Annotated in this window: 46 protein-coding genes, 4 tRNA genes and 1 riboswitch (1 of these 51 running past the window's edge); of the genes, 27 read left to right on the forward strand and 23 right to left on the reverse strand. The window is 70.3% G+C overall.

Features of this window, described 5'->3' with window-relative positions; all coding sequences use genetic code 11:
• From JLI01S_RS05215 to JLI01S_RS05225, 3 genes are all read left to right on the forward strand, one after another.
• Positions 1-486, forward strand: a 486-nt coding sequence (locus tag JLI01S_RS05215; protein ID WP_281177450.1) for a phosphoribosylaminoimidazolesuccinocarboxamide synthase, incomplete at its 5' end; no start/stop codon positions are given.
• A gap of 189 nt (positions 487-675) precedes the next feature.
• A complete protein-coding gene (locus tag JLI01S_RS05220) occupies positions 676-3,252 on the forward strand; it encodes a glycosyltransferase (RefSeq protein WP_068261098.1) in 2,577 nt (858 codons plus the stop codon).
• A gap of 67 nt (positions 3,253-3,319) precedes the next feature.
• A complete protein-coding gene (locus JLI01S_RS05225; RefSeq protein WP_068261101.1) occupies positions 3,320-4,873 on the forward strand; it encodes a fatty acyl-CoA synthetase in 1,554 nt (517 codons plus the stop codon).
• A gap of 16 nt (positions 4,874-4,889) precedes the next feature.
• On the opposite strand, the gene JLI01S_RS05230 is transcribed toward JLI01S_RS05225, so the two are convergent.
• Entirely contained in the window at positions 4,890-6,545 is a 1,656-nt protein-coding gene (locus JLI01S_RS05230) for an ABC1 kinase family protein (RefSeq protein WP_068261105.1), read from the reverse strand.
• 62 nt (positions 6,546-6,607) lie between these two features.
• On the opposite strand from JLI01S_RS05230, the gene purS reads away from it, so the two are divergent.
• Genes purS through JLI01S_RS05250 form a run of 4 tightly spaced genes read left to right on the forward strand, consistent with a single transcriptional unit; the run spans position 6,608 to position 10,497 of the window.
• A complete protein-coding gene (purS, locus tag JLI01S_RS05235; RefSeq protein WP_055998215.1) occupies positions 6,608-6,898 on the forward strand; it encodes a phosphoribosylformylglycinamidine synthase subunit PurS in 291 nt (96 codons plus the stop codon).
• A complete protein-coding gene (gene purQ, locus JLI01S_RS05240) occupies positions 6,895-7,566 on the forward strand; it encodes a phosphoribosylformylglycinamidine synthase subunit PurQ (protein ID WP_068261108.1) in 672 nt (223 codons plus the stop codon). The genes purS and purQ overlap by 4 nt, the downstream gene beginning before the upstream one ends.
• Positions 7,563-9,830, forward strand: coding sequence for a phosphoribosylformylglycinamidine synthase subunit PurL (purL, locus tag JLI01S_RS05245; RefSeq protein WP_068261110.1), 2,268 nt, complete (start codon positions 7,563-7,565; stop codon positions 9,828-9,830). Before purQ ends, purL begins: the two co-directional genes overlap by 4 nt.
• 1 nt (position 9,831) lies before the next feature.
• On the forward strand, positions 9,832-10,497 hold the full coding sequence (locus JLI01S_RS05250; protein ID WP_068261113.1) for an HAD family hydrolase: 666 nt from the start codon (positions 9,832-9,834) through the stop codon (positions 10,495-10,497).
• 8 nt (positions 10,498-10,505) lie between these two features.
• On the opposite strand, the gene JLI01S_RS05255 is transcribed toward JLI01S_RS05250, so the two are convergent.
• Positions 10,506-11,321, reverse strand: a complete 816-nt coding sequence (locus tag JLI01S_RS05255; protein WP_068261116.1) for a spermidine synthase — start codon at positions 11,319-11,321, stop codon at positions 10,506-10,508.
• A 140-nt stretch (positions 11,322-11,461) separates the two neighbouring features.
• A complete protein-coding gene (locus JLI01S_RS05260) occupies positions 11,462-13,570 on the reverse strand; it encodes a bifunctional metallophosphatase/5'-nucleotidase (protein WP_068261118.1) in 2,109 nt (702 codons plus the stop codon).
• A gap of 146 nt (positions 13,571-13,716) precedes the next feature.
• Here JLI01S_RS05260 and JLI01S_RS05265 point away from each other — a divergent pair, with 146 nt between their 5' ends.
• Positions 13,717-14,094 carry a sterol carrier family protein gene (locus JLI01S_RS05265; protein WP_068261325.1) on the forward strand — a complete coding sequence of 126 codons (378 nt, stop codon included), beginning with the start codon at positions 13,717-13,719 and terminating at the stop codon, positions 14,092-14,094.
• Here JLI01S_RS05265 and JLI01S_RS05270 read toward each other — a convergent pair.
• Positions 14,078-15,124: a Gfo/Idh/MocA family protein gene (locus JLI01S_RS05270; RefSeq protein WP_245634534.1), complete on the reverse strand. Its 1,047-nt coding sequence runs from the start codon at positions 15,122-15,124 to the stop codon at positions 14,078-14,080. The genes JLI01S_RS05265 and JLI01S_RS05270 overlap by 17 nt on opposite strands.
• A gap of 22 nt (positions 15,125-15,146) precedes the next feature.
• On the opposite strand from JLI01S_RS05270, the gene JLI01S_RS05275 reads away from it, so the two are divergent.
• The 4 genes from JLI01S_RS05275 to JLI01S_RS05290 are packed head-to-tail and all read left to right on the forward strand — an operon-like array spanning position 15,147 to position 18,660.
• On the forward strand, positions 15,147-15,380 hold the full coding sequence (locus JLI01S_RS05275; RefSeq protein WP_068261122.1) for a hypothetical protein: 234 nt from the start codon (positions 15,147-15,149) through the stop codon (positions 15,378-15,380).
• Between the two features lie 33 nt (positions 15,381-15,413).
• A complete protein-coding gene (purF, locus tag JLI01S_RS05280) occupies positions 15,414-16,940 on the forward strand; it encodes an amidophosphoribosyltransferase (RefSeq protein WP_068261123.1) in 1,527 nt (508 codons plus the stop codon).
• Entirely contained in the window at positions 16,937-18,052 is a 1,116-nt protein-coding gene (gene purM / locus JLI01S_RS05285; RefSeq protein WP_068261126.1) for a phosphoribosylformylglycinamidine cyclo-ligase, read from the forward strand. The genes purF and purM overlap by 4 nt, the downstream gene beginning before the upstream one ends.
• A gap of 20 nt (positions 18,053-18,072) precedes the next feature.
• Entirely contained in the window at positions 18,073-18,660 is a 588-nt protein-coding gene (locus JLI01S_RS05290; RefSeq protein ID WP_068261132.1) for a helix-turn-helix transcriptional regulator, read from the forward strand.
• A 7-nt stretch (positions 18,661-18,667) separates the two neighbouring features.
• Here the strand turns inward: JLI01S_RS05290 and JLI01S_RS05295 are convergent, their stop codons facing one another.
• From JLI01S_RS05295 to JLI01S_RS05305, 3 genes are all read right to left on the reverse strand, one after another.
• Positions 18,668-18,865 (reverse strand): DUF3073 domain-containing protein, encoded by a 198-nt coding sequence (locus JLI01S_RS05295; RefSeq protein ID WP_068261135.1) that lies wholly within the window; start codon positions 18,863-18,865, stop codon positions 18,668-18,670.
• A 212-nt stretch (positions 18,866-19,077) separates the two neighbouring features.
• Positions 19,078-20,859: an ATP-binding cassette domain-containing protein gene (locus tag JLI01S_RS17700; protein ID WP_157074836.1), complete on the reverse strand. Its 1,782-nt coding sequence runs from the start codon at positions 20,857-20,859 to the stop codon at positions 19,078-19,080.
• A complete protein-coding gene (locus tag JLI01S_RS05305) occupies positions 20,852-21,751 on the reverse strand; it encodes an ABC transporter permease (protein WP_068261139.1) in 900 nt (299 codons plus the stop codon). Before JLI01S_RS05305 ends, JLI01S_RS17700 begins: the two co-directional genes overlap by 8 nt.
• A 202-nt stretch (positions 21,752-21,953) precedes the next feature.
• On the opposite strand from JLI01S_RS05305, the gene JLI01S_RS05310 reads away from it, so the two are divergent.
• The 5 genes from JLI01S_RS05310 (at position 21,954) to JLI01S_RS05330 (ending at position 29,809) form a co-directional block, all read left to right on the forward strand.
• The gene (locus JLI01S_RS05310; protein ID WP_157074837.1) at positions 21,954-24,491 is read left to right on the forward strand and encodes a glycosyltransferase; all 2,538 of its coding nucleotides are present in this window, start codon (positions 21,954-21,956) and stop codon (positions 24,489-24,491) included.
• Positions 24,488-25,306 (forward strand): CDP-alcohol phosphatidyltransferase family protein, encoded by an 819-nt coding sequence (locus JLI01S_RS05315; RefSeq protein WP_068261145.1) that lies wholly within the window; start codon positions 24,488-24,490, stop codon positions 25,304-25,306. The genes JLI01S_RS05310 and JLI01S_RS05315 overlap by 4 nt, the downstream gene beginning before the upstream one ends.
• An 80-nt stretch (positions 25,307-25,386) precedes the next feature.
• A complete protein-coding gene (locus JLI01S_RS05320) occupies positions 25,387-25,761 on the forward strand; it encodes a hypothetical protein (protein ID WP_068261147.1) in 375 nt (124 codons plus the stop codon).
• Positions 25,758-27,614, forward strand: coding sequence for a glycosyltransferase (locus tag JLI01S_RS05325; protein WP_068261149.1), 1,857 nt, complete (start codon positions 25,758-25,760; stop codon positions 27,612-27,614). The genes JLI01S_RS05320 and JLI01S_RS05325 overlap by 4 nt, the downstream gene beginning before the upstream one ends.
• A gap of 119 nt (positions 27,615-27,733) precedes the next feature.
• Entirely contained in the window at positions 27,734-29,809 is a 2,076-nt protein-coding gene (locus JLI01S_RS05330; RefSeq protein ID WP_068261153.1) for an acyltransferase family protein, read from the forward strand.
• Positions 29,810-29,898: 89 nt separating this feature from the next.
• Here the strand turns inward: JLI01S_RS05330 and JLI01S_RS05335 are convergent, their stop codons facing one another.
• From JLI01S_RS05335 to JLI01S_RS05345, 3 genes are all read right to left on the reverse strand, one after another.
• Complete coding sequence (locus JLI01S_RS05335; protein ID WP_245634535.1) at positions 29,899-33,297, reverse strand: CDP-glycerol glycerophosphotransferase family protein; 3,399 nt, start codon at positions 33,295-33,297, stop codon at positions 29,899-29,901.
• A 5-nt stretch (positions 33,298-33,302) separates the two neighbouring features.
• Entirely contained in the window at positions 33,303-34,919 is a 1,617-nt protein-coding gene (locus tag JLI01S_RS05340; RefSeq protein ID WP_068261156.1) for a stealth family protein, read from the reverse strand.
• 114 nt (positions 34,920-35,033) lie between these two features.
• Entirely contained in the window at positions 35,034-35,897 is an 864-nt protein-coding gene (locus tag JLI01S_RS05345) for a glycosyltransferase family 2 protein (RefSeq protein WP_068261161.1), read from the reverse strand.
• 180 nt (positions 35,898-36,077) lie between these two features.
• On the opposite strand from JLI01S_RS05345, the gene JLI01S_RS05350 reads away from it, so the two are divergent.
• Entirely contained in the window at positions 36,078-36,539 is a 462-nt protein-coding gene (locus tag JLI01S_RS05350) for an FAD synthase family protein (RefSeq protein WP_068261164.1), read from the forward strand.
• Between the two features lie 93 nt (positions 36,540-36,632).
• Here the strand turns inward: JLI01S_RS05350 and JLI01S_RS05355 are convergent.
• The 8 genes from JLI01S_RS05355 to JLI01S_RS05390 form a co-directional block, all read right to left on the reverse strand.
• A tRNA-Phe gene (locus JLI01S_RS05355) sits at positions 36,633-36,709 on the reverse strand.
• A gap of 26 nt (positions 36,710-36,735) precedes the next feature.
• Positions 36,736-36,809: transfer RNA gene (locus JLI01S_RS05360), tRNA-Asp, on the reverse strand.
• Positions 36,810-36,840: 31 nt separating this feature from the next.
• Positions 36,841-36,913, reverse strand: a tRNA-Glu gene (locus tag JLI01S_RS05365).
• A 97-nt stretch (positions 36,914-37,010) separates the two neighbouring features.
• Complete coding sequence (locus JLI01S_RS05370; RefSeq protein WP_068261167.1) at positions 37,011-37,814, reverse strand: glycosyltransferase; 804 nt, start codon at positions 37,812-37,814, stop codon at positions 37,011-37,013.
• Positions 37,811-39,727, reverse strand: a complete 1,917-nt coding sequence (locus JLI01S_RS05375; protein WP_068261171.1) for a polysaccharide pyruvyl transferase family protein — start codon at positions 39,725-39,727, stop codon at positions 37,811-37,813. Before JLI01S_RS05375 ends, JLI01S_RS05370 begins: the two co-directional genes overlap by 4 nt.
• Positions 39,717-41,555 carry a polysaccharide pyruvyl transferase family protein gene (locus tag JLI01S_RS05380; protein WP_084349216.1) on the reverse strand — a complete coding sequence of 613 codons (1,839 nt, stop codon included), beginning with the start codon at positions 41,553-41,555 and terminating at the stop codon, positions 39,717-39,719. Before JLI01S_RS05380 ends, JLI01S_RS05375 begins: the two co-directional genes overlap by 11 nt.
• A gap of 189 nt (positions 41,556-41,744) precedes the next feature.
• Complete coding sequence (locus JLI01S_RS05385; RefSeq protein WP_068261177.1) at positions 41,745-42,791, reverse strand: PHP domain-containing protein; 1,047 nt, start codon at positions 42,789-42,791, stop codon at positions 41,745-41,747.
• Between the two features lie 4 nt (positions 42,792-42,795).
• Entirely contained in the window at positions 42,796-44,232 is a 1,437-nt protein-coding gene (locus JLI01S_RS05390) for a GuaB1 family IMP dehydrogenase-related protein (RefSeq protein WP_068261180.1), read from the reverse strand.
• Positions 44,233-44,273: 41 nt separating this feature from the next.
• On the opposite strand from JLI01S_RS05390, the gene JLI01S_RS05395 reads away from it, so the two are divergent.
• Entirely contained in the window at positions 44,274-45,530 is a 1,257-nt protein-coding gene (locus JLI01S_RS05395; RefSeq protein WP_068261182.1) for a DUF445 domain-containing protein, read from the forward strand.
• A gap of 21 nt (positions 45,531-45,551) precedes the next feature.
• Here the strand turns inward: JLI01S_RS05395 and JLI01S_RS05400 are convergent, their stop codons facing one another.
• Both JLI01S_RS05400 and JLI01S_RS05405 read right to left on the reverse strand, forming a co-directional pair.
• A complete protein-coding gene (locus JLI01S_RS05400) occupies positions 45,552-46,664 on the reverse strand; it encodes an acyltransferase family protein (RefSeq protein ID WP_068261185.1) in 1,113 nt (370 codons plus the stop codon).
• An 80-nt stretch (positions 46,665-46,744) separates the two neighbouring features.
• Positions 46,745-48,001 (reverse strand): NAD(P)/FAD-dependent oxidoreductase, encoded by a 1,257-nt coding sequence (locus JLI01S_RS05405; RefSeq protein ID WP_068261187.1) that lies wholly within the window; start codon positions 47,999-48,001, stop codon positions 46,745-46,747.
• A gap of 137 nt (positions 48,002-48,138) precedes the next feature.
• Between JLI01S_RS05405 and JLI01S_RS05410 the strand changes: the two genes are divergently transcribed.
• Positions 48,139-48,213, forward strand: a tRNA-Lys gene (locus JLI01S_RS05410).
• A 42-nt stretch (positions 48,214-48,255) separates the two neighbouring features.
• Here the strand turns inward: JLI01S_RS05410 and JLI01S_RS05415 are convergent.
• Positions 48,256-49,947: a S8 family peptidase gene (locus JLI01S_RS05415; protein ID WP_169797290.1), complete on the reverse strand. Its 1,692-nt coding sequence runs from the start codon at positions 49,945-49,947 to the stop codon at positions 48,256-48,258.
• Positions 49,948-50,013: 66 nt separating this feature from the next.
• Positions 50,014-50,195: riboswitch (cobalamin riboswitch) on the forward strand.
• A gap of 40 nt (positions 50,196-50,235) precedes the next feature.
• On the opposite strand from JLI01S_RS05415, the gene JLI01S_RS05420 reads away from it, so the two are divergent.
• The 7 genes from JLI01S_RS05420 (at position 50,236) to JLI01S_RS05450 (ending at position 56,412) form a co-directional block, all read left to right on the forward strand.
• Positions 50,236-51,294, forward strand: coding sequence for a FecCD family ABC transporter permease (locus tag JLI01S_RS05420; protein ID WP_068261193.1), 1,059 nt, complete (start codon positions 50,236-50,238; stop codon positions 51,292-51,294).
• Positions 51,291-52,091 (forward strand): ABC transporter ATP-binding protein, encoded by an 801-nt coding sequence (locus JLI01S_RS05425; protein WP_068261196.1) that lies wholly within the window; start codon positions 51,291-51,293, stop codon positions 52,089-52,091. Before JLI01S_RS05420 ends, JLI01S_RS05425 begins: the two co-directional genes overlap by 4 nt.
• Positions 52,088-53,131 (forward strand): ABC transporter substrate-binding protein, encoded by a 1,044-nt coding sequence (locus tag JLI01S_RS05430; protein ID WP_068261198.1) that lies wholly within the window; start codon positions 52,088-52,090, stop codon positions 53,129-53,131. Before JLI01S_RS05425 ends, JLI01S_RS05430 begins: the two co-directional genes overlap by 4 nt.
• Positions 53,132-53,202: 71 nt before the next feature.
• Complete coding sequence (locus tag JLI01S_RS05435) at positions 53,203-53,925, forward strand: enoyl-CoA hydratase/isomerase family protein (protein WP_068261201.1); 723 nt, start codon at positions 53,203-53,205, stop codon at positions 53,923-53,925.
• Positions 53,926-53,928: 3 nt separating this feature from the next.
• Positions 53,929-54,531: a hypothetical protein gene (locus JLI01S_RS05440; protein ID WP_068261204.1), complete on the forward strand. Its 603-nt coding sequence runs from the start codon at positions 53,929-53,931 to the stop codon at positions 54,529-54,531.
• Between the two features lie 247 nt (positions 54,532-54,778).
• Positions 54,779-55,405, forward strand: coding sequence for a DUF47 domain-containing protein (locus JLI01S_RS05445; protein ID WP_084349219.1), 627 nt, complete (start codon positions 54,779-54,781; stop codon positions 55,403-55,405).
• A 5-nt stretch (positions 55,406-55,410) separates the two neighbouring features.
• Complete coding sequence (locus JLI01S_RS05450; RefSeq protein WP_281177451.1) at positions 55,411-56,412, forward strand: inorganic phosphate transporter; 1,002 nt, start codon at positions 55,411-55,413, stop codon at positions 56,410-56,412.
• Between the two features lie 97 nt (positions 56,413-56,509).
• Here JLI01S_RS05450 and pstB read toward each other — a convergent pair whose 3' ends face one another.
• On the reverse strand, positions 56,510-57,289 hold the full coding sequence (gene pstB, locus JLI01S_RS05455) for a phosphate ABC transporter ATP-binding protein PstB (protein ID WP_068261207.1): 780 nt from the start codon (positions 57,287-57,289) through the stop codon (positions 56,510-56,512).
• A gap of 25 nt (positions 57,290-57,314) precedes the next feature.
• Positions 57,315-57,671: the final stretch of a phosphate ABC transporter permease PstA gene (pstA, locus tag JLI01S_RS05460; RefSeq protein WP_068261209.1), read on the reverse strand. Its footprint extends 705 nt past the window's final position; only the last 357 of its 1,062 coding nucleotides appear in the window; the start codon falls outside the window, past its right edge; the stop codon is at positions 57,315-57,317.

The raw sequence follows: 57,671 nt of genomic DNA on the forward strand, positions 1-57,671 counted from the left end.
GAGCCGATCCCCTTCGCCGGGGTCGTCGACGAGGTCGGGCAGGCGCTCGCCGAGCGGGCTCGCGACCTCACCGTCCGGATCCTGCAGCGCGGCAACGAGATCGCCACTGAGCGCGGGATCATCCTCGCGGACACCAAGGTCGAGTTCGGCCTGCATGGCCTGACCCTGGCCGAAGGGGAGGACGAGCGGGCCGCCATCCGCGACCGTGGGGCCGACTGCGAGATCGTCCTCGCGGACGAGGTCCTCACGCCGGACTCCTCACGTTTTTGGCCGGCCGAGTCCTGGGAGCCGGGACGCCAGCAGCCCAGCTATGACAAGCAGTACGTCCGCGACTGGTTGACGTCACCGGCCTCCGGCTGGGACAAGAGCTCGGGCGAGGCGCCCCCTTCGCTGCCTGAGGACGTCGTCGCGCAGACCCGCGCGAAGTACATCGAGGCCTACGAGCGGCTGACGGGCCAGTCCTTCTCCCCAGCACCCCGCGCCTGAGGCACGCCCGGACGACTCGGTGCAGAGGGTCGGGCGGGGGGTGGCCGATACACTCGCGAGTCGAGGACACCAGCACCCAGCGAAGGCGTAGTCATAAACATGAGTTCCACCCGCCGGTCCATTGATCCGCTGCTTCCGCCCCTGAAGAGGGGCCTGAAGAAGGTGCTGCGGCCTGCAGCGGGACGGGCCATGCCCACCATCGCCCGGCTGGCCGACGTGCGTGAGGCCGACGTCTCGGTGCCCGACCCCAAGCCCTTCGTCAGCGGGTACCGCGCCCTCGAGCGCGAGTTCCCCGAGGCGGACTCGCCGGGCAACGGCACGGGCGACGTGCCGCCGACCAAGGCGGCCGTCAAGCTCAAGGTCGAGGCCGCGCGCAAGGCGCGCTCCCGCACCGTCAACGCCGACCGGGTGGCGCGCGGCGTCTCCCTCGAGGTCTCCGCGCTGGACGAGGTCCGTGCGCTGGTCAAGCAGGGCGAGCGGGACAAGGCCGTCGCCTTCGGTCACGCCCTTCACGAGCAGGCAGCGACCCGCGGTCTGGGCTGCGCGGTCCTCGGGGTGGCCCTGCTCAACAGCTCGGGTCCGGTCAAGGCCTGGTCGGTCATGTCGGAGATCGCCGGCACGCCCGCCTCGCAGTCCGTGGCCAACGAGCTCTACGCTGCGGCCTTCGGTGCCCTCGGTGACGACGCCGCCCCGATCCTCGACGCGGACATCGAGTCCGGCCGGTACCGCTCCTGGAGTGGCCTGGCGCTGCTGCGCGTCGCCCAGAAGGCGCTCGTTCGTGGGCTGCACGACCAGTCCCGCCTGCTGATCACGACCGCCCAGGAGCTGCCCGACGCCGCGACGAGCACGAGCGTGCGCAAGGAGCTCGCCCGCCTCGCGACCTGGCTCCCGGAGGGCTCCAAGCGAGCCGAGATCCCGCAGGTGCCCGGCGCCATCAACTACGGGGTCATCGGCTACGACCAGCCCGATGTCGTCTCGCGCAACATCGGTGACTACATCCAGACGGTCGCCTCCATGGGCCACATCGTGCGCCAGCAGAACTTCCGCTTCGTGGGCAACGAGGACATCGTCGAGTTCGCCGGCGAGCTGCGGTCCACGACCAAGACCGAGCGTCTCGTCGACGGCCCGTCCGCCACGCTCAACCTCTTCGAGCTCAACCGTGACGGCAACCCCTTCCAGGCGATCCCCGAGCAGACCTACGCGGTGACCTTCGGCTGGTTCATGCACCACATGTTCGGTCAGGGCTTCGCCATCCCCTTCCACGACAACGTGCGGCCGATCATCCTGTCGGTCTACGTCCGCTTCCCGGAGATGCTGACGCCCGAGGTCGTCGACTACCTGCGCAAGTACGCCCCGATCGGCTGCCGGGACTGGCAGAGCGTCGCCCTGCTGCGCGCCGTGGGCGTCCCCGCCTTCTTCTCCGGCTGCATGACGACCACCGTCGACACGGTCTTCCGCCGTGACGGCGAGGACACGCGAGACGCCACCATCTACGTCGACTCCCCGCAGACCGGCCCGGGGGTCTCACGCACCCAGGTCCAGACCGGGATCCGGGACCTCTCCTTCGTCGAGAACCTGCGGCTCGCCCGCGACTGGGTCTCCCACTACCACCTCGAGTACGACAAGGTCATCACCTCCCGCCTGCACTGCAACCTTCCGTCGCGCTCGGTCGGCTCCAAGGTCACCTTCCTGCCCAAGAACCGGTCCGACACCCGCTTCGGTGGCCTGATCGACACCACCGACGAGGACTTCGAGCGGATCCGTCAGGGGATCCTCGACAAGGTCGCGGTCGTGCTGCAGACGATCGCCTCCGGTGCCAGTGAGGACGAGGTCTATGCGACCTGGCGCGAGGTCACCGCCCCGGCGATGGCCGAGGCTGACGAGTTCCTCGGGTCCAAGCACCTGCGCGTGCTCGAGACCGCTGAGGTCGACTCCCTCGTCGCCGCGTCGGGCCTCGGCGCCGCAGCCACGGACGGTGACGCCATCGACGTCGTCGTCGACGTCCGGCGGGGTGAGCTGAAGCACCTGCCGCGACTCCTCCGGTCGATCGACGCCCACACCTCGGCGCCCGTGCGGGTCTGGGCGGTCGACGCCCACTCGAGCAGCGCCGAGCAGGAAAAGCTCCTCGCCGAGGACCTGCCCCTCACGGTGCGCTGGCTGCGCCCCGACGAGGCCACGCTCCGCGAGCTGGGCGGCGCCACGCCGGCCACCCGGCACGAGCTGACCCTCGCCCTTGCGTCGGCCGCGCTGCCGCAGGCGCAGCGGGTGGTCTTCCTTCCCGCGGCAGCGCTCGTGCGGCAGGACCTGGCCACGCTGGCCGACGTGACGCCCGCGGACGGCACCTTCGTGGCGGCGGCTGCCGAGCGTCACCGGGGTCGCCAGAACGGCTTGGAGCTCATCCACCGCGTCTCCAGCCGTCAGGGCGACGACAACCACAAGGCCCTCGACTTCCTCATCGCCGCGCACCGCGAGCACTCCGGGCAGTGGGAGACCTTCGACACCAATGTCATGGTCGTCGACCTCGAGGCCGCTCGCCGTGACAACCTCACCGGCCACATCCTGCCGCTGGTCACGGACTACGGCATGACCTTCCGTGAGGCGGTCAACCTCCACGTCGGGCAGCACCACACGGTCCTCGACGCCGAGTGGAACCACGCCCCCGGCTACGAGGTCCAGGAGGACCCGGCCCTCGTGAGCTGGCGCGACACCACCAAGCCGTGGTCCGGCTCGGTGACCCCCTTCGCCGGGGAGTGGCAGGCGAGCTGACCCCGTCGGCCCGATCGGCCGGCCGCTGATCCTTCGGTCCGCACCTCACTCGGGGCAGACTGCGGTCATGTCGACGACGACCGAGATGGACACCGCCCGCGCCAACGGACTGGGAGAGGTGCTGCGCCGCAGCGCTGCCCGCTTCCACGACAAGACCGCGATCATCGACGGGGAGACCCGCTGGAGCTTCCGTGAGCTCGACGCGATCGTCTCGTCGGTGGCGGCCGGTCTGGCCGACCACGGCGTGGCGAAGGGGGACCGGGTCGCCCTGCTCAGCCGCAACAGCGCCGACTTCGCCGCGATCGCCTGGGGCGCGGCGCGTCTGGGCGCGATCCTCGTCCCGATCAATTTCATGCTCACCGCCGACGAGGTCGGCTGGATCCTCGGCGACGCCGAGCCGGTCGCCTTCATCGCCCAGCCCGAGTTCGTCGCGACCGTCGAGTCCGGGATCGAGAGCAGTGGGCAGGAGGTGACCACGCGGATCGTCTCCGGGGGAGAGGCCGCGGGGTGGACCCCCTTCGCCGATCTGGTGGGGACCGACGCCTCGGGCTGGACGCCGCCGCTCGTCGCGGACGACGACCCGATCCGCCTCATGTACACCTCGGGCACCGAGTCACGGCCCAAGGGAGCGCTGCTCACCTCCCGTGCCCTGCAGGCCGAGTACCTGAGCGCGATCATCGACGGCGGGATGACCGGTGACGACATCGACCTGCACACCCTGCCGCTCTACCACTGCGCGCAGCTGGACTGCTTCCTCGGACCGGACATCATGCTGGGCGCGACGAGCATCATCCTGCCCGCGCCGGAGCCGGGCGCGGTGCTGCGGGCGATCGCCGAGCACGGGATCACCAAGTACTTCGCGCCGCCGACCGTGTGGATCGGGCTGCTGCGCCACGCGGACTTCGACTCCACCGATCTGTCCTCGCTGCGCAAGGGCTACTACGGCGCCGCCGCGATGCCGGTCGAGGTGCTCAAGGAGATCCTGCAGCGGCTGCCGGAGCTCAGCCTGTGGAACTTCTACGGCCAGACCGAGCTCGCTCCCGTCGCGACGATCCTGCCGCCGCACGAGCAGCTGAGCCACGCCGGCTCGGCCGGCCGGCCGGTGCTCAATGTCGAGACTCGGCTCGTCGACGACGACGGCAACGAGGTGCCGATGGGTGAGGTCGGCGAGGTCGTGCACCGCAGCCCGCAGATCGCAGCCGGCTACTGGCGCAACGAGGACAAGACCGCGGAGGCCTTCGCCGGCGGTTGGTTCCACTCCGGTGACCTGGCCGTCGCGGACGATGACGGTCGGATCACGATCGTCGACCGCAAGAAGGACATGATCAAGACCGGTGGTGAGAATGTCGCCTCCCGCGAGGTCGAGGAGGCGATCTACACCCACCCCGACGTGGCCGAGGTCGCCGTCTTCGCGCTGGCCGACCCCAAGTGGATCGAGGCCGTCACCGCGACGGTCGTGGCCAAGGAGGGGTCCGCCCTGACCGCCGAGTCAGTCCAGGAGCACTGCGCCGGCCTGCTCGCCCCCTACAAGCGGCCCAAGCGGATCGAGATCCTCACCGAGCTGCCCAAGAACCCGAGCGGCAAGATCCTCAAGCGCGAGCTGCGGGAGCGCTTCAGCTGATGGTGCGCCGCTCGGGCTAGTCCTCCTCACGCGAAGGGTGGTTGCGCGCGATCTCCCGGTCGGTGAGCACGATGTGCACCGCGAGCGCGACGGCCGCCAGCACGGCGACGGTGAAGAAGACCATCGCGATCGCCGGGAAACCGAGGATGCGCGCGTCGGTCTCGACGCGCATCATCATCGCCGCTCCGATGATCGTCGCCGCGATGATCAGGCCGAGGGTCAGCCGGTTGGCGACCCGCTGGAGCACGAGGTGCAGCCGCTGCTCGTCGATGGCGTCGACCCGCACCCGCATCTCGCCGCGGGCGAGGGTGTCCAGGATCCGGTTGGCCCGCTTGGGCAGCTGCGCGGTGAACTCCTTGGTCTCGATGGCTGCCGTGAGCAGCCCTCCGGGCGAGACCTTGAGCGACGAGGCGAAGATGTCGGACACGTTGTCCCGGATCGCGTCCGCGGGGGAGAAGTCCGGGTCGAGGTGGATGGTCGTCTGGTCGAGGTTGAGCAGCGCCTTGCCGATCATCGCCATCTCCGCCGGTGGTCGCAGGCCGTGGACCCCCGAGAGGCGCGACAGCTCGACGAGCAGTCGGCCGGCCTGCAGGTCGGAGCCGCTGGCCACCGCCTCGCTCACGAGGTGCGCCACGTCGTCGCGGAAGGCCGCGGCGTCGTGGTCCTCGAGAGGGTGGCCCATGTCCGCCAGGACTGCTGCGGCCTCCTCGCCCTCACCATCGTTGATCGCGAGCAGGAGCTTGGTGACGTGCGTCTGCACCCGCTGGGGCACCGTCGCGACCATCCCGAGGTCCAGCAGGGCCAGGCGCCCGTCGTCGGTGACGAGCAGGTTGCCCGGGTGCGGGTCGGCGTGGAGGACCCCGTCGTCGAGGATCATCCGCAGATAGCAGTGGAAGAGCTGCTCCACGAGCGGGCGGGCGTCGAGGTCGATGAGCGCCAGGGGCCCGAGGTCGGTGACCTTGCGGCCCTCGATGTGCTCCATCGTCAGCACCCGGGTCGTCGTCAGCTGCATCACCGGCTCCGGCACGACGAGCCGGTCGTGCTCGGCGGTCAGCTCGATGAAGCGCAGCAGGTTGCGCGCCTCGCGGCGGTAGTCGAGCTCGTCGACGAGCGATCGGCGGAACTGGCGCAGCAGCTGGTTGAGACCGTAGGAGCGACCGATGCTGGTGTGCTTGTCCGCCAGGCCGGTGACGGTGTCCAGGGCGTCCATGTCGCCACGGACCGTCTCGCGCACGTCGGGACGCTGCACCTTGACGACGACGTCCCTCCCGGAGCGGGTCGTCGCCTGGTGGACCTGGCCGAGCGAGGCCGCCGCGAGCGGCTCCTCGTCGAAGAACGCGAAGAGGTCCTTGATCCGCGCCCCGAGCTCCTCCTCGACGATCTCGCGGACCTGCTCGAAGGGGAAGGGCTTCACCGAGTCCTGCAGCCGGGTCAGGGCCTGGGTGTAGGCCGGCGGCAGCAGGTCGAAGCGCGTGGAGAGCAGCTGGCCGAGCTTGATGTACGTGGGCCCCATCGCCTCGAGGTCCGCGGCGAAGGCCTCCGCCCCCTTCGTCGCCCCGTCCGGCAGGTCCTCGTCGGCGCCGAGGTCGTCCTGCTGCGCTCCGGCGAGCAGGTCACCCCGGCCGTGACGCAGGAGGAGTCGCACGAGGTCGGAGTACCGGCTGCTGCTCATGGGTCCATCCTGCCCAACTAGACTCGCCGCGGACGCACCCCCTTCGCACCAGGAGATTCCCCGTGGGACGCATCGTCGTCGACGTCATGCTCAAGCCCGAGATCCTCGACCCCCAGGGTCAGGCCGTCCGCGGGGCACTGCCCCGGCTGGGCCTGGACCAGTTCACCGATGTGCGGCAGGGCAAGCGCTTCGTCCTCTCCGTCGACGGTGAGGTCACCGACGAGCACCTCGCCAAGGCCCGCGAGGCCGCCGAGACGCTCCTGTCCAACCCCGTCATCGAGGACGTCGTCAACGTCCACGAGCTGACGAGCGACGAGCCGGAGCAGGCGCCGATCACCGGGGCGGGCGCGTGAAGATCGGCGTCGTCACCTTCCCCGGCAGCCTCGACGACTCCGACGCCCGCCGCGCCGTGCGCATCGCCGGCGGCGAGGCCGTCGAGCTGTGGCACGGCGACGCCGACCTGCTCGGCGTCGACGCGGTCGTCATCCCCGGCGGCTTCTCCTACGGCGACTACCTGCGCGCCGGAGCCATCGCCCGTTTCGCCCCGGTCATGACCGAGGTCATCACGGCCGCGAAGGGCGGCATGCCGGTCCTCGGCATCTGCAACGGCTTCCAGATCCTCACCGAGTCGCACCTGCTGCCCGGGTCGATGATCCAGAACGACCACCGCAAGTTCCTTTGCCGTGACCAGGTCCTGCGGGTCGAGAACGCGAGCAGCGCCTGGACCAACGGCTTCGAGGTCGACCAGGAGATCAGCATCGTGCTGAAGAACCAGGACGGCCAGTTCGTCGCCGACGAGGCCACCCTCGACCGGCTCGAAGGGGAGGGACAGGTCGCCTTCCGCTATGTCGGGGACAACCCCAACGGCTCCTCCCGGGGGATCGCCGGCATCACCAACGAGCGCGGCAATGTCGTCGGGCTCATGCCGCACCCCGAGCACGCCGTCGAGGAGGGCTTCGGCCCGAGCCTGGACGGTCGCACCTTCTTCACGTCCGTCCTCCAGCAGGTGGTGTCCGCATGAGCGCCCTCGACACGGTCGACCAGGCCAGCCAGACCCCCGACGTCGAGCAGCCGTGGGCCGACCTCGGGCTCAAGCAGGACGAGTACGAGCGCATCGTCTCCATCCTCGAGCGTCGCCCCACGAGCGCCGAGCTGGCCATGTACTCGGTCATGTGGTCCGAGCACTGCAGCTACAAGTCCTCCAAGGTGCACCTGAAGCGCTTCGGTGACCTGCCCTCTGAGACGCCGCTGGGCAAGACCCTCGCCGGCATCGGCGAAAACGCGGGCGTCATCGACATCGGCCAGGGCTGGGCGGTGACCTTCAAGGTCGAGTCCCACAACCACCCGAGCTATGTCGAGCCCTACCAGGGCGCGGCCACCGGCATCGGCGGCATCGTCCGCGACATCATGGCGATGGGCGCCCGCCCGATTGCCGTCATGGACCCCCTGCGCTTCGGCGCCATCGACCACCCCGACACCACTCGGGTCCTGCCCGGCGTCGTCAAGGGCATCGGCGGCTACGGCAACTCCCTCGGCCTGCCCAACATCGGCGGCGAGATCGTCTTCGACGACTGCTACCAGGGCAACCCGCTCGTCAACGCCCTGTGCGTCGGCTCCCTTCGCCACGAGGACCTGCACCTGGCCAATGCCACGGGCGCGGGCAACAAGATCGTGCTCTTCGGCGCCAAGACCGGAGGCGACGGCATCGGTGGCGTCTCGATCCTTGCGTCCGAGACCTTCGACGAGGGCGGCCCCGCCAAGCGGCCCGCCGTCCAGGTCGGCGACCCCTTCGCGGAGAAGGTGCTCATCGAGTGCTGCCTCGACCTCTACGCCGCAGGCGTCGTCGAGGGCATCCAGGACCTCGGGGGCGCGGGCCTGTCCTGCGCCACCTCCGAGCTCGCCTCCGCCGGTGACGGCGGCATGAGCATCGAGCTCGACCGCGTCCCGCTGCGCGACTCCACGCTCTCCCCCGAGGAGATCCTGATGTCGGAGTCGCAGGAGCGGATGATGGCCGTCGTCGCGCCCGACAAGCTCGACGCCTTCCTCGAGATCACCGGCCGTTGGGATGTCGAGGCCGCCGTCCTCGGTGAGGTCACCGAGGGTGACCGTCTCGTCGTCACCTGGCACGGTCAGACCATCGTCGACGTGCCGCCGCGCTCCGTGGCCCACGACGGCCCGGTCTACGACCGTCCGATCGCCCGCCCGGAGTGGATCGACGCGGTGCAGGCGGACTCGAGCTCCTCCCTCCCCCGCCCCGCGGACCTGGGCGCCGACCTGCTGGCGCTGCTCGCCTCGCCCAACATCTGCGACAAGTCCTGGGTCACCGACCAGTACGACCGCTATGTCCTGGGCAACACCAAGCGCGCGATGCCGCACGACTCCGGTGTCGTGCGCGTCGACGAGGAGAGTGGCCTCGGCGTCGCGCTCTCGACCGACTGCAACGGCCGTTTCGGTCGGCTCGACCCCTACGCCGGTGCGCAGCTGGCGCTGGCCGAGTCCTACCGCAATGTCGCGACCACCGGCGCTCTGCCCCTGGCCGTCACCGACTGCCTCAACTTCGGTTCGCCCGAGGACCCGGCCGTCATGTGGCAGTTCCAGCAGGCCATCGGCGGGCTCTTCGATGCCTGCCTCGAGCTGGGCATCCCGGTGACCGGCGGCAATGTCTCCTTCTACAACCAGACCGGTGAGACGGCGATCCACCCGACGCCCGTCGTCGGCGTGCTCGGCGTCATCGACGATGTCGCGACGGTCGTGTCCTCCGGCTTCGAGACGAAGGGGGAGATCGTCCTCCTCCTCGGCGAGACCCGCGACGAGCTCGACGGCGGTGAGTGGGCGCACGCGCTGCACGGCCACCTCGGTGGACTGCCGCCCACGGTCGACCTCACCGCAGAGAAGGCGCTCGCCGACTTCTTCGTCGACGCGGTCCGTCGTGGCGTGCTGTCCAGCTCGCACGACCTGTCCGATGGCGGCCTGGCGGTCACGTTGGCGGAGTCGGCGATGACTGGCGGCATCGGGGCATCGCTCGACCTGTCGCCGGTCCTGGACCGCGATGGCGTTGACGCCTTCACCGCGCTGTACTCCGAGTCCGCCGCGCGCGCCCTGGTCACCGTGCGCTCCGAGGCCGACCTGGCCACCGTCGTCGGCATCGCCGAGGCCCACGGTGTCCCGATCGCCCGTCTCGGCAGCACCGACGGTGATCGGCTCAAGGTCAAGGACGTCTTCGAGCTGTCGATCGAGGAGATGCGCACGGCCCACACCGGGACGATGCAGCGGTACTTCGGCTGACATGGCTCCCGACTGGCTGGTCATCTTCGACTGCGACGGCGTGCTCGTCGACAGCGAGCGGCTCAACGTGCGGACCTGGACCGGGATGATGCGTGATGCCGGGGTCGACTTCACCGAGGCCGACGCGGTCGAGACCTTCGTCGGCAAGGCCTACAAGGACAACCGGGTCACCCTCGCCGAGCTCACCGGCGCCGTGCCCGATCCCGAGTGGGAGCGGGCCTGGCGGGCTGAGTTCCACCGCAGTCAGGATGAGCTCGAGCCGATCGCCGGTGCCGGCGAGGCCGTCGAGGCGGTCCGGGACCTCGGGCACGAGGTCTGCGTCGCCTCGGGCTCGCTCATGGCTGCCATCGGGAGCAAGCTCGCTCGCACGGGGCTGGAGCCGCTCTTCCCCGACGAGGCGCGCTTCAGCGCCGAGCAGGTCGAGCACGGCAAGCCGGCGCCCGATGTCTTCCTCCTCGCGGCCCGCGAGATGGGCTTCGACCCGCAGCGCTGCATCGTCGTTGAAGACAGCCGGGCCGGGATCGAGGCAGCAGTGGCGGCAGACATGCCGGTCGTGGGCTACCGCAGCGACATGACCCCGACGGGCTGGCTGGACGAGGCCAGCGCCGTCATCGACGACATGGCCGACCTGCCGTCGGTCATCGCGCGCCTGAGCGCTCACGCCTGACCGCTCGGTCAGCGCACGCGCCACTGACCGGGCTCGGGAGCCGCGGGCGAAGGGCGGGACTCGCCATCCGTGAGCGGCCGACCCGCGGTCGTCCGCTTGGCTAGGGCCGGGCCCGCCAGCACGCCTGAGGGGAAGGGCCAGCGCGCAACCTGCCTCCGGACCTCGTCGAGATCGAGTGGGCGATGGGCCGCGACGAGCACCGCATTGCCGTAACGCCGCCCCTTGAGTACGTCGCGCATCGCGATCAGGGCCACGCTCGCAGCGGGCCCGAAGGCTGCGCTCAACCCGGCGTGGACGTCAGAGAGGTGCCGCCAGCCCGGCTCGTCTGGGGAGTTCATGACGAGCACGCCGTCAGGGCGCAGTACGCGAGCGACATGACCGAAGAACTCGGTGGTCTGCAGATCGGCGGGGACCCTCCCTTCGTCGAAGGCGTCGACGACGACCGCATGCGCGGAGGCGTCCTTGAGGGCCTCGACACCGGGTCGGCCGAGCTGCGGGCGCACTCGGATGCGGTGGCCGCGGGGGAGTGGGAGCTCCTTGCGGACTGCGGCGGTCAGCACCTCGTCGGGCTCGAGGACGATCTGGGGCGAGCCGGGGCGGGTGGCCTGCACCCAGCGTGGCAGGGAGAGCCCCGCCCCACCGACGTGCGTCACGCCGATCGGATCGGGGCCGGGGAAGACTGTGTCGAGCACGGCCGCCATGTGCTGCACATACTCGAAGACGAGGTGGTCGGGATCGTCGATGTCGACGTGGCTCTGCGGGTGCCCATCGCGCATGACGGTCACGCCACCGTGCTCGTCGGGCACGAACTCCACCTCTGTCATGGCGACACCTTCACACACGCGCGCCCACCCTGAGCAGTCTGCTGGGCGCGTCGTGCTGGGTACTCGCCAGTACACAGCACGACACGCCCACCTGAATCGGGTTCAGGTGGGCGTGGGGGGTGTGCAGCGGCCCGGCAGCCTCAGTCGACGATGTCGGTCTCGATGACTGGGCCGTGCGGGGTGTCGGAACCCTGGTCATCACCGTCCTGGTCGCCACCGTCCTGGTCGTCGTCGCCCGAGCCCGGGCCGGCGACGACGCTCACGGGGAAGGAGGCCTCCGAGTCGCTGGGGGAGGCCACGAGGCGGATCGACGAGGCGCCCTCCGTCAGGCCGTCCGGAGCGGTGAAGGTGATGTCCGCGCTGCCCTTGCGGGTCGGCGTGCCGTCGATGGAGTCCGGGGTGACCGCGAAGGTACCGACCGAGGTGTCACCGACGAAGACCTCGACCTGCGTGTTGGTCGGCGACCCCAGCGACGTCAGATCGAGGTCAGAGGCGGTGAAGGAGACCTCGTCACCGGTCGTGATCTCGCTCGGGGCGTCGGTCACCGCGATGGCCTGCTTGCGGAAGTCCGGGCTGACCGAGTCGTGCCGCGAGAAGTAGTTGACGAAGGCGTCCGTGTCGATGAGCCCGGTGTCCGTCGCATTGGTGCCCTCGGCGAGGACAGCGAAGTTGTCGCCGCCGCCGATGAGGAAGGACCCGGAGGCCACCGTGTACGTGCCGTCCGCGTCGATGGGCGCGTCGTCGACGCTCACGGCGGTGACCCGCTCGCCCAGCGCCGCGTCGGGGTCGTAGGTGTAGGAGACGTTGTCGGACAGGCCGAGCTTGAGGAAGGGCCGCGAGCTGCCCTCCGGCTGCCACTGCTGCTCCAGCAGGGTGACGAACTGGGTGCCCGTGAGGTCGACCGTCATCATCGTGTTGGCGAAGGGGTTGATGGCAGCGGCCTCGGCATAGGTCACCTCGCCCGGCTCCTCGGAGCCCGTGGGCTCGTACAGCAGCTCGTCACGCAGCCCACCGGAGTTCATGATGCCGATGTCAGCGCCGCTGCGGCCGGGCTGGTTGAGGGCATCGAGCCAGATGTCGGCCGTCAGGTTGCCCAGGGTGGACTCGCGCAGCCGGTCGTCACGCTCGCCGTCCTTGTGCGCGGTCGTGATGTTGTCGGTGACCTCGCCGATGACCTGCTTGCCGAGCTCGTTGCCCTCGGCCACGGCGTCGTCGACGATGCCGGCAGCCGTCGTGTAGACCGGATTGGCCGCGCACTCGTCGGTGGCGTCCTCGACCGCGATGTTGGTGGCCGAGTACTCCACGACCTCACCCGTCGCGGGGTCGATACCCAGCTGGAGCTGGCCGAGGGTGTCGCCGTAGGAGTTGGACTGGATGATCGGGCGGGTGCCGTCACCGTCGGGCGCCGGGGCGTCCCAGGCGTAGCCCTTGTGGGTGTGGCCGGTGAAGATCGCGTCGACCTCGGCACCCGTGTCGTTGGCGATCGCAGCGAAGGCGCCTCCGGCCCGGACCTGGTCGTCGAAGGTGCTCAGGGAGTCACCCTCGGTCGCACCCTCGTGGTACTCGGCGACGACGACATCGGCCTCACCGTTGGTCGCATCGCCGTCCTTGAGCTGCGCGGCCACGCGGTTGACGGCCGCGACAGGGTCGCCGAAGTCGAGGCCGGCCACGCCGGTCGGGGTGACGAGCGACGGGGTCTGCTGCGTGATCGCGCCGACGACGCCGACCTTGATGCCGTCCACCTCGACGATCTCGTACTCCGACAGGGCCGGGTTGCTCGTGCCTCGCTCGTAGACATTGGCACCGAGCTGCTCGTAGTCGGCCGCCTGGTCGACCCGACCGGTCAGGTCGGAGAACCCGCGGTCGAACTCGTGGTTGCCGACCGCGCTGGCCTTGAGCCCGAGCGCGTTGAGGAAGGTGATCGTCGGCAGGTCCTCCTGCGACGCGGAGGTGAAGGGGGAGGCCCCGATGTTGTCGCCAGCGGACAGCAACGCGGTGGAGTCCTCGCCCAGTGCGGCCCTGGTCGTGACGACGGTGCACGCCAGGGCCTTGCCGGACGCGCCGGTCCCGTCCGTGTCGATCCGACCGTGGAAGTCGTTGATGTTGAGCAGGTTGACCGTGGTCAGCGCCGGGTCGATGCCACCCGGGTCGACGGGGTCGGCAGCGTGAGCGGCGCCGGCCGTGGCGACGAGTGCGGTGACCGCACCGGTGGCGACGAGCAGCGAGGCGCCCTTCTTCGCGAGGGACATGACGGGGTTCCTCCCAGAACACAGCAGTGACGTGCCCGACACGGGCATACCGAGATGACTCTGCCGTACTCAGGGGACGGATGTGGGCTGAGCGAGGTCACGGATGTGGCCATCAGGTGAACGGTCGCCGGTGGGAGGATGGGGCCGTGGCTGGACGACGTCGGATCCCCGTGGACGAAGGATGGGCTGCGCTGCGCGCCTGGGCCTCCGAGGAGGACCGGTCGAGCGTGCCCCGCCCGACCCTGGCGACCGCGGTCCGGCACACCATCGCCGAGCTCGCGGACGCGGCACCCGGGCGCAGCGTGGAGGTGCGGGTCCCTCCCTTCGCCGCAGCGCAGTGCGTGGAGGGCCCGATCCACACCCGCGGGACCCCACCCGCAGTCGTCGAGACCGACCCGCAGACCTGGCTGGAGCTGGCGGTCGGCGACCTCACGTGGGCCGACGGCGTGGCCGCCGGGCGGGTCCGGGTCAGCGGTCAGCGCACCGACCTGTCGGCTCACCTGCCCCTCACCGAAGGGAGCTGAGCAACTCCTCGGCGACCGCGAGGATCCGCACGGACTCGTCCAGGGGCATGACCGGGGACTCCGTCTCGCCGGCCGTGACCCGCAGCGCGACCTCGGTCGCCTCGTGGCGCAGGCCGCGGTGCTGCTCGATCGGGTCGCCGACCATCTCGTCGAGCACGACCCCGTCCTTGCCGACCAGCCGCATCGTCGTCGGCTGGTAGAACATCGTGTCCAGCTCCAGGCGGGCCCAGGTGCCGTTGATCGAGGCCGTCGTGGGAGACGAGACGGACATGTCCGTGGCCAGCGACCCGACCGCGCCGCTGGGTCCCTGCACGACGAAGGCCAGCCGGCGGTCCACCCCGCGGTCGGTGAGCGACCCCAGTCCCACCGCGGAGGAGATGCCACCGAGCGCCAGCGAGGCGAAGGACAAGGGGTAGATGCCCAGATCGAGCATCGCGCCCCCCGCCAGGTCCGGGCTGGCCAACCGCTCGGGCCCGTCCGGCCACAGCGGGATCGAGTGGTCGGCGAGCACGGTGCTCACCTCGCCGAGGATCCCCGAGTCGAGGACCTGGCGCAGGACGTCCATGTGCGGGAGGAACCGGGTCCACATCGCCTCCATGCAGAAGACACCGGCCGCCCGGGCCGCGGCGACGATCTGCGCGGCCGCGTCACCGGTCGGGGCCATCGCCTTCTCGACGAGGACGTGCTTGCCGGCCCTGATGGCGAGCAACGCGTGCTCGAGGTGCTCGCTGTGGGGGGTCGCGACGTAGACGACGTCGACCTGCGGGTCGGCGACGAGGCTCGCGTAGTCGCCGAGGGCACGGGCACCCGGGGCATGGTCGGCGACGAAGTCCTGCGCGCGGCGCAGGTCGCGCGAGCCGACGGCCACCACCTGCTGGCTCGTGTCCCGCAGGGAGAAGGCCATCTCGGAGGCGATCCACCCGGCGCCCAGCAGCCCCCAGCGCAGGGATGGAGCGCGTGCAGGGTCGGGCGTGCGGGCTGGGGGGAGCTTCATTCCCGGGACGTCGGCATGCGGGCGTTGGCTGCTCATCGCCCCAACCTACGATGGGGGAGTGAGTACCAAGCGTCCTCGGAGCAATCCCAAGCCCCTCGCCTTCGTCGCGACCGGGGCGATCATCGGCTTCATCGTCTTCGGTGTCATCTCGTGGATCGGGCCCAACCGCAACGAGGGCTTCGACATCACCTACGACCCCGGCGCGGCCCTCGGCTACATGAGCGTGCTCGGCCTGGCGGTCGGCGCGCTCGTCGGCGCCGTCGTCGTCGCGCTGCTCACCTACCGCAAGTAGGAGGGCTCCCGGCGCTGTGGGACACTTGTCCTCGTGCCACGCGGAGACGGAAATCTGTCCCATGACCTGCTGCCGGGCGAAAAGGGACCTCAAGACGCCTGCGGCGTCTTCGGCGTCTGGGCGCCCGGTGAGGATGTCGCCAAGCTGACCTACTACGGGCTGTACGCGCTGCAGCACCGTGGCCAGGAGTCGGCGGGCATCGCGACATCCAACGGTCGGCAGATCCTCGTCTACAAGGACATGGGGCTCGTCTCCCAGGTCTTCGACGAGCGGAGCCTGTCCACCCTGCGTGGGCACATCGCCGTCGGCCACTGCCGCTACTCCACGACCGGTGGGTCGACCTGGGAAAATGCGCAGCCGACCCTCGGCGGGCACGCGACCGGCACGGTGGCGCTCGCCCACAACGGCAACCTCGTCAACTCCGCCGAGCTGCGCGAGCTCGTCGAGAGCCACGGCGACGAGATCCCCGGTGACGACGGCAAGATCCGCCGGATCACCGATGGCGAGCTGCGCCGTGGCAACACCTCCGACACCGCCTTGGTCACCGCGCTCCTCGCGCATGACGAGGACACGTCGCTCGAGGACGCCGCGATGGACCTGCTGCCCAAGCTGCGGGGCGCCTTCTGCTTCGTCTTCATGGACGAAGAGACCCTCTACGCCGCGCGTGACCCCCAGGGCCTGCGCCCTCTGGTCATCGGCCGGCTCGAGCGTGGCTGGGTCGTGGCCTCCGAGACCGCGGCCCTGGACATCGTCGGCGCCTCCTTCGTGCGTGAGATCGAGCCCGGCGAGCTCGTCACGATCGACGAGGACGGTCTGCGGACCCAGCAGTTCGCGGAGCCGGCCCGCAAGGGCTGCGTCTTCGAGTACGTCTACCTCGCCCGGCCCGACACGACGATCAACGGCACCACGGTCCACGAGGCCCGCGTCGAGATGGGCCGCACCCTCGCCCGCGAGCACCCGGCCGAGGCCGACCTCGTCATCGCGACCCCGGAGTCCGGGACCCCCGCGGCGATCGGTTATGCGCAGGAGTCGGGCATCCCGTTCGGCCAGGGTCTGGTCAAGAATGCCTATGTCGGGCGCACCTTCATCCAGCCGAGCCAGACCATCCGCCAGCTCGGCATCCGGCTCAAGCTCAACCCCCTGCACCACGTGATCAAGGGCAAGCGCCTGATCATCGTCGACGACTCCATCGTGCGCGGCAACACCCAGCGGGCTGTCGTGCGCATGCTGCGCGAGGCCGGGGCGGCCGAGGTGCACGTGCGCATCTCCTCCCCGCCGATCAAGTGGCCCTGCTTCTTCGGCATCGACTTCGCCACCCGGGCGGAGCTCATCGCGACCGGACTCGGAGTCGACGAGATCTGCAACTCCCTGGGCGCGGACTCCCTCGGCTACATCAGCGAGGACGGCATGATCGCCGCGACCGACCAGTCCCGTGACGAGCTGTGCACCGCATGCTTCTCCGGTGTCTACCCGATGGAGCTGCCGAGCGAGGACCGCCTCGGCAAGTCCCTGCTCGAGCTCGAGTTCACCCCGACCGAAGAGGCGGTACGCCGACCGTGACCCAGCAGACCCCGATCACCTACGCCGACGCCGGAGTCGATGTCGAGGCCGGCGACAAGGCCGTCGACCTGATGAAGGAGTCGGTCCGCCGCGCGACGCGTCCCGAGGTTCTCGGTGGCCTCGGTGGCTTCGCCGGGATGTTTGACGCCTCCGCGCTGCAGGGCATGCGTCACCCGGTCCTCGCGACCTCCACGGACGGGGTCGGGACCAAGGTCGCCATCGCCCAGGCCCTCGACCGCCACGACACCATTGGTCAGGACCTCGTCGGCATGGTCGTCGACGACATCGTCGTCTGCGGAGCCGAGCCGCTCTTCATGACCGACTACATCGCGACGGGCAAGGTCGTGCCCGAGCGGATCGCGGCCATCGTCGCCGGCATCGCCAAGGGCTGCGAGCTCGCCGGTGTGGCGCTCGTCGGCGGCGAGACCGCGGAGCACCCCGGCCTGCTCGACCCTGACGAGTACGACGTCGCGGGCGCGGCCACCGGCGTCGTCGAGCGCGACGACGTCCTGGGCCCCGACCGGGTCGCCGCGGGCGATGTCGTCCTCGCCCTGGCCTCCTCGGGCCTGCACTCCAACGGGTACTCCCTCGTGCGCCGGGTCATCGCCTCGGCGGGCTGGGAGCTCGACCGGCAGGTCGCCGAGCTCGGCCGCACCCTCGGCGAGGAGCTCCTCGAGCCGACCCGCATCTACACCAAGGCGCTGCTCGACCTCGTGCGCGCCGATGACGTCGACGTGCACGCGCTCAGCCACGTCACGGGTGGCGGGCTGGCCGCCAACCTCGCCCGGGTGCTGCCGGAGGGCACACTGGCTCGGGTCGACCGCGCCACGTGGACGCCGCCGCCGATCTTTTCCCTGATCGGCACGCTCGGCGCCGTGCCTCGCGCGGACCTGGAGCGCACGCTCAACATGGGCATCGGCTTCGTCGCCGCCCTGCCGCAGGAGTCCGTCGACGCCGCGATCGCGCGCTCCAAGGCGGCGGGCATCGACGCGTGGGTCCTCGGTGAGGTCTCTGATGCCGCGACGACCAGCCCGCAGGCGGGCATCGAGGTCGTCCAGGGGGCGAAGGGAGTGCACGGCGGGGCCGTGCAGGTCGTCGGGGAGCACGCCTGAGACCCCTCACCCGGGTCCTCGTGGCCGATGCCGCCGAGCGGCGTCGCCAGGCGCTCGTCGCGGTCCTGGCCGCCGAGCCGGACCTGGAGGTCACCACACCAGCGGCCACGCTCACCGAGGTCACGTCGACCCCGGGGGTCGACGTGGTGGTGCTGGTGGGTGGTCTCGACGCCGGTGACGGTCCGATGGACGTGCTGCGGGACCCGCAGCGGATCGACGGTGCCGCTTGGATCGTGCTCGCCGACGACGTGGACTCCACCGACGAGATCATCGCCGCAGGCGCCCACGGGTGCGTGGTCGACTCGAGCACGCCGGTGCAGATCGGCGCAGCGATCCGGGCGGCGGCTCGTGGTGATGTCGCCGAGCCGGACCAGCCCGTGACCGGGCCCCTTGTCCAGCGGGTACGACGTGCGACCTCACCGCTGACGGCTCGTGAGGTGGAGGTGCTGCGACTCGTGGAAGCCGGTCTGCGCAACCAGGAGATCGCAGAGCGTCTCTACCTCAGCCAGTCAGCGGTGAAGTCACACCTGTCCCACACGTACGGACGCCTCGGCGTGCGGCGCCGCGAGGCTGCCGCCGCCGAGGCCCGTCGTCAAGGATTGATCTGAGAGGCAGTCACCGCTGTGGCGGCGACCAGTCGTCGTAGTCGTCCGAGTCCGCGTCGCGTGCGTCATCGTGCGTCGCACGTGCCGCCGGCTTGGTGGACTGACCGTGAAGTTCCGACTCAAGCGCCCGCAGATCGGTGTCCGGCGAGTAGTACTTGAGCTCGCGGGCAACCTTGGTCTGCTTTGCTTTCGCTCGGCCGCGCCCCATGGCGTGACCCCCTCATACGCTAGTGCGGGTCGGCGCTGATCCTCCGCCGCTCCCGAGGGAATGGCAGAACTACCAGAGCGGACCCGGATCTGTGTGGTTTCTCGTGATGCCAACGGTACATGAGCGGCACCACTTCCGCGCCATCGGTCCACGGGGCGGGCTGTCCGCCGCACGATCCGGCCCGGGCAGTGCTGCACAGGCCTCCGCCGTGGTCACGGGTGGGCGGCGTCCGCCGCCGTCCCGCTCGGCGTGACGATCTCGCCGAGCGTCCGCCGCAGCTCCGGCGGCAGCGCGTCCATGACGCCGCTGAGCACGATCTGCGAGGGAGCGAGGCGCTCCAGGGACTCGCGCACGACGTCCGGCAGGCGGCCGGTCGTGGTGAGCAGCACGGGCGACCCGTGGTGCCCCGAGGCCGCGGCCGCGGTGAGCAGCTCGAGGACCGACGGGCCGCAGACGATCGCCCGGCCGCCGGGCGGCACCTCGTCCCACAGCCCCGCCACGACGGCCATCGGGCCCTCGTCGGAGAAGAACTCGACGTCGGCTCCCGTGGCCTGCGCCAAGGGCGCGACGACCTGGGCGGGCCAGTCCTCCTCGTAGCCGACGAAGACCAGGCGACGCGGGCCGACGGAGGACAGCGCGGCGCAGAGCTCGTCGGGCACCTCGCTCGTGTCGCACACGACCACGGCCCGGCCGCTGGCCGCTGCCTCGAGCGAGATCGCCGGCGCGAGCCCGGTGTTGGTGGCGGTGGTGAGGTAGACCGTCGAGGTGTCCGCAGGGGGGAAGGTCTCGAGGAGGCGGGCCGCGGTGCGCGCGAGATCGTCCTCGACCAGCCGCTCGACCGCTCCGACGGCGATCTTGGCGATGGTGCCGTGGGTCTCGGCGGCGATCTCGTCGGAGTCGCCGACGACGACGACCCGCTCGGGAGCCAGCCGCACCAGCTCGTCACGCGTGGCGGCCGGCAGCGCCCCCGGGCGCACCCACAGCAGCGGCCAGCCGATGCGAGCCGCGATCGGGGCGACCATGCGCCCGGTCGCGACCCCTTGGGCGCTCACGACGAGGCACCCGGCGACCCCGGGCTCCCAGGCGTCGCGGGTGATCTCCCGGGCGACGTCGGTGCGGTTCCTACCCGTCCATCGGACGGTGCCGGGCACCTCCTCCTCGCGGGGGGCGGTCTCCTTGGCGCCGCGCGACTTGGCCTTGGGCAGGGTGGCCTCGTAGGCGGGCAGAACCTCCTCGGTGGGACCGTCCATGATGAGCTGGCCGTGGTCCATCCACAGCACCCGGTCGCAGATGTCGCGGATGTTGGAGTTGGAGTGGGAGACGAGGAAGACGGTGCCGGCGGCCTCGCGGATCGACTTGATGCGCTCGGCGCTCTTCTTGCGGAAGGCCGCGTCACCGGTGGCCAGCGCCTCGTCGATCATCAGCACGTCGGGGGTCGCCGCCGTCGAGATCGCGAAGCGCAGGCGCGCGCCCATGCCGGAGGAGTAGGTGCTCATCGGCAGGTGGACGGCGTCACCGATCCCGGAGAACTCGACGATGTCGTCGAACTTGGCGTCGATCTCGGCCTTGCTGAGCCCGAGCGCCTGGGCACCGATGTAGATGTTGCGGGCACCGCTGAGCTTGCGGATGAGCACGGCGTTGACGCCCAGCAGCGAGGGTTCGCCGGAGACCCACAGGGAGCCGGCGGACGGGGGGATGAGCCCGGCGACCGCCCGCAGCAGCGTCGACTTGCCGGACCCGTTGTGGCCGATGATGCCGATGGACTCGCCGTGGTCGGCGACGAAGCTGACGTCCTTGACCGCTTGGATCTCGCGGGTCCGTTCGCCCTTGCTGCCGCGCAGCACCTGTCGCAGGGAGCGCTGCTCGCCGCGGTTGCCGGCCTTGCCGCGGCGCTCTCCGCCGAGGACCCGGTAGGTGACGCTCACGTGGTTGACGACGACGGTCGGCGTGCCGTGCCGCGGGTCGGCCTCGCCGGTGGGTGCGGGGTCAGCCACGGCCGTACCTCGTCTCCGCCTGCCAGAAGACGACCAGACCCACGACGGCGAGCCCGACGGCCCAGCCGGTCATGATGAGCCAGTCGGAGAGCACCACGGGCTCGCTGTTGAGCAGCGACTGCCGCACGACGGTGAGCATGAGGGCGAAGGGCTGCAACGTCAGGACCGCCTGGACGAGCTGAGGGGCCGACTCCACGTAGTGGGCCACGGGGAAGAACACGCCCGAGACGTACCGCAGCAGGCGGATGACGACCGGGATGAGGTTGGCCATGTCCTCGGAGGCGTTGACCAGCCGCGCCGCGATGAAGGCCAGGCCGAGCAGGGCGACGGCCTGGAGGATGACCGCGACCGGGAAGAGCAGCCACTCCCAGTCGGGTCGCTCGCCGGTGGCGAGCATGAGCACGAAGAGGAGCGCGAAGGCCGGCACGGAGGCGAGGAACTCGGTGAGGGTCACCGACATCGGCAGAATGGCCCGGGGGAAGTGCAACGAGCGCACGAGGCCGATCCGGCCGGTGATCGCTCGGGCTCCCCGGGTGACGACCGCCGACGTGAAGCCGAACATCACGACGCCGATGCTGAGGAAGCCGATGAAGTTGTCGATGCCGCCCCGGGTGCTCAGCAGCAGACCGAAGATCAGGTAGTAGCTCCCGATGAGGATCGCCGGGTTGAGCACTGCCCAGAGCTGACCGAGGTGGTTGGCCTCGTTCTTGGCGTAGGACTCGGCCGAGGACAGGGTCCACAGGAAGGGGCGGCGGCGCCACAGGTCGGCCACGTACTGCGGCAGCGGCGGTCGCTCGTTGAGCGATCGCAGGCCATGGCGGCGCGCCAGCGCCCGGGCCTCGTCGGTGGACAGCTCAGCGGGAACGGGGTGGCGCCCGGTTGCCTGAGTCACAGGCTCCGAACCTTGACGGCGACGTCAGCCACAGTGGATCCCTTGTCATTGGTCGTCCCCCGCGTCCACGGGGCGGTCGGGGGGTGCCCCGCACTGGCAGCGATCATACCGATCCGTCCTCCGGAGTCGGGGTGGCGCGACGGCCGTCGCGCCGGCCGCTCATAGACTGGCCAGCCGCGACTGCGGACGAGAGGTGGACACGATGAGGGTGCAGCGAGCCATGGAGCTGGTGCGCCGCGGCCGCAGTCTTCCCCGCTCCGAGTGGGTCGCCCACTGGCGTGCCCGCCCCGTCGAGCGCGACACGGTGCTCTACGAGGCGACCTTCGGGGCCGGGCTGCTCGACAGCCCGCTGGCGATCTTCCGCCACCTCGTAGCGGCGCCGGACCTCGCCCACCTGCGACACGTGTGGGTCGTCGCCGACGCAGGGAGGCGGCAGCGGGCGCGCGAGCACCTGTCCGCCCTCGGGCTGGACGAGTCGCGGGTGCGGCTCGTCGGGTACCGCACCCCCGGGTACTTCCGCCACCTCGCCACGGCCGGCTACCTGGTCAACAACTCCACCTTCCCCGCGGAGTTCGGCAAGAGGCCGGGACAGACCTACGTCAACACCTGGCACGGGACCCCGCTCAAGGCGATGGGCTACGACGTCCCGGGGGGCGCGCTCGGCGCGGCCAACATCATCCGCAACTTCCTCGCCGCGGACCACCTGCTCTCCACCGGCCCGTACATGACCGACACGATGTACCGGCAGGCCTACCGGCTCGAGGGCATCGCGACCGGGTCGGTGCTCGAGGTGGGCATGCCCCGCACGGACGTGCAGGTCGGCACCACCGAGGCCGAGCGCGAGAGCATCCGGGAGCGGCTGAGGGTCGCTGGCGTCGACGTGGACCCACGACGTCGCGTCGTGCTCGTCGCGCCGACGTGGCGTGGGGAGGCCTTCGCTGATCCTCGCCTCGACGCCGAGGACCTGATCGAGCTCGTCGGTCTCCTGCAGGCGAGCCTGGGCGACCGGTGGCAGGTTCTCGTCAAGGCCCACCCCGTGGTGCACGGGCAGGCACGGTCCATGCCCGGCCTCGAGGGGCGCCTCGTCCCGGCAGAGCTCCCGGTCAACGACGTCCTGGCGGTCATCGACCACCTGGTCACCGACTACTCCAGCGTCCTCTTCGACGCGCTCGTCGACCCACGGCTGCCGATCACCTTCCACGTGCCCGATCGCGAGCTCTACGAGCGGACCCGGCCGCTCTACCTGCCCGCGGGGGACCTGCCCGGCCGGGTCTGCACGACGGCGCAGGAGACGGCGGCGGACGTGTCCGCCGGAGGGTCGCGAGCCGACGTGCGTAGCGACTGGGCCGCGCGGTACGCCCCCTTCGACGACGGGGGCGCCAGCCAGCGTGTGGTCGACGTGGTCTGGCGCGGAGCCTCGCCGTCGGTCGGCCGGAGCGTCCGGCTGGAGGAGCGGACGGTGGACGGGCGCCGGGTCCCGCGCCTGCTGGTCCACGGCGGCTCCCTCCAGCGCAACGGCGTCACCTCCTCCCTCATCGCGCTCCTCGGGCAGATCGACCTGGACCGGACCGACGTGTCGGTCGCGTGGGGACCGGCCCGCGACGCCGACCCCGACGCCTTCGCGGCGGCTGTCGACGACCGGGTACGTCTCCTGCCCCGCGTGGGTTCGCCCAACGGTTCCCAGCGGGTCCTGGGTCTGCGACACCTGCTCGAGCGGCTCGGCGCCGACCACCCGGCCGTGCCGGTGGGGCCGCTCGTGCGCCTCCTGCGGGAGGAGTGGGTGCGCTGCTTCGGGCAGACGAGGTTCGACCACGTCATCGACTTCGGCGGGTACTCGCCGTACTGGGCGCTCCTGATGTCGCGGGGGGTCGCGCTGGGTGAGGTGCGCACCCACTCGATGTGGCTGCACAACGACCTTGCGGCCGAGGTCGCCAGCACCGTCGGGCAGGGGAGCGCGCGAGCTCGCCACCTCGAGCAGGTCTTCAGCCTGTACCGCCGGTACGACCGGCTGGTCTCGGTGTCGCCCTCCCTGTCCCGCGTCAACGAGCAGTCCCTGGCCGGCCACGCGGGCAGCGCGCAGTTCCGCAGCGCCCGCAATGTCATCGACGTGCAGCGCGTGCGATCGCTGGCCGGGGTGCCCCTCGACGACCTCGGGCTGGCCGATGAGGTCGTGGCCGCGCTTCGGGACGAGGCGACGGTGACCTTCGTGACCGCGGGGCGCCTGACCCCGACCAAGAACCAGGCCCGGCTCGTGCGCGCCACCGCGGCCGTGCGTGCCGCGGGGCACGACGTCGCCGTCATCATCATGGGCTCTGGTCCGCTGGAGGCCGACCTGCGAGCCCTCGTGGCCGAGCTGGGTCTCGAGGGCTCGGTCCACCTCACCGGGCAGGTGGCCAACCCCTTCCCCATCATCGCGGCAGCCGACTGCTTCGTCCTGACGAGCGAGCACGAAGGCCTGCCCATGGTGATCCTCGAGGCGCTCGCCCTGACCACCCCGGTCCTGACGACCGCCTTCTCCTCGGTCGAGGGCGTGCTGCCCCCCGGGTGCGGCGTCGTCGTCGACAGGGACGATGCCGCGGTCGCCCGTGCCATGATGGATCTTGTCGCCCGACGCCCGGACTTCAGCACTCTGGACGTCGACGCCTACAACGCCGCCGCGCTCCAGGAGTTCGCGGCCGCGATCGGGCTGGGTGACAGCCCACGCACACCAGACGGACCACGACGCACAGGACACACGTGAGCGAGCACAAGACCCGGGGCGCACGCCCGACACTGGAAGAGCTGCGCGCGGTGGCGCAGCCGCCCTCGGTCGTCGGGCGCCGCAACTCCGAGCACTGGGCCGGCACGCTCTACCTGCGCCGGATGTCCCTGCACTTCACCCGCCTGATCCTGCCGACGGGCATCTCCGCCAACGGCGTCACGTGGCTGATGATCCTCATCGGCATCATTGGCGCTGCGGTCCTGATGATCCCGTCGTGGTGGGCGGTCTTCGCCTGCGCCCTCATCATGCAGTTCCAGATCCTCGTCGACTGCTCCGACGGGGAGGTCGCCCGGTGGCGGGGGACCTCGTCGCCGATGGGCGTCTACCTCGACCGGGTCGGTCACTACGTCACCGAGGCGGCGCTGCCCATCGCGCTCGGCGTCCACGTCGACGGCGGACCCACCTCGATCGGAGGATGGACCACCATCGGCGCGCTCGTCGGCTGCCTGGTGCTGCTCAAGAAGTCCTTCGGCGACCTGGTCCTCGTGGCGCGGCTGTACGCCGGTTTGCCGAAGGGGGACGAGTCTCAGGAGAGCACCGCCGCCCGGTCCGCGGGACTGCGGTCCATCCGCAGCGTCCTGCGGTTCTTTCCCTTCTTCCGCGCCTTCGTGGCGATCGAGTTCTCGCTCATCACCCTCCTCGCGGCGACGATCGGTCTCGTGCTCGCCGAGGCGGGTGTCGTGGACGACGGCACGGTCCTCGCGGGGTGGCTGCTGCTCTCGCTGCCCCTGGCCCTGGCCACGGCCGCCGGCTTCCTGCTGATGATCGTCAACTCGCGGCGCTTCGACGCCTGAGGCCGCGCGCGGTGCGATAGCGTCGGACACTCTGCTGGCCGTGATCCGGCCGCAGTCGGTCGACGTCCTGAGGGTGTGTTGTGAGCGAGATTCTTCTCGATCGGATCAGTCTGCGCGGCAACGGCGAGATGGGCGTGGTCGTGGTCGTCAGGTCAGCGGCCGCAGAGCCCAGCAGCGCGAGGGTCCGTCTCGACGCCCGAGGCGGCGGCGAGAGCCTGTCCTTCCCGGCGACCATCACCCCGGACGGCCCCGGGCAGTGGTCCGTCACCTGCACCATCCCGGCGGGAGGGCTCGACGGCTTCGCCCACGGGACGGACATCGTCGACGGCTTCCTCGACGTGACCTTCGGTGACGAGCTCGTGGCCACGCGGCTGGGCTGGAGCTCGGCCGGCCAGGAGTGGTTGCCCTACCCGACGGCAAGTCGCAAGCTGAGCCTGACGCAGGTGCGGGGATGAGCGCGGTGCACGACGCACGAGGGGCCGAGCGCACCTTCATGGTGACGTGGGGCATCGCCGACGAGTTCGGCGGGATGACGTCCATGTGTCTCCAGCGCGCCCGGATGTACCAGACCCACGTGGGCCAGCGGGCGCCCATCCTGACCTTCGAGCCCAAGCCCGGCTACGGCGAGGTCCTGGCCGCACTGGAGGCGGCGGGCCACGCCTTCGAGGGCCTGGAGATCCTCAACATCTACCACTACTACCGCTCCGCGCTCCTCGGTGACCGGTCGACGGTGCGCGGCGCGACGCTCCTCGCTCCCAGCGCGCCGGAGGGCTCGTTCCCGCAGGAGCAGCAGGACGACGACGGGCGCGTCTTCTGCCGCCTGTGGACGCAGTCCGGTGTCGACAAGATCGTCCGACGCGAGTACCTGCGCGCGGACGCCACCCCCTTCCTCGTCGACGAGGCGCCCGTCGACACCGCCGGTGACGTCGTCAGGCGACGCCTCTCCCTGCTCGCGCCGGACGGCCGAGTCGTGGGCGCCTGGACGCGTGCCGGTGACTTCTACCGGGACTGGCTGCGCGAGCTCGCCGGCACGGCGACCACGGCGATGATCGTCGACAGCAACTTCGCCGCGGGCATCTTCACGCAGCTCGAGGAACCCCACATCGTCAAGCTCAAGGTGCTCCACAGCAGCCACGTCGTGGCCGCGGCGGACCCCTTCGTCGGGGCGATCGCCAAGCCGCACCGTCCGATCCTCGACGACCCGGCCCGCTGGGACGGCGTGGTCTTCCTCACGGAGGGGCAGAAGGCGGATTTCGTCGACCGCTTCGGCGACGCCGACAACCTCGTCGCGATCTCCAACGCCCGCGAGCGACTGCCGCAACCGCCGCCCGTCGAGGGGCGCAAGCGGTCGACCGGGGCCATGGTGTGCGCCCTCACGCGGCTGAAGAACGTCGAGTCGGCGATCCGCGTCATCCAGCGGGCCGCCGAGCAGGCGCCCGAGGTGCACCTCGACATCTACGGCGGTGGGCCGGAGATGTCCAACCTCCAGTCACTCGTGGACGAGCTGCAGCTGCAGGACCACATCACCCTGCACGGGCACACCCGCAACGCGGCCCGCGCCTTCGAGTCCGCGACCTTCTCGATGCTCACCAGTCGCAAGGAGGGACAGCCGTTGGTGCTCATGGAGAGCCTCGGGCGCGGCTGCCCCCCGATCGCCTACGACATCCGCTACGGGCCGAGGTCGCTCATCCAGGACGGGCACAACGGCTTCCTCGTCACGGAGGGCGATGAGGAGGCGGCCGCCGCCCGCATCGTGCAGCTGTGCCGCGACGAGGAGCTGGTCAGGTTCCTCAGCGAGCAGGCGTGGGCCTCGAGCGAGGGCTTCGGCGAGCGCGCGGTCGTCGACCAGTGGCAGAGCGTCATCTCCCGTGCCCTCGAGGCCAAGCCGGAGCGGCTGCACCTCCGGGGTGCCGCCTTCGTCGCCTCGTCGGTGACGCTCCACGGCTCCGGGACCCTGGAGATCGAGGGTGACCTCACCTGGACCGAGGCCGGTGGGCCCCCAGCCCACGAGGTGATGACGCCCCACGTCGTCGTGCGTCGTCGCCACCACGGCGCCCCCGTGGTCCTCCCCGTCGAGGTCCTCTCCCGCGGCCCGCTCCGGATGGGGCTGCGCCTGCGGATCACCCAGGACGACGCCCATCGTGAGGTGCCCGAGGGCAACAAGCAGCTGGACATCGTCCTCGCACTCAACGGACGCAACGTCATCAGGCACTTGAGGCTCGACTACGGGGCGGGCGGCGAAGGCTGGCTGCCGTACTCCACCGTGCATGGAGCGCTGAGCATCCAGCGGCGGGACAAGACCGCCTGACGGGCACGATCCATCGACTTGGCGCCTCAGCGCTTAGGCTTTCCTCCCGTCAGGCGACCGGACGAGCACGAGTGTGTGTGTGGCCGGTCCGCGCACACATCGCCCGAAGGCCCTACTTGATGACAGAGCAGACCCCCCGGAAGACCCACGAGACCCGCAAGGACTCGTCCTCCCGCGGATTTCGCAAGGACATCCAGGGGTTGCGCGCTGTCGCGGTCTCGCTCGTCGTCATCTACCACCTGTGGCCCACCGCGCTGACGGGTGGTTTCGCCGGCGTCGACGTCTTCTTCGTCATCTCGGGCTTCCTCATCACGGCGCACCTGCTGTCGCGCCCTCCGCAGACCGGGCGTGACCTGGGGCAGTTCTGGGCCCGCCGCATCCGCCGTCTCCTGCCCGCAGCGCTCACCGTCCTCGCGGTGACGGCGGTCGGGACCCGGTTGCTCGCCCCGAGCACGCAGTGGATGGGGACCGCCAAGGAGATCATCGCCTCGGCCCTCTACGTGCAGAACTGGCGACTGGCCACCTCCGCGGTCGACTACCTCGCCGAGGACAACGCGCCCAGCCCCGTGCAGCACTACTGGTCGCTGTCGATCGAGGAGCAGTTCTACCTCATCTGGCCGCTCCTGATGTTCGCGGCCTTCTTCATCGCTCGTCGCTACCACCGCAACGGCCTGTCGCTGGCCCGTGGCGTCATCCTCGCGATGGTCGTCGTCTCCCTCGCCTACTCGGTGTACGCCACGGCCAGCTCGCCATCGACCGCCTACTTCATCACCCCCACACGCATGTGGGAGCTGGCCGCCGGCGGTCTCGTGGCGACCTTCGGCACGATCGCCGCGAGCCGCTTCAAGGCCGCAGCCGCGCCCGTCGCCTGGCTCGGTCTGGCCGCCGTCGTCATCACCGGCTTCACGTACACGGGGGCGACCCCCTTCCCCGGCTACACGGCGCTGCTGCCCGTGATGGGGACGGCCGCGGTCATCCTCGCGGGCTCTGACCACCCGCTGTCACCGCTCGCGATCTTCCGGTTCCGGCCGGTCCAGTGGCTCGGTGACGTCTCCTACTCCGTCTACCTGTGGCACTGGCCGCTCATCATCCTCGTGCCCTTCGTGAGTGGCGGCAGCCTCGGCATCCTCGACAAGTCGGCCATCCTCGTCGTCACCCTGGTCCTCGCCGGGCTGAGCAAGACCTTCATCGAGGACCGCTTCCGTCAGCCGAAGCCGGGCGCCCCCCTTCGCCACAGCTACCGCGTCGCCGTCGTCGGCATGGTCCTCCTCAGCGTGCTGGGCAGTGCCCAGATCGCCGAGGCCCAGTACCGGACCGACCAGGCGGCCAAGGAGCTCGAGGCCGCGACCAGCGGCGGCAACCCCTGCTTGGGCGCGGGCACGCTGGCGAAGGGTGCGAAGACGTGTCCGGCGGTGCCGGAGGCGGAGCTCGTCCCGTCACCCGAGCTGGCGAAGGAGGACAGGTCCGCCGCCTACGCCGACAAGTGCTGGACCAACTCGCCGTTCACCGGTCGCAAGACCTGCACCTACGGCGATGGTCCGAAGAAGGTCGCCCTGGTGGGCAACTCCCACGCCGGCCACTGGCTGCCGGCTCTGGAGATCCTCGCAAAGAAGAACGGCTGGACGATCACCACCTACCTGGTGTCTGCCTGTGCCGTGATCGACGCTCCTCAGACCTACGAGACCAAGGCCAAGGTGGACAACTGCCACGCCTACGGTCAGTGGGCCCAGAAGCAGACGTCCGGCAACCGGTTCGACCTCGTCATCATGTCCAACCGGCTGCCCCTGCACAGCGCGACGAGGGGCACCAGCGCGGCGGAGGGCAGGGCCGGGTACGAGCGGTACCTGCGCACGTGGGCGAAGTCGGACACCAATGTCCTGGCGATCAAGGACCCGTCCTACCCCGGGGTCAACGTCCCCGACTGCTTGGCCGAGAACCCCGATGACCAGGACAAGTGCTCCGCCCCGAGGAAGGAATGGATCGTCGAGGACCCCATCGTGGCGGCAGTCAAGGCCGTGGACGATCCCCGGATCACCTCTCTCGACCTGGACGACTTGGTTTGCGAGCCGACCGTGTGCCGCGGTGCCAACGGTGGCGTCATCACGTACTTCGACAAGTCGCACCTGAGCGCGACCTATGTCGAGACGATGGCACCGTACATGGCCAAGGAGATCGAGGCGGCCGTCAACCGATAGGCCGCCCGGTGGTGACGGGGACGGCCCGCGCGATCGATCACGCGGGCCCTCCTCGTCGCGGCCAAGGGGGCAACCCGCCGCTCCTCGGATCACCCCTGGTCGTGCGCCTCCGGCGGGGCGAGGACGGAGTCCACGACACGGGCGGCGGCGTGACCGTCGTCGTGCGGCGCGAACCGCGCGATGAAGGCATCGATGAGCGAGCGGTCTGTGCCGCCGGGGGCGAGGCTGGTGCGCAGGGCCGTGTACAGCTCGTCCTCGGTCGTGGTGATGGGCCCGGGCACCTCGCTCGGGTAGTCGAGGTAGAAGCCGCGCAGCTGGTCGCGGTACTTGTCGAGGTCGTACGCGTGGAAGACCATGGGACGCTCGAGAAGCGCGAAGTCGAAGAAGACGGACGAGTAGTCGGTGACCAGGACGTCGCTGATGAGGTAGAGCTCTTGGATGTCCGGGTACTTCGACACGTCGACGACCCGGTGCCGCAGGTGCTTGGGCACGACCAGCTTGTCGGCGATGAGGACGTGCATGCGCAGGAGCAGCACGACGTCGTCACCCATCTCCTGCGCGAAGCGCTCCAGGTCGAAGGGCAGCTCGAAGGAGAACCCGCGCCGCCCCTTGGAGTCGTCGCGGAAGGTGGGGGCGTACAGGACGATCCGCTTGCCCTCGGGCAGCTGCAGCCGCTGCATCACCTGCTCGACGAGGGTGGAGCTGTCCGGCGCGCAGAGGATGTCGTTGCGCGGATAACCGACCTCGAGGACATCGCCGTCGTACTGGAACGCAGACCGGAAGGCCTGCGTCGCGTACGGGCTCGGCGACAGCAGGGTGGTCCACTGGGCCACCGCGTTGGTGACGCGATCGACATAGCCCTCGTCACGACCCACGACCTCGTCGAGGTCGTGGAGCATGCGCTTGAGCGGCGTGCCGTGCCACGTCTGGAGATAGACGCCGTCGCGGCGACGGCGGATGTAGTGGGGGAAGTTCTGGTTGTTGACCCAGTACCGCGAGCGTCCGAGGTGCCAGAAGTACGCCGGTGACAGCCGCTTGACGACGGTGAGGTTGGGCTCCCACACCGGGATCGACTTGTCGTAGACCCACACCTTGTGACGAGGGTCCTCGCGGCGCACGAGCTCCTCGTAGATGTAGCGGGGGCTGTCGCTGTACTGACGACCAATGCCGCTCTCGAAGAGGATGGCCTCCCGGGCCGGCAGCAGCCGGGCGAGGGCGAAGAGCCGCCGCATCACCGGGAAGTACTGCTGGCTGCGGCGAGCGCGCTGCAGGACGAGCTGGGGGAGCTCGGCACCCGTGACCGCGCCCACGAACGAGCGGTCGCGCCGCGCGCCGCGGACCGCGTCGATGATCCGCTCGCTGTTGTCGCGATCACGGTGGGTGAGGAAGCGTGCGGCCCGGGCCGCGTACCTCGGCTCGATCGTTCCCCCACGCGCGAGGGTGTCGTCCAGCAGGTCGAGGGCACGGTCGCGGTCGTGGGCGATGGGCCCGGGCAGCTCGTTGCCGAGATCGAGGTGGCTCCCCCAGCGGCCCAGGAAGCGCATGACGTCGAACTGGAAGTAGATGACGGGCTTGTCGAGGAAGGAGAAGTCGAACCCGGGACTCGAGTAGTCGGTGATCATGACCTCGCTCTGCTTGAGCAGGTCCTGGACATCGACATCTCCCTGGTGGACCACCGTGACGCCCGGGGCGTGGAAGTGGTGGCTGAACTGCTGCATGTTGGGGTGCAGGCAGAAGACGATGCTGGCGTCGTGCCGTGCCAGGAGGGCCGACAGCCGTGGGTCCGTGAGGAGACCGTGCCACTGCTCGAAGTACTCGGTCTGTGTGAAGGCATCCGGGTCCTGCAACCAGTCCCGCCAGGTCGGCAGCACGAGGATCTGCCCCTTGACCGGGGCGATGGACCCGTCGAAGAGGGTGTCGAAACGGGCCAGGCCCGTCACCGCGACCTCGTCGGGCTGGTAACCGAAGTCCTGGACGATGTACTCCTTCTCGCGCTCGGAGGAGACGAGGAAGAGGTCGGTCTCGAAGGAGGTGACCCGCTTGCCGTAGTTGAGGGCCATCCACTTGGTCCCCATGACGCCGTGCTGGAGGAAGACCTTGGGGGCCTTCATCTTGCGGGCGAAGCGCGGGGTGCGGGCTGGGTAGAGGAAGTTGGGGTGGTGGGTGCCCACGAGACGGTCCGCGCGCAGGCAGGTCTCGATGTGCTCCAAGGACTTGAAGTCGAGGACGTGGTCGAGCCCCTCGAGGTTGGCCCGCTCCGGGGAGTCCTCCTCGATGACGTAGTACGCGTCGATCTCGGGATGGTGCGTGCGCAGGTGGCGGAAGAGGTGCAGGCCGTTGTCCTGGGCCTTGTACGGGCGCTCGCCGAGCAGCCAGACCGGCTTGGAGCCGGGACGCAGCCGGTGCAGCGACAAGGACCCGGGCCGCATGAGGCCGCGCAGCCGCTTGTGGGCGTCGGTGGGGAAGAGCTCCAGGTGCAGCGAGGGAAACTTCGCCTTGAAGGTGAAGTAGGGCGTGATGGCCAAGGTGGTGTCGCCCGACGCCACCCAGCCGTCGTTGGTCCCCTTGCGCACGAGGTACGGGGTGCGCCCGACCCGGCCGCGCACCACTTGGCCATCGGTCGTCGTCGCCTGGATCCACAGGTCGCCGATCGTGTCCTTGCCGATCCCGTCCACCAGGTCACGGAGGAAGTCGTGCTCCGTGGAGAACTCGTAGAAGTGGCCGCCGAAGGTGCGGACCGAGCGCATGGGGTCCGTGGTGATCCGCGCCGGGCTGCTCGACTGGAAGGCCCCGTCCCGGCCGACGAGCTGCAGCTCGGCGCCGGTGAGGACGGTGTGCCGGGACGCGAGCGCGCCGGCGAGCACGAGACGCCCGTCCTCGATGCGCAGGTGGGAGACCTCGACGCGCAGGTTGGGGCTGATCTCCTGGTCGATGACCAGGGCCAGGTGGCCGTTGCGGTTGACGTACGGCAGCACGGACTGCCCCGCCGAGTTGGTCAGGGGCGCGAAGACCGGCTCGGCGGTACGCTGGAAACGACCGAGCGGGACCCGGTAGCTGAGGACCTCGTCCTCCTGAACGACCTCGGTGGCGTACCGCGGCGGACGCTCACGGTCCTCCGTCACCGAGATCCAGACGGAGGTCTTGGCGCCCTGCTCGGGCTCCTCGTCCGGGTCGCCCGGATCGGGCAGGACCTCCGGCGCGACGATGTCCAGGTCGAAGCTCGTGCGGTGACGGACGGCCGCCTCACCCAGGACCGTCGTCTGCTCGGACTGCCAGGAGCCGAGGCGGATCCACTCGTCGGCGATGAGGACGAAGACCTCGTGGAGGTGCAGCGACGGCCCGGTGAGGGCCTCGACGCTCATCGTGCTGCCGGTCTGCTGCATGTCCAGGTGGATGCGCGAGTACGGCCCGACGGTCGGCGGCCGGGACCGGCGTCGTTCGCGGCGCAGGAGCAGGGCCTTGTGGGCGAGGAGGGCGGGGACTGGCATGCGGCTCAACGTTCGTAGGGGGAGGGGAAGGGCAGGAGCGCGGCGACGATCCGGTCGACGCGTTGCTGGGCGAGGGCGGGGTCGTCGGTGTGGGTCTCGTTCAGGCAGTAGGAGTCGAGGTCGGAGCGCACGAGCATCCGGTCGATGCGCCGGTCGCTGCCCGGGTCGCCGATGTCAATGAACTCGTACCGGGTGTCGGCCGGGACGGCACGGCCGGTGGCAGCCGCCCAGAAGGCCTGCAGCTGCGCGGCGAGGGAGACGTCGCTGGGGTGTCGGAAGCGGGACGCGCTCGTGCGCTCCACGACCTCGGGGCAGGCGGCGTCGATCTCCTCGAGGACGTCCCTGCGCTGCGGGTGCGGCGTGTGTCGGGGCCGCGTCATCGGACGTCGGCCAAATCTGTCCTCGATGATCCGACGACCGTTCTTGAAGGCAGCGACCACCGGGAGGTCTGCAGCATCGGCCGCGCCATCCTCGACGGGGATCATGGACGGAAAGTACCTCAGCAGCCCGCTGGCGGTGAAGAACTGCTCCGGCCGCAGAGGACGCGCGAGGAAGACGTCGTCGTTGAGGTACAGGTAGTGCTGCGCCAGACCCGGGATGCGGTGGAGGTTGGCCTCGATCGCGTGCGAGTTGAAGGTCGGCAGATGCGTGCGGTCGGGGAAGATCTCCGCGTGGTGCACGAGGTGGATCTGCGGATGGTCGGTGTCCAGCCACGCCGGCACCTGGCCGTTGGTGACGATGTGGATCCTGCGGACCCAGCCGGCGTAGGCGGCGACGGACCGCAGCGAGTACCGCAGCTCCTCGCGACTGGTGAAGCGCGACGAGGACCGGGCGCTCGTGTGCGCCGCCGCGTCGTCGTCACCCCGGCGCGCGGCGGCGAAGTCCGCCTGCCAGTCGGGGTCGTCCGCGTCCACCCACGTGTAGACGATGTCGATGGGGAAGGTCACCTGCTCCAGCGGTGCACAGGCCCCCGGAGCGGGGGCGCCGGTGAGTGCCTCGGGCGGCAGGAAGCGAGCGTGCGAGTTGGTGCGGGGGGCCACCAGGCTGCCGGTCGGCAGGAGCGGCCCGTCCGGCGACATGCGGGGCGTGCTGACCTGCTCCCACACCTCGAGGTCGACGCCCAGATCGGCCGTCGGCAGCAGCCGGCCGGCTCGGGAGACCTGGGCGGAGAAGATCCGGACCACATCGCCCGGTCGGACGGAGGCCAGGCGGGAGAGCGGTCGCGCCGGCGATCGCCGGGTCCCGTGGATGGGGGCGACGTGCAGCTCGGGTCGCGCCGCCAGCGGCGACAAGGCGTCTGGGACGCGGTGGGCGTCCGCGGCCGAGACGATGACTCGGTGCGGTTGCTCTTGCGGGCTGTCGAGCCCGAGGTGGTCGATGCCGGCGCGGGCGAGCGCGGCGGCGACCTCGTCACGACACCGGTCCCGCAGGGCCCAGGCGTCGAACCGCTCGACGATGCGGGCGGTGAGCAGGGACCGGCCGCTCCGCACCCGGACGGTGTCACCGTCTGACCTGCCGTCGAGGGAGACGGTGCGGGTCCCGTCACGCAACGACCGGACGTGGTTGCGAGCTGTGGCGCTGAAGTCCGCGAGCACGTCCTGGATCCCTTCGTCGGCGGTCATGCGGTCATCGGGACGATCCTCGGGCACGTGGGTGGGAGGACGTGACGTCGATTGTCGTCGAGGGCGGCCCTCCGGTCCATTCCGACACGGTGGCACACGGGCGCCCGCGCACGCTCAGATGACTGGCGGGTGCCCGAGGCGCACGAGCCTCCACACCGTCCGCCACCTCATGGGTCGGCGCCCTCCGGGGTCCGTCGTGATTCCTTCGCGGAAGCCGCGAAACCACTGCCGCAGGTCCGTGGGCCGGCGCCAGTTGCGGGCGATCGTTATGGCAGTCCAGGACCCGACGTAGACGACGGCGAGGGGCCACGGGAGGTTGCGACGCGCGACCCACACGCGGTTGCGAGCGTTGAGACGCCAGAAGAGGCTGTGCCGGGTGGCCTCGGTGGCGGGGTGGTGGATGAGGACGGACGGGTCGTAGGTGAGCTCCCAGCCGTGGTCGCGCAGACGCCAGGCCAGCTCGATCCCTTCGTGCCCGAAGAAGAACACGCCGGGGTAGCCTCCGGTCTCCTCCCAGGCCTGACGCCGGATCACCACGACCCCTTCGGCGATCGCGAATGCGGGACTGCCCCTGTCCGGGTCGCCGGTCCACACCCGGGGGATCCACCGCCGCAGGGTGACGCCGTCGGTGTCGGCCACCCGGGCGTGCACCAGCCCGAGCCGTCGGTCGGCTCGGAAGCGCGCCACGGCGTGGGCGAAGGAGGTGGTGTCGGGGAGCCAGGCGTCGTTGTCGAGGAAGAAGACGAATTCCGAGGTTCCGTGCTCGACCCCGATGTTGCGCCCCTCCGCGGGGCCGACGTTGTCCTGGAGGTGCACGGTGTGGACGTCGTCGGCGAACCCCTGGGGCTGCCACCCGTTGCCGACGAGGATCAGGGTGACGGCCACCCCTTCCTGCGCCCGCGCCGAGTCCAGGGCGCGCAGGGTCTCGGTGTGGCGATCGCCCTGCGTGAGGACGATGACGTCGACTGTGGGGGTCACGTCGACAACCTGAGCATGTGGGGTCCTCTCGAACGGGATCGACTTTCGACCCTACTGGCTGGGGTGGGAAGGGGGTAATGCTGCGGCCCGAGTCCCGGTCGCCGGCGTCCCACGACGGTGGGACCGGTCGCCATAGACTGGGGCGCTGCAGCCCCGAGCGTCGTTACGAGGTATTCACCCATGGGCAAGACCGTCATCACGTATGGCACCTTCGATCTCTTCCACATCGGACACCTGAACATCATCAAGCGGCTGAGTGCCCTCGGGGACCGGCTGATCGTGGGGGTGTCCACGGACGAGTTCAACGCCATCAAGGGCAAGCGGCCCATCGTGCCCTTCGAGCAGCGCCTCGAGATCGTCCAGAACATCAGGGACGTCGACCTGGCCATCCCCGAGGACCGGTGGAGCCAGAAGGCTGAGGACATCGTCACCTACGACGTGGACATCCTCGGGATGGGTGCGGACTGGACGGGCAAGTTCGACGACATCTCCGACGACATCGAGGTCGTGTACCTGCCCCGGACCGATGGCATCTCCACGACCGAGATGAAGCGCGTCCTCAGCGCCTTCGACGCCCGCCACGTCGAGGAGCTCAAGCGGACGATCGACAACATCGGCCAGATCGTCAAGGAGCTCAGCTGACGCATGCGCTCGCGTGGTGGTGACCACCACCCGCGGGCGCTCCTTGGCTGCACACATGCCGAAGCCGTAGGTCGGTGAGGACCTACGGCTTGATGGTGGCCAGGGGCGGGGTCGAACCGCCGACCTTCCGATTTTCAGTCGGACGCTCGTACCAACTGAGCTACCTGGCCGAGCCGGTCCGGACTGGACCAGCGAGCGACCCTGACGGGACTCGAACCCGCGACCTCCGCCGTGACAGGGCGGCGCGCTAACCAACTGCGCTACAGGGCCTTGTGTCGTACAAGGCTTCGTGCTTCTTGCGTATCCCCAACGGGATTCGAACCCGTGCTACCGCCGTGAAAGGGCGGGGTCCTAGGCCGCTAGACGATGGGGACCCGTCTTCGAGAACCCCTCGCTACGCAGCAGGCAGCACCCGAATCCGTCGAGGACTCGGAAAGCATACGAAAGATCTGGCCGAACGCCAAAACGGCTTCACGGACGGGTTCCGTCCAGGGCGAATCGCGCGGCTGCGCGCCATCCACCGAGCTTCTCGGCGTGCCGGTTGGCGAAGGCCAGACGGACGATCGGGGCCTTCCAGCCGAAGGCCCGGTTGAGCACCGCCGCGCGGACCCGGGCGTCGCCGGCGCCCCATCGGTGACCCGAGCTGTCGGCCGGGTGGATGCCGTAGACGTGGTCGATGGCGTCCGCTCGCCGCCCAGCCCGGAAGAGGTCGAAGATGAAGAGGTACTCGTCGCCGAGATAGAGATCGACGCCCGCGCCGAAGCGCTCGTCGAAGCGAACGCCTGCCGCCTTGACCTGCTCGACGTCGACGAGCATCTCGTAGGTCGCTGCGCGGGCCGCGGAGAAGCTCGTGAGCCTCTCTCGACCGCCCATGGGCCGCCGCTTGCGCACCACCCCGTCAGGGGTCGTCCCCAGGCCCAGGGCCAAGGCGGAACCCGACCTCGAGAGGTACTCGATCCCGGCCGCGACACCCTCGAGGTCGACCTGCACGTCGTCGTCGCAGAAGAGGAGGTAGCGGCGGGTGGTGGCCTCGATGACCGCGTTGCGGCTGCGGGCCACTCCTCGACCCGGGACGTCGATCAGGCGGTCCCACCCGTGGAGGGGGTGGACCCGGTCGAGCCCGCCCTGGACGGCCACGATCACCTCGACCTCGTCCGCGCCGTCCGGGATGGTGATCGCGCCGGTGCGCTCGGCCAGGCTCGACCAGCCGATGGTCAGCTGGGACAGCGCGCTGCTCGTGGAGCTGCTCATGGGGCTGGTGGTCGTCAGGCTCATGCGTCGTCCTCGTCGTCCTCGTCGTCATCATCGTGCAGGGAGAGGTTCTCGATCACGATGTCGATGGCCTCCGTGAGTGCGTCAGCAACCTCGTCGAGCGTGTCGTCGCCGACCCGGACGGGCGTGGTCAGGGCCCGCAGGTCGATCCCCGTGAGATCGAGCGGTAGGTGGGGGATGTCGAGGGCGACCTCGACGCCGGCGCCCAGGGCGTAGTCCTCGACCTTGAGGGGTCCGTCGGCGCGTGCCGGGTCGAAGCCGTGGAGGCCGACGAAGCCGACGGGGATGCCGTAGCTGTGGCAGGCCACGAGCACCGGCAGGGAGCTCGTGACCACGGCGTCGTGGTCGGTGAGCGAGGCGAGGAAGGCGCGGACCTCGTCCGGGTGGCTGAAGAGCAGCGTCATGTCGTCGACGTCGTCGGGAGTGACGAGCTGAGCACTCGCGTGGAGGGGGTGCCGGACAAGAGCGACGCGGCCATTGCCCTCGCCCCGCTCGAGCGGGACGAGACGCCTCAGGAGCAGGCCGGGGTCCCCCCAGCGATCGATGGTCGGGCCGCCCTGTCGCGCGAGGCGGTCGGCGGAGATGGGGCCGCGGAGCGAGATGTAGGTCGCGTCGGGTGTCATCGGGTGGGCGGTGGAGCTGATGCCCGTCCCGACGACGACGGACGACGGGGTGATCAGGCGCCCGAGGGAGCCGAGGCCGACGAGGTGGGGCTCGGTGGGAGACGACGTCGGCGAGACATAGCTGATGCCGCGCTGCGCGTGCGTGCCCACCACGAGCGGGCTCATCCACTCACCGGCATTGCCGGGGAGGGGCTTGGGCCACCACGCGAGCGGGATCGGCTCGCTCCCCGGGTGGGCCGTCAGGTGCGCGGCGAACGACGTCGCGGCCGCCTGCGCCCCGGTGACGGCCTCGCTCCGCCGCGCCTCGGGGCCGACCCGCTCCATGATCGTCGCGATCATCGCGCGGTCCCCCCGCTGCCCGGCCGCCAGCAGCCACACAGGGGCCTTCGAGGCCGGGATCGTCTGCTGCAGCTGTTCGCTCGAGGGCCGCGCGCGGGCGGCCTTGGCGAGCGTGGTGTTGGCGCGGGCCGAGGCGCGGGCGAAGCGCATCATCGAGGAGGAGAGGTTGCCGACCTGGCCGAAGGCAATGCGGCCGGCGAGGAGGAAGACGACGGCGTCGCCGACCGAGACCTCACCGTGCACGGTGCGCTGCAGCACGCACACGAGGGTGACGACCAGGCCGAGGCTGCCGATGATGCCGCCGAGCTCGGAGGTGCGGATCCGCGTGCCGATGCGCTCTCCGACCGAGATGGTCCCCGGATGGTTGCCCATGGCCACGTAGTCGCGCTGGAGCCCCAGGTGCCGGGAGAAGAGCCAGACGATGATCGCCAGGACGGTGGCGGCCGAGATGGCGTTGACCAGGCCGGTCACCGGGTCGAGGACCGCGATGAGGGCCGCGAGGGCGATGATCTGGACGACGCCGACCATCTGGTTGGACAGCTCGAGCGCCATCGCCCAGTCCCAGCTCTCCTGGGCGCGGTTGCGATCGGCCAAGGAGGTCTCGAAGCGGCGGCGGAAGACCGCGATCCGGGCGATCTTCACGACGTGGTGGACGACCCGGGCCCCTGCGAAGAGGACGAAGAAGAGCGCACCGCTGCGCACGATCGCGCCCGGGTCGCGCTGGAGGGTCTGCGCGCCCGTCGTGATGAGGTGGGTGAACATCCGGATGACGAGCATCTCCATCACGGGGACGCTGGCCATAACGAGGGCGAGGCCGGCGGCCTCCCCCTTCGCTCCCGGGGTGGGGAAGAGGCGCTGGAAGACCTCTCGCAGGTGGCGCCACGTGCTCTCGTGAGCGGGGGGCGACGTCAGGGACGTCGACCCGGCCGTGGCGACCACCTGGTCACTCGGCACGGCGAAGGTACTCCTCCACGCCGCCACGCATGGCCTGCTCCACCTCGTCGAGCTTGTCGTCGCTCAGGCGGACCTGCGACACGAGGTCCTCGAGCGAGATCTTGGTCAGGTCGAAGCGGATGAGCTGCGGGTCGTAGTCCCTGTCGAGCCCTGCACCGCGGCTGTAGTCGGCGTACTTGATGCCTGTGCCGGGGACGGCGTTCTGGAGGCCCTCGAAGTTGATCAGCCCACACGGGATGCCGTAGCTGTGGCAGGCGATCATCACGTGCATCGCGCTGGTGAGGACGTAGTCGGAGCCGACGAGCTGCTCGAGGAACCCCTGGATCCTCGACGGGTGCGACATCCGCACGTCGAGCTCGTCGACGTGGTCCGGCAGCACGAGCGGGACATTGGCGTGGGTGAAGTGACGCACCAGCGTCACCCGGCCGGTCGTCTCACCGCGCTCGAGAGGGACGGCCCGACGCAGCAGCACGCCCGGGTCGCCGAAGGACTCGACATCGGGTCCGCCGGAGTCGCGCAGCGACTGGGCCGTGATCGGACCACGCACCGAGTGGTACGACGCGCTGCCCTCGAGCAGGTGCTCGGTCGTGCTGATGCCCGTCCCCACGACGATCGAGGAGGGCTTGATGAAGCGGCCCACCGACCCGATGCCGAAGAGGTGCGGGTCGCTCGTCTTGGCGGTCGTCGGGACGTAGCGCACCGGGTGGGGCGTCTCGTGTGCGAGCACGAGCGGGCTGAGCCAGTCGCCGAAGTTGCCGGGGAAGGGCTTGACCCACCACGCGAGCGTCACTGGTGTGCCCGGGCGCTCGGGCGAGGCGTAGTGCGCGAAGGAGTTGGCGACCTCCTTGGCAGCGATCTCCGGCTTGCCGGGGACGATGCGGTCCTCGATCTTGCCGTAGAAGTTCTCGACGGCGGCCGCGTCACCCTTCTGGCCGGACGAGATCATCCAGTTGACGAGCTTGGCTTGGGTGCTCGGCCCGGTGCTCCCGGGGCCGGCGGTGTGAGCGGTGAGGCGGTGGGTCATACCGGTCCGGTCGGCGATGCGGCGCAGGCGGTGCGCGGCCTCGGTCGGCAGGGCGCGCTCGACGCGCTTGGCGGCCTGGAGGGCCACGTGCTTGGCAGCGGTCCGTCCGGACATGGCGCCGATGAGGGCACCGCCGACAGCACCGGCGGTGCCGCCGATCGCGGAGTGCTGCTCGACCTTGAGCTTGAACTCGGCGACATTGCCGCTCGCGCCGAAGGAGAAGAAGGGGGTGATGCCGCTGTCGGGCTGCGCCTTGGAGAGCATCGCCGGAGACGGGATGATCTGGAAGGTCATGTTGGCGCCGTTGGCGCGCCACGACTCCTCGAAGAAGTAGTCGTCGGTGGCCTTGATGTCCATCTCGCGCTCGAAGGTCGCGGCGTCGGCCATGAACTTGCGGGCAGCAGGCGTGGTGTTGATCCCGAAGAAGCAGGGCTCCCAGAAGCGGGTCTTGGACAGGTAGCCGATTGACGAGGGGGTCCCGAAGCCGCGCTGGAAGCCGATGAGGTCGGCGGTCGTCGAGGCGATGAACTCGGGGAAGGCCAGGAGCGAGCAGTCGACGTCGATCCAGTAGACGCGCTTGTCCGGGTTGGCCAGACACACACCGTTGAGGAAGCCGATCTTGCGCCGGGTCAGGTCGGCCCAGTCGTCGTCGGGTCCCTTGTGGATCTCCTCGAGCTCCAGCTGTACACCCAGCCCCGCGACATTGCCGCGCAGCGTGTCGGCGTGCGCTCGGTAGTAGTCGTCGTCCGTGTAGAAGGAGCAGACGACGATGTCGTCACGCACAGTCAGGGTGTCTGCTGTCATCGGGAACTCTTGGCCTCTTTCGTGCACAGTGCTCGGTCAGGGTGTGCTCGTGCGGGGGGCAGGCGACCATCGCTCCCGTATCACTGGATTGTGCCCAGCGCAGCGGCGGACCGGTGGTTGCCCCGCCGAAGGTTCCCTCACCAAAGTGTCTGCGGCGTGTCGTCCAGGTGGCCAGCCGGTGGGACGAGCTCAGCCCCGGGTCCACGACCGGACGCGCTCGACGTCCCAGGTCGTGACGATGCGCTCCAGAGGCACCCCGAGGCGCTCGGCGCGCTCGGCGCCGTAGGCCTTCATCTCCAGCTGACCCGGCGCGTGCGCGTCCGAGTCGACGGCGAAGAGGCAGCCGATCTCCAGCGCCAGCTCGATGAGCTCGTCGGGCGGGTCGCAGCGCTCGGGCCGGGAGTTGATCTCGACCGCCGTGTCGTGCTCCGCGCAGGCCTCGAAGACCGCGCGGGCATCGAAGTCGCTCTGCGGCCTGGTGCCACGCCCACCGGTCACGAGGCGGCCGGTGCAGTGACCGAGGACGTTGACCCTCGGGTTGCTGACCGCGGCGACCATCCGGCGTGTCATCGCGTCCCGGCCCATCTTCAGCTTGGAGTGGACCGAGGCGGTCACGAGGTCGAGCCGACCGAGCATCTCCTCGGTCTGGTCCAGCGACCCGTCGTCGAGGATGTCGACCTCGATGCCGGCGAGGAGGGTGAAGGCGTCCCCGAGCGAGTCGTCGATCCGGGCGACCAGGTCCAGCTGGCGCGAGAGGCGCTCAGCAGACAGTCCGTTGGCGATCCGCAGGCGTGGGGAGTGGTCGGTGAGGACCATCCACTCCTGACCGAGCTCGACGGCGGTGAGCACCATCTCGTCGATCGGGCTACCTCCGTCGGACCAGTCCGAGTGCAGGTGGCAGTCACCGATGATCGCCTCGGCGTAGGTCTCGCCACCCTCGACGAGGGCCCCCCCGTGCTCCTCCTGCTGGGTGACGAGGTAGTCGGGCAGCTCGCCCCGCACAGCCTGCTCGATGACGCCGGCGGTGGACTTGCCGATGCCTGCGAGATCGGTGATCGTGCCGGCCTCGACCCGCTGCTCGACCTCTCCCGGGTCCAGGTCGCGCAGGACCTGGACCGCGCCGCGGAAGGCCTCCACGCGCCGGCTGTGCTGCCGGGAGCGTTCGAGGAGGAAACCGACGCGACGCAGTGCCTCGATCGGGTCGACGGGTGCCTGCAGCGGCTCGAGGGACCTCACGACGTCACCACGAGGTGTGCAGGGGGCGGCCCTCGGCGAACCCGGCGGTGGACTGCAGGCCGACGAGCGCGCGCTCGTGGAACTCCTCGAGCGATGTGGCGCCGGCATAGGTGCACGAGCTGCGCACGCCGCCGATGATCTCGTCGATGACGTCCTCGACACCCGGTCCGGCCGGGTCGACGTACATCCGAGAGTTGGAGATGCCCTCCTCGAAGAGCGCCTTGCGCGCCCGGTCGAAGGGGGAGTCTGCCGCCGTGCGGTGTTGTACCGCGCGTGCGGAGGCCATCCCGAAGGACTCCTTGTACCGCCGACCGTCGGAGTCGGTGACGAGGTCGCCGGGGGACTCGAGGGTCCCGGCGAACCACGAGCCGATCATCACATTGCTGGCACCGGCGGCGAGGGCGAGCGCGACATCGCGTGGGTGGCGCACGCCGCCGTCCGCCCAGACGTGCTTGCCGAGCTCGCGCGCGGCCGCGGCGCACTCGAGGACCGCGGAGAACTGAGGACGCCCGACGGCGGTCATCATCCGGGTCGTGCACATCGCGCCGGGCCCGACGCCGACCTTGACGATGTCAGCGCCCGCCTCGATGAGCTCGCGGGTGCCGGCCGCCGAGACGATGTTGCCGGCGACGATCGGTACCTGCGGGTCCAGCGCCCGCACGGCGGCGAGGGCGTCGAGCATCTTGGTCTGGTGGCCGTGGGCGGTGTCGACGACGAGCACGTCGGCGCCCGCCTCGAGCAGCGCGGCGGCCTTGCCGCTCACGTCGCCGTTGATCCCGACCGCTGCGGCGATGCGCAGTCGGCCCTGCCCGTCGAGAGCGGGGGTGTACATGCTGGCGCGGACCGCTCCCTTCGTCGTCTGGATGCCGACGAGCCGGCCGTCCGCGTCGACGACCGGAGCCACCCGACGACGGGCGCGGTGCAGCTCCTCGAAGGCGGTGCGCGGGTCGGCATCGGCGGAGAGCGTCATCGGGCCGGGGGACATGACATCCCGGACCTGGGTGAAGCGGTCGACCCGCTCGAGGTCACGCTCGGTGACCACGCCGACCGGGCGGCCGTCCTCGACGACGACCCCGGCGCCGTGGGCGCGCTTGTTGATCAGGGCGAGGGCTTCGCCAGCCGTGGTGCTGGGCTCCAGCGTGATCGGGGTGTCGTGCACGAGGTCGCGCCCCTTGACGAAGGAGATCACCTCGGCGACCACCTCGACCGGGATGTCCTGCGGGATGACCGTCAGGCCTCCGCGCCGGGCCGTCGTCTCCGCCATCCGCCGCCCGGCGATCGCCGTCATGTTGGCGACGACGAGCGGGATCGTGGTGCCGGTCCCGTCGCTGGTCGCCAGGTCGACCCCGTGGCGGCTGGCCACGTCGCTGCGCCGCGGCACCATGAAGACGTCGTCGTAGGTCAGGTCGAGCTGCGGCATCAGGCCGTTGAGGAAGTCCACGATGGCGAGTCTAGGCCGGGCCATGGGGGAAGATCTGGGACGTGAGCTTCCTGCAAGAGACCCCTGCCGACGAGCGCCGCCGCGCCGGTCTGCGGCGCATGCGCACCCTGGCGACGGGGCTGCTCGTCCTCGCGGCCGTCGTCTACGTCGTGACCCTGCGCCTGGACCACGCGGGCGTGTGGGGCTACGTCAACACCGCCGCCGAGGCCGCGATGGTCGGCGCGCTCGCGGACTGGTTCGCCGTGACGGCGCTCTTCCGCCACCCGTTGGGCATCCCGGTCCCGCACACGGCGCTGGTCAAGAAGCGCAAGGACGAGCTCGGGCGCAGCCTGCAGGAGTTCGTCGCGGACAACTTCCTCACCGAGGAGATCGCCCGCGACCGCCTGGCCACGGCCCACATCGCCGAGCGGCTCGGGGCCTGGCTGGCGGAGCCGTCACACCGCCAGCGCGTCCTCACTGAGGCGACCCGCGGCGGGACGCGGGCGCTGGAGCGCATCGAGGACCACGACGTCCACGACTTCCTCAGCCAGCTGCTGCTCCCGCGGTTGGCGCAGGAGCCGATCAGCCCCATCGCCGGTTCACTCCTCGAGGGCGTGGTCGAAGGGGGGAGCCACAAGGGCATCGTCGACCTCGGCATCGACGAGATCCAGCGGTGGTTGACGGACAACCCGGACCTCTTCAAGCAGGTCGTCGGGGACAAGGCGCCGTGGTGGACCCCCGAGTGGGTCGACGACAAGGTCATCGACTGGACCTACCGGCAGGCGCTCACCTGGCTCGACGAGATGCGCCACGACGCCGATCATCCGGCCCGGACCGCGCTGGATGACCTGCTGACCCGACTCGCCCGCGACCTGCAGCACGACCCCGAGGTCATGGCCAGTGCCGAGGCGCTCAAGGAGCGGCTGCTGGCGCACCCGCAGGTGCCGACCAGTGCGGTGGCGGTGTGGCAGTCCCTGCGGACCTCGCTCATGGGGGCGATGGCCGACGAGGGGTCCTACTTCTGGCGGCGCGGGGACGAGCTGCTCACCCACCTCGGCGATCACCTCGAGCACGACGCGGTCTGGCAGGAGCGTCTGGAGACCCACCTGGGCGAGATCGTGGCCTTCTTCGTCAACACCTACGGCGACGAGCTGGCCGAGGTCATCTCGGTGACCGTCGAGCGCTGGGACGCCGACGAGGCGAGCGAGCGGATCGAGCTCTTCGTCGGGCGGGACCTGCAGTTCATCCGGATCAACGGCACCGTCGTCGGCGCGCTCGCCGGCCTGGCGATCCACTCGCTGAGCGTGCTCATCGCCTGAGTCCCGGGCGGTCTGCCCGTGTCAGCGGTGCGCGGCGAAGGTGGCGCGCTGGTGGATGTGCTCCGGCAGGTGCACGGGCATGTCGGCCGGGTGTAGGTCTCCGGTGGAACGGGCGGGGAGCGAGGGGAGCGTGGCACGCATCGCCGGTCGCTCGACGAGGCGCCACGAGGCGAGCGCCAGCGGCAGGGTGCAGGCGAAGGAGACCGCGGCGAACACGGGGACCGGGACGAGGGCCCCGAGCCCGAGCATGCCGAGCACCTGCTGCACCGGCCAGCCGTAGACGTAGAGGCCGTAGGAGTGGTCCTCCTTGGCCGCGATCGACGTCTTCCACGTGTTGCCGATGTGCAGCAGCGCGTAGGTGAGCGGGATCGGCGAGAGCAGGTTGAGCGCGGACTCGTCAGTGATGCCCAGGACCGTGACGCATGCGACCGCAGCGATCGTCAGGGGCGTGGTGGTGTGCAGTCGGTCGCGCAGCGCATAGGCGAGTACCCCGACGGCGAAGAAGGAGAAGAGCCGCAGGGCGCTGGTGAGCATGTGCCCCGTGCCGGGCAGGTCGCCGACCCACCAGCTGAGCACGGGCAGGGCCACGGTCGCGATGGCGGCCGAGGTCACGAGGTGGCGGCGCACCCAGACGATGCCGAGCGCTGCCCCGCACAGCAGGTAGGCCGCGAACTCGTACATGAGGGTCCACAGCGAGCCGTTCCACATGCCCGGGTTGGGTGCGCCGGCGAGGGTGCCGCCGATCGCCGGGTTGGTCATCCACAGGGTCGCGTTGTCGAGGACATAGGACAGCGAGTGCGCGGGGTTCCACCCATGGCCGCCGATGATCCCGCCGAGTGGTGCGAAGACGAAGCCGGTGACGAGCAGGCAGCCCCAGAAGCCGGGGAAGATCCGCCGCGCACGGCGGGTGATGTAGGTCCGGAAGTCGTTGCGCACCCGGCTGCCGGCGATGAGGAAGCCGGACAGGGCGAAGAAGCCGTCGACCCCCACCGCGCCGAGCCGCTCCATGGCGTTGGCCCCGTAGCCGCCGAGCGGCCAGGAGTGGGCCAGGATGACCGCCGCTGCGAGGCAGAGCCGGACGGCATTGAGTGAGTTGTCACGGCTGGTCAGGAGTTTGTCGACGGGAGAAGGCATCCCCTCGACGGTAACGGAACGATAACGGCCAAGCATGTCGGGGAGGGTGGTCTGCCTCACCCGCCCCGACGTGCCGCCGATCAGCGCAGCGGGTCGAAGGGGGTCAGCTCGGGGGCAGGCCGGCCCGTCATGATCGTCTGGGCGAGCAGCCGTCCCGTGGCCGGGCCCAGCGTCATGCCCCACATGCCGTGACCGCCGGCGACGTGCACGCGGCGCGAGGTCGTGGCACCGATGAGGGGCAGCCCGTCGGAGGTGCAAGGGCGCGAGCCGACCCACTCGTCCTGCCGGTCGTCGAGGTCGATGCCCGTGAGGTAGGGGCGGGTCGCGTCGACGATCGCTTCGATGCGCCGCGGGTCGAGCGCTGCCTCGGGCTTGCGGAACTCCATCATCCCGGCGACCCGCAGGCGGTCCCCGAGCGGCGTGCAGGCGACGCGCTGTGCGGGCAGGTAGATCGGCCCCTTGGGCTGGTGGTCGATCGGGACGCTGAAGCTGTAGCCGCGTCCTGCCTGGACGTGCATCCGCACGCCGAAGGGGCGGACGAGGGCGTCCAGCCAGGTGCCGGTCGCGACGACGACCTGGTCGAAGGACTGGGTGCCGGCCTGGTCGAGAGCCAGGCGCACCCCCTTGGTCTCGTCGGTGATGCCGGTGACGCGGGCACCCTCGTGGATCTTGCCGCCACGAGCCCGCACGGAGTCGGCGAGGGCGGCGACGTACTCGCCGGGGTTGAGGTAGCGCTGACCGAGCAGCCGGATGCCGGCGCCGATGCGCTCGGAGAAGGTCGGCTCGGCGGCCCGGACCTCGTCACCGGTGAGCAGCTCGAAGCCGACGTCCTGACCGGAGTCGGCGATGTGCTCGAGCTCGGTGAGGAGGAACTCGGAGTCGGCGCGGGTCTCGTAGCCGGCGATGAAGGACTGCGCATCGTGCGCCGTGGAGCTCACGCCACCGGCGGCCAGGTCGTCGAAGGCGGGCAGCGCGTGCCCGTTGATCGGGACGAGGGCGCGCATCGAGCGGCTCCAGCGTCGCATCGTGCTGTTGCGGGTGAAGGTCGCGAGGAACTTCAGCAGCCGCGGGTCGCCGGTCACCGGGACGTAGACGGGCGACGCGGGGGAGATGACCGCCTTGATCCCGTAGGAGAGGACCGCGGGGTCCGGAAGCGGCGTGGAGATGCCCGGCGTGATCCAACCTGCGTTGCCCCATGACGAGCCAGCGGCGACGCCGTCACGATCGAAGACCTCGACCTCGACCCCGTGCTCCTGCAGGAACCACGCGGTCGACAGTCCGACCATGCCGGCGCCGATGACGGCGACCTTCTGGGGGGCGGGGGTGGGGGTGCTCATGGCGTCCTCTCGGGCATCGGGCCGCAGGGTCTCCACGGCAACCAGCCCACTGTGCCCCACGTCACAGGGCCGTGGCAAAGTGCACCCGGATCGGCGTCGCGGGGCGGGGGTCGGCTACGACTACGCTGTGCCCGGTGGGGCCTCTAGCTCAATGGTAGAGCTGCGGACTTTTAATCCGTAGGTTGTGGGTTCGAGTCCCACGGGGCCCACCACCACACCACGGGGCCCACCACGGCGGCCGAAGGGGGATCCCCTCACCTCACCGCCGCAGCCGCGTCGACGACGCCCTCTCCGAAGATCCCGTTGCGCTGCGTCGTGCCCGCACATGTGACGACGCCTTCGTCCGCGGGGCAGGGCTGGTCGGTCGCCGTCTCCTGCAGCTTCGCCGCCACGTCCTCGGGGCGCATGCGCTCCCCATGGGCGCTGATGACCAGGGCCGCCGTCCCGGCGACGTGTGGGGAGGCCATCGAGGTCCCCTGCAGCCAGGTGTAGAGACCGCAGCGCTCGTCGGGGTCCGGGTCGGTGGCGCCGATGCCGTCGGGGCAGGCGCGCACGACTCGCTGGTTGCCGCTCTCGGTCACCCGGCCCTCGTCGTCGATCGCACCTTCGGTGCGGGCGAGGGCACGCGGCATGGCCGAGAGGATGCCGCCGCGGCCATCGCTCTCCTGGCCGCCGGGAGCGGCAATGTCGACCCGGTCGTCGCTCGGGTCCGAGGTCCAGTTGGAAAAGGTGGAGCGGACGTCGCCCTCGTCGACGGACGCGACGCCGATGACGTGCTCGCCGTCGAGGGGGAGGCGCTCGCAACCCTGGGGGTCGACCGTGCGGTCGTGGGCGGCCCCGCCGTAGTTGGGGCTCGTCCCGTCCTGGCCCCTGGCCCCGACGTCCGCGCCTTCGTTGCCGGCCGAGCTGACGATGGTCACGCCGGCCTCGTCGGTGACGTCGTAGGCGCGGTGCATGAGCTCGATCGCGACGTCCTGGAAGGCGGCCTGCTCGGGGGAGTCCCCGTCGGCCCCGCCGCGGCAGGCGATGATCCACGGGTCGACGTAGTAGCTCATGTTGACCACGTCGAGGCGCTGGTCAGCGGCATAGGTCAGAGCGTTGACCGTCGGGCCGAGGAAGAACATGCCCGAGTCCTGTCCGGCGCGCAGGTCCACGAGTGTGATGCCCGGCGCGACTCCGGTGACGCCGAGGTCGTTGGCCGCGGCGGCGATGGTGCCGGCGACATGGGTGCCGTGCCCACCGTCGTCCGTGCCGACGGGATCGACGCAGCTGTCGACCTCGCAGGGCCCGTCGATGTCGGGCATGTCGGTGACGAAGGAGCGCGACAGCCCAGTGTCGAGCACCGGCGCCAGGTCGGGGTGGCTCGCGTCGACGCCGGTGTCGATGACACCGACCCGCACCTCGCGCCGTCCTGTGGTCACCTCGTGCGCGCCGGCCACGTCGATGGCCTGCGTGCCCCAGAGCCACCCGTCGAAGGGGTCCCCGCCGTCAGGGGCCGAGGGCGGCGGTGGGATGTCCGTCGCCGGGGTGAGGTCGCCGGCCGTCGGCACCTGCGGGTCGTCCGGTGTCCAGTCCGCATTGCGGTCGGTGACGGCCGCGGAGACGCCGTCGACCCCCTTCGCCCTTTGCTCGACGTCGTCGTCGCTGCTGCGCAGGGTGACCATGCCGATCGAGGTGTTGATCGAGGTGAGGGCCAGCCCGTCGCCCTTGAGGGCGTCCGCGATGTCCTGGGTGGCCGCGGGGTCCTCCGCGACGACGACCCAGTCGCGTCCCTCACGCGGGGGAGCGAAGGTCTGCACGGCGGTGTCCGTGGGAGCGCTCGACGGCGCGGGATCCGCGCTCGAGCTCGAGCTCGTTGCCGTCGAGGAGTCGCCTCCCACGAGGGAGCACCCGCCCACGGTCATCGTCAGCGCGACGAGCGCGCCCCAGGTCCTGCGTGCCTGCATGTGCATCCCCATCGATCGGTGCGTCGTCGCAGTCTACGGACGGAGGTGGCCCGCCTCCCGGCCCATGGCGTACTGTCGCCAGCGAGTCAGACGCACACCAGTGCAAAGGGAATCCGGTGAGAGTCCGGAGCTGTCGCGCAGCGGTATGGGTGACCGACGGGGTAGGAACCACTGGACCGAGAGGTCCGGGAAGGAACCCCGTCGGGTCGATCCCGAGTCCGAAAACCTGCTGGCTCGTCTCATCCGACCGGGCCTCGCGATCAGGCCCCCGATGCACTGGAGACCTCCGTGTCCCACAACCGCCCCGGCGGCCGTCGCGTCCCCGCGACCCCGCTGGTCGTCACGCTCGTCGGCCTCGCCCTCGTGAGCGCCGTCGCGTCGCTCGCCCTCGGCTCCGAGCCGCTCGCCGTGTCGGGGGTGATCGACGTCCTGCGCGCCCGCCTCACCGGCGCCCCCGGGCCCGACCCCACCTACGACACGATCGTCTGGGAGCTGCGTGCGCCCCGCGTCATCATGGCGATGGTCGTGGGAGCGGGTCTGGCCATGGCGGGTGCCTGCATGCAGACCCTCGTGCGCAACCCGCTCGCTGACCCCTATCTCCTGGGTGTCTCCTCCGGGGCGGGCGTCGGCGCGACCCTGGTCATCGTGCTCGGGGTGCTGAGCGGCTTCGGGATCTGGGCGCTCTCGCTCGGCGCGCTCGCCGGAGCGCTCGCCGCGACCGGCCTCGTCTTCGGCGTCTCCATGTGGCAGGGCGGGATCACCCCCCTTCGTCTCGTCCTGACGGGCGTGGTGATGTCCGCCGCCTTCTCGTCGGTCTCGAGCTTCCTCGTCTTCTTCAGCGCCGACCCGCGGGCGACGCAGTCGGTGCTCTTCTGGCTGCTGGGCAGCCTCTCGGGCTCCGTCTGGGACCAGATCCTGCCGTCCGTGATCGTCGTCGTCGTCGCGACGGGGGTGCTCATGGCGCTGCACGCCTGGCTCGATGCGCTGGCCGCCGGCGCGGACGTCGCGGCAACGCTCGGGGTGCCGGTCAAGGGGCTGCGGATCGGGCTCTTCGTCCTCACGTCCGTGCTCGTCGGCGTGCTCGTCGCCGTCTCGGGTGGGATCGGCTTCGTCGGCCTCGTCGTGCCGCACCTCGCCCGGATCCTCGTCGGTGCGCTCCACCGCAATGTCCTGCCCGTCGCCGCCGTGGGCGGTGCGCTCCTCATGCTCTGGGTCGACGTCGCCGCCCGGGTCGTCGTGCGACCGCAGGAGATCCCGCTGAGCGTCGTCACCGGGATCGTCGGGGCCCCGATCTTCCTCCTGCTCCTCGGGCGACGGCACTACACCTACTCCGGAGGCGACGCATGAGCCACCTCACCAGCCGTGGCCTGACCTGCTCGATCGACGGCCGTCCGATCGTCTCCGATGTCGACCTCGAGATCGAGCGTGGCGAGATGGTCGCGCTCGTCGGTCGCAATGGCAGCGGCAAGTCCACGCTGATCCGCTCCCTGACGGGCCTGCGAGCGCCGGCCCGTGGCTCCGTGCACGTCGACGGCACGGACCTCGCCGCGCTCACACCGCGCCAGCGTGCAGGTCTCATGGCCCACGTCGGGCAGGAGGACGGGCCACCCGAGGACCTCCTGGTCGGGGAGATGGTCGCCATGGGACGCATCCCTCACCGACCCCCGTGGTCCGTCGGGGCGAAGGGAGAGCGCCGTCTCGTCCTCGATGCGCTGGCCGCCGTCGGCATGGCGGCGCATGTCGACCACCCCTGCCAGCACCTGTCGGGCGGCGAGCGCCGTCGGGTGATGCTCGCCCGGGGTCTCGCCCAGGGCACCGACCTGCTCGTCCTCGACGAGCCGACCAACCACCTGGACATCCACCACCAGGTCCAGCTCCTCGACACCGTCCGCGGGCTGGGCCGCACGGTCCTCGCCGCCGTCCACGACCTGTCCCTGGCGGCGACGCACTTCGACCGGGTGGCCGTCCTCCACGAGGGCCGGCTGCACGCGGTCGGCACGCCGACCGAGGTGCTCACCCCGCAGACCATCGGGCTGGTCTTCGGCGTCGAGGCCGCCCAGCTCACCGACCCGGCCACCGGCCGGGTCCACCTGGTCCTCGGAGCCGGAGCGTCCGTCCCCGCCCCACGAAAGGTCCCGGCATGACCCCCCTTCGTCCCGTGCGCGCAGGCGCCGCCCTCCTCGTCGCAGGGCTGCTGGCCGCCTGCGGCACCGGCAGCGACGCCCGGTCCACCTCGGCCTCGACGCAGGTGACCGTCACCAACTGCGGTGCGGAGGTGGCCTTCCCCGCACCCGCGCAGCGGATGTACGTGGGTGGCGACGGCAATCTGCTCGCGATGGTCCTGGCGCTCGGCGCGCAGGACCAGGTCGCCGGCGTGGTCGGCCTCGACGACACGAAGCCGGTGCTGTCGAGCGTCTACGGCGCCGATGTCGTCGACGGGCTGACCGAAGCCACCCCGGATCACCCGACGATGGAAAATGTCATCGCCCAACGGCCGGATGTCGTGCTCGCGGGCTGGAGCTACGGGTACTCGGAGGAGAAGAAGCTCACCCCCGACCTGCTCGCCGACCGGGACATCGGTGGCTACGTCCTCTCGGAGAGCTGCCGTCAGGCCGATGGCCGGCGCGGCACCATGCCGCCGTGGGAGGCGCTGCGGGCAGACATCCACAACCTCGGCGCGATCACCGGGCGGGTCGATGCTGCCGCGCAGGTCAACGCGGACATCGACCGTCGACGCACCGCGCTCGACGACGCCCCGCAGGCGGCGGATGCGCCCACCGTCTTCCTCTTCGACTCCGGCACCCAGCAGATCTTCACGTCCGGCGCCTACGGCGGCCCCCAGGCGATCATCGAGACGGCCGGCGGCCGCAACGCGACGGAGGACGTCAAGGACACGTGGACCGAGGTCTCCTGGGAGCAGCTCGTCTCGTCCGAGCCGGATGCCTTCGCCTTCGTCGACTACGACGGGCAGAGCTTCGAGGACAAGGTCAAGGTGCTCAAGAGCAACCCCGCGACCAAGGACTTGCCGGCCGTCCTGGAGGAGCGGTTCGTCAACCTGCCGATCTCCGCCTGGACGAGCAGCCCGCTCAACATCGACGCCGCCGAACAGCTGCGGGCCACGCTCGAGGAGCACGACCTCGTCCCCGAGAGCGGGATCGAGCCGCAGCACGACCTCCAGCCATGAGTGCAGCAGGCGAAGGGAGGCACGCGCCACACCCATGGGCGTTGCCGGCGTCGATGGCTAAGGTTGAGGGCGTGGGAGTTACGTACGAAGCATCCGACCGCCTGGCCCGAATCGTCCTCGACCGGCCCGAGGCCGGCAATGCGCTCGACCTCGAGATGGCTCGCGCCCTGCGCGAGCAGGTCGAGCGTGCGCTGGGCGACCCCTATGTCGACATCCTGACGCTGACCGCCAACGGCAAGGACTTCTGCCTCGGCTCCGACACGAGCGACGCTGAGGCAGCCGACGACCCGACGACCGCGGTCTTCGAGCTCGCGGCCGCGCTCGAGGAGCTCTTCTCGCTGCTCAACTCCTCGACCAAGCTGGTCCTCGTCGGCGTGCACGGCCGGGCCATGGGCTCCGGCCTGGGGCTCGTCCTCGCGGGCGACCTGGCGTTCTGTGCCGATGACGCGACCTTCTGCGTCGCGCCCAAGGGCGGCACGGGTGCCCCTGACCCGGGGCTGGCCTGGCTGTTGCCGCGAGCCATCGGCCAGCAGCGCGCGCTCGCGTTCGGCCTGGGGGGCCGCACCCTCGACGCGTCGACGGCGGACGACTGGGGGATCGCTGAGCTCGCCCCGGACGGCGACATCGTCGCCGCCCTCAAGGATGCGGCGGACAACCTCGGCGGCAAGCACCTGTGGGCCAACTCCGAGATGCGTCGCCTGCTGCATGCCTCGTGGGAGACCTCACGCACCGAGCTGTCCCAGTCCGAGGCCGTCACCCTCGTGCGCGCCCTCCTCACCCGCAGCAAGGGCTGAGTCGTGGGCGAGCCGGGCAAGCCCCGCCGCCCGCTCCACTTCGGGCCGGACGCCATGGAGGCCCACGGCGGCACCATGCCCGACCCCGCAGAGACCGCAGCGGCGGCGCATGCCGCGGCCGCGACGGTCGTCGAGGCCGGCCGTGGCGACTCCTCACCGGCGACGACGGCGCGCCTGGTGCGGCTCGTCGAGGACCTGGGCATCGACACGCTGGCCCAGCTGTGGGCGGGCCGTCCTGCGCGCAGCCTGCCGGGGGCGCTGTGGCGTGTCTACGTGCTCCGGGCATGGATCCAGCGCAACCCGGAGGTCGCTGCTCGCGAGTACGCGGCAGGACTGGTCGTCGCCCAGGTCAGCCATGTCATCGCCGGTGTCGTGGACCCGCCGGGCACCGATGAGGTCAAGGACCTGTCGGACCGGATCCTCGGGGGCGTCTTCGACGGCGACCTGGCAGTGGCCCTGGAGCGCGCGGGAGCCTTCTGTCGTGTGGTGGCCACCGGCCGCGCCCACCTCGAGGACGGGGACGTCGCTGCTGCCGCGGCGATGGTGACCACCGCGGAGGACCTGGAGGCCAGCGCTCGCCTGTGGCGGCGCGGCGCGCTCGACTGACCTCGGCGCGTCAGGACCAGCAGGGAATGAACGTGACCTTGCTCGCCGTTAGGCTGGGTGGGTGCACCGGGTCGCGGTAGCCCCGGGTCCCAAAATACGCCGCCACGAGCGGCCGTGCGCCGTGAGGCGCTCCCGACCCGGTGCACTCCTCGAGCAGCCGGTGAACGCCCGATGACGCGCAGATGGCCAGACGGTCCTACGCTATGGATGTCCCTGCTCCCATCTTACGAACCGGAGTCTGACGCCCGTGGGCATCTTCCGACCGTCCTCTCGTGACGACGCGTTCTTCCAGCTCTTCGCCGACAGCGCTCGCCAGAGCGTCTTGGCGGCCGAGACCCTCACCCAGATGTTGGCCGCAGATGCCGCCGAGCGCGAGGTGCTCCTGCCTCAGCTCAAGGACATCGAGCACGAGGCGGATGAGGCGACGCACGCGATCATCCGCAAGGTCAACACCAGCTTCGTCACCCCCTTCGACCACGGTGACATCGTCGAGCTGGCCGCGGCCCTCGACGACTGCACCGACGCCCTCGAGGCGGTGGGCCAGGCTGTCGTGCTCTACCGCATGGAGGCCCTGATGCCCGATGTCACCGGCCAGATGGAGGTCATCGTGCGGATGGCCCAGCTGACGGCGGACGCGATGCCACGCCTGGCGACGATGAAGGAGCTGCCCGAGTACTGGGTGGAGATCAATCGCCTCGAGAACGAAGGCGATGTCATCTATCGCACACTGCTGCGTGATCTCTTCTCCGGGGCGGTGACCGAGCCGATCGAGGTCATCAAGCACAAGGACATCATCGAGCGCCTCGAGCAGGCGGCCGATTGCTTCGAGACGGTCGCGCACCGGGTCGAGAGCATCGTCATCAAGGAGTCCTGACGCTCGTGGAGTGGATCCCCGTTGCACTCGTCACCATCCTGGCGATGGGCTTCAACTACACCAACGGCTTCCATGACGCAGCCAATGCGATCGCCACGTCGGTCTCGACCCGTGCGCTCACGCCTCGGGCCGCGCTCGCCATGGCTGCCGTGGCCAACCTCTTCGGTGCCTTCTTCGGCGCCAAGGTCGCCGAGACCGTGGGCAAGGGCATCATCGATGCCCCGGGCGGCAACCTGGGCCTCGTGCTCTGTGGCGCCGCACTGCTCGGCGCGATCATCTGGAACCTGCTCACCTGGTGGTTCGGTCTGCCGTCCTCCTCCTCGCACGCACTCATCGGCGGGCTCGGCGGGGCGGCCCTGGTCGCCGGTGCCGCGGTGAAGTGGATGGGCATCTTCGAGAAGGTCATCATCCCGATGCTCATCTCACCGGTGGTCGGGATCATCGTCGGCTTCCTGGTGATGAAGCTGATCCTGCGGGTCTTCCGCGACGCCAACCCCGGCAAGACCAAGAGAGGCTTCCGCCTGGCGCAGACGGCCTCCGCGGCCGCGATGGCCTTCGGCCACGGCATGCAGGACGCTGCCAAGACGGCCGGTGTCGTCGTCCTCGCGCTCACCGTCTCCGGTCACCAGCCCGACGGGGACCACAGCATCCCGATGTGGGTGCTCGTCATGTCGGCCGTCGTCATCTCGATGGGTACCTATGCGGGGGGCTGGCGGATCATGCGCACGCTGGGTCGCGGCATCATCCACCTGGACCCGCCGCAGGGCTTCGCTGCCGAGGTCACGGCAGCGTCGATCCTCTACGTCGCCACGATGCTCAAGGCGCCGATCTCGACGACGCACGCGATCACCGCGGCGATCATGGGGGTCGGGTCCACGAAGTCGCTCAAGGCGGTCCGGTGGGGCGTGGCCAAGAACATCGTCGGCGCGTGGATCTTCACCTTCCCCGGTGCGGGTCTCTGCGCGGCCGTGATGATGTGGATCGGGATGCTCGCCTTCGGCGTCTGACCCCTCCACCAGCTCCACGACGAGCGGCCGACGGATCCCCCCTGCGGGTCCGTCGGCCGTCGCCGTTCTGCTGACCCCCGACGAAGGGGGCGGTCTGTCAGCCGAAGCGGCCGGAGATGTAGTCCTCCGTCGCCTTCTCGCCCGGGTTGTTGAAGATCTTCTGGGTGTCGTCGAACTCCACGAGCTGACCCGGCTTGCCGGTGCCCTCGATGTTGAAGAAGCCGGTGCGGTCGGAGCACCGCGCCGCCTGCTGCATGTTGTGGGTGACGATGACGATGGTGTAGTTCTCCTTCAGCTGCGCGATGAGGTCCTCGACCGCCAGCGTGGAGATCGGGTCCAGTGCCGAGCACGGCTCGTCCATGAGGACGACCTCGGGCTTCACGGCGATCGTGCGCGCGATGCACAGACGCTGCTGCTGGCCGCCGGACAGGCCCGAGCCGGGCTTGTCGAGACGGTCCTTGACCTCGTTCCAGAGGTTGGCACCGCGCAGGCTGCTCTCGACGAGCTCGTCGGCGTCAGAACGCTTGATGCGCTTGTTGTTGAGCTTGACCCCGGCCAGGACGTTTTCCTTGATGGACATCGTGGGGAAGGGGTTGGGCTTCTGGAAGACCATGCCCACCTTGCGGCGGACCATGACCGGGTCGACACCCTTGGCGTAGAGGTTCTCCCCGTCGATGATGACCTCACCATCGACCCGGGCTCCCGGGATCACCTCGTGCATGCGGTTGAGCGAGCGGAGGAAGGTTGACTTGCCACAGCCCGAGGGGCCGATGAGTGCCGTGACCGAGCGAGGCTCGATGGTGACGGACACGTCCTTCACAGCGAGGAAGTCGCTGTAGTAGATGTCAAGGTTCTTGACGTCGATGCGCTTGGACACGTGATGGTTCCTTGTCTGAGTCGCGTCAGCGACCGGTCTTGGGGGCGAAGAACGTGGAGATGAGGCGGGCGACGATGTTGAGGACCATGACCAGCACCATGAGCACCAGGGCCGCAGTCCATGCGGCCGCGAGGCTGTCGTCCTTGTTGGTGCCCGGGTTGGCATAGGAGCTGTACGCGAAGAGCGGCAGCGCCGACATCGACCCCTCGACCGGGTTGAAGTTGACCGCGCGGGAGGCGCCCATCGTGATCAGGAGCGGCGCGGTCTCACCCATGACGCGCGCGATGGCCAGGGTGATCCCCGTGGCGAGACCGGCGATGGCGGTGGGCAGGACGACCTTGGCGATCGTCAGCCACTTGGAGACGCCCAGGGCGTAGCTGGC

Origin of the sequence: Janibacter limosus NBRC 16128, assembly GCF_001570985.1 — a bacterium.
GTDB lineage: Bacteria > Actinomycetota > Actinomycetes > Actinomycetales > Dermatophilaceae > Janibacter > Janibacter limosus.

What these genes read in the sequence shown, in the direction of transcription:
- JLI01S_RS05220 (WP_068261098.1), top strand. Translation starts at nt 676, where the DNA reads ATGCCCACCATCGCCCGGCTGGCCGACGTGCGTGAGGCCGACGTCTCG.
- JLI01S_RS05225 (WP_068261101.1), top strand. Translation starts at nt 3,320, where the DNA reads ATGTCGACGACGACCGAGATGGACACCGCCCGCGCCAACGGACTGGGA.
- JLI01S_RS05230 (WP_068261105.1), bottom strand. Translation starts at nt 6,545, where the DNA reads ATGAGCAGCAGCCGGTACTCCGACCTCGTGCGACTCCTCCTGCGTCAC.
- purL (WP_068261110.1), top strand. Translation starts at nt 7,563, where the DNA reads ATGAGCGCCCTCGACACGGTCGACCAGGCCAGCCAGACCCCCGACGTC.
- JLI01S_RS05250 (WP_068261113.1), top strand. Translation starts at nt 9,832, where the DNA reads ATGGCTCCCGACTGGCTGGTCATCTTCGACTGCGACGGCGTGCTCGTC.
- JLI01S_RS05255 (WP_068261116.1), bottom strand. Translation starts at nt 11,321, where the DNA reads ATGACAGAGGTGGAGTTCGTGCCCGACGAGCACGGTGGCGTGACCGTC.
- JLI01S_RS05260 (WP_068261118.1), bottom strand. Translation starts at nt 13,570, where the DNA reads ATGTCCCTCGCGAAGAAGGGCGCCTCGCTGCTCGTCGCCACCGGTGCG.
- JLI01S_RS05270 (WP_245634534.1), bottom strand. Translation starts at nt 15,124, where the DNA reads ATGAGCAGCCAACGCCCGCATGCCGACGTCCCGGGAATGAAGCTCCCC.
- JLI01S_RS05295 (WP_068261135.1), bottom strand. Translation starts at nt 18,865, where the DNA reads ATGGGGCGCGGCCGAGCGAAAGCAAAGCAGACCAAGGTTGCCCGCGAG.
- JLI01S_RS05310 (WP_157074837.1), top strand. Translation starts at nt 21,954, where the DNA reads ATGAGGGTGCAGCGAGCCATGGAGCTGGTGCGCCGCGGCCGCAGTCTT.
- JLI01S_RS05325 (WP_068261149.1), top strand. Translation starts at nt 25,758, where the DNA reads ATGAGCGCGGTGCACGACGCACGAGGGGCCGAGCGCACCTTCATGGTG.
- JLI01S_RS05330 (WP_068261153.1), top strand. Translation starts at nt 27,734, where the DNA reads ATGACAGAGCAGACCCCCCGGAAGACCCACGAGACCCGCAAGGACTCG.
- JLI01S_RS05335 (WP_245634535.1), bottom strand. Translation starts at nt 33,297, where the DNA reads ATGCCAGTCCCCGCCCTCCTCGCCCACAAGGCCCTGCTCCTGCGCCGC.
- JLI01S_RS05340 (WP_068261156.1), bottom strand. Translation starts at nt 34,919, where the DNA reads ATGACCGCCGACGAAGGGATCCAGGACGTGCTCGCGGACTTCAGCGCC.
- JLI01S_RS05350 (WP_068261164.1), top strand. Translation starts at nt 36,078, where the DNA reads ATGGGCAAGACCGTCATCACGTATGGCACCTTCGATCTCTTCCACATC.
- JLI01S_RS05370 (WP_068261167.1), bottom strand. Translation starts at nt 37,814, where the DNA reads ATGAGCCTGACGACCACCAGCCCCATGAGCAGCTCCACGAGCAGCGCG.
- JLI01S_RS05380 (WP_084349216.1), bottom strand. Translation starts at nt 41,555, where the DNA reads ATGACAGCAGACACCCTGACTGTGCGTGACGACATCGTCGTCTGCTCC.
- JLI01S_RS05400 (WP_068261185.1), bottom strand. Translation starts at nt 46,664, where the DNA reads ATGCCTTCTCCCGTCGACAAACTCCTGACCAGCCGTGACAACTCACTC.
- JLI01S_RS05405 (WP_068261187.1), bottom strand. Translation starts at nt 48,001, where the DNA reads ATGAGCACCCCCACCCCCGCCCCCCAGAAGGTCGCCGTCATCGGCGCC.
- JLI01S_RS05415 (WP_169797290.1), bottom strand. Translation starts at nt 49,947, where the DNA reads ATGCAGGCACGCAGGACCTGGGGCGCGCTCGTCGCGCTGACGATGACC.
- JLI01S_RS05425 (WP_068261196.1), top strand. Translation starts at nt 51,291, where the DNA reads ATGAGCCACCTCACCAGCCGTGGCCTGACCTGCTCGATCGACGGCCGT.
- JLI01S_RS05430 (WP_068261198.1), top strand. Translation starts at nt 52,088, where the DNA reads ATGACCCCCCTTCGTCCCGTGCGCGCAGGCGCCGCCCTCCTCGTCGCA.